Annotated in this window: 41 protein-coding genes and 2 pseudogenes (1 of these 43 running past the window's edge); 13 read left to right on the top strand and 30 right to left on the bottom strand. The window is 61.2% G+C overall.

Translation table 11 applies throughout. The features are described 5' to 3' along the window. On the bottom strand, positions 1-615 hold the 5' portion of the coding sequence (locus FIV39_RS30450) for an aminotransferase-like domain-containing protein (protein ID WP_090404985.1). The gene continues 798 nt to the left of window position 1, outside the view; only the first 615 of its 1,413 coding nucleotides appear in the window; it begins with the start codon at positions 613-615; the stop codon falls past the left edge of the window. 124 nt (positions 616-739) lie between these two features. Between FIV39_RS30450 and FIV39_RS30445 the strand changes: the two genes are divergently transcribed. The 3 genes from FIV39_RS30445 to FIV39_RS30435 all read left to right on the top strand — a co-directional run bounded on the left by FIV39_RS30445 (position 740) and on the right by FIV39_RS30435 (position 3,812). Then, a complete protein-coding gene (locus tag FIV39_RS30445; RefSeq protein ID WP_090404983.1) occupies positions 740-1,372 on the top strand; it encodes a LysE family translocator in 633 nt (210 codons plus the stop codon). Positions 1,373-1,477: 105 nt separating this feature from the next. After that, complete coding sequence (locus FIV39_RS30440) at positions 1,478-2,536, top strand: diguanylate cyclase (RefSeq protein WP_090404980.1); 1,059 nt, start codon at positions 1,478-1,480, stop codon at positions 2,534-2,536. A gap of 46 nt (positions 2,537-2,582) precedes the next feature. Beyond that, entirely contained in the window at positions 2,583-3,812 is a 1,230-nt protein-coding gene (locus FIV39_RS30435; protein WP_090404977.1) for a M20/M25/M40 family metallo-hydrolase, read from the top strand. A gap of 177 nt (positions 3,813-3,989) precedes the next feature. Here the strand turns inward: FIV39_RS30435 and FIV39_RS30430 are convergent, their stop codons facing one another. The 5 genes from FIV39_RS30430 to FIV39_RS30410 form a co-directional block, all read right to left on the bottom strand. Further along, positions 3,990-4,640 carry a hypothetical protein gene (locus FIV39_RS30430; RefSeq protein ID WP_143513881.1) on the bottom strand — a complete coding sequence of 217 codons (651 nt, stop codon included), beginning with the start codon at positions 4,638-4,640 and terminating at the stop codon, positions 3,990-3,992. A 386-nt stretch (positions 4,641-5,026) separates the two neighbouring features. Further along, positions 5,027-5,434 (bottom strand): Imm50 family immunity protein, encoded by a 408-nt coding sequence (locus FIV39_RS30425; RefSeq protein ID WP_090404971.1) that lies wholly within the window; start codon positions 5,432-5,434, stop codon positions 5,027-5,029. A gap of 2 nt (positions 5,435-5,436) precedes the next feature. Then, positions 5,437-10,161 (bottom strand): RHS repeat-associated core domain-containing protein, encoded by a 4,725-nt coding sequence (locus FIV39_RS30420; protein WP_090404968.1) that lies wholly within the window; start codon positions 10,159-10,161, stop codon positions 5,437-5,439. A gap of 110 nt (positions 10,162-10,271) precedes the next feature. Further along, complete coding sequence (locus FIV39_RS30415; protein WP_146371680.1) at positions 10,272-13,355, bottom strand: efflux RND transporter permease subunit; 3,084 nt, start codon at positions 13,353-13,355, stop codon at positions 10,272-10,274. A gap of 2 nt (positions 13,356-13,357) precedes the next feature. Beyond that, a complete protein-coding gene (locus FIV39_RS30410) occupies positions 13,358-14,464 on the bottom strand; it encodes an efflux RND transporter periplasmic adaptor subunit (RefSeq protein ID WP_090404962.1) in 1,107 nt (368 codons plus the stop codon). Positions 14,465-14,564: 100 nt separating this feature from the next. Here FIV39_RS30410 and FIV39_RS30405 point away from each other — a divergent pair, with 100 nt between their 5' ends. Together FIV39_RS30405 and FIV39_RS30400 are read left to right on the top strand one after the other, a co-directional pair. Next, on the top strand, positions 14,565-15,770 hold the full coding sequence (locus FIV39_RS30405) for a multidrug effflux MFS transporter (RefSeq protein ID WP_090404958.1): 1,206 nt from the start codon (positions 14,565-14,567) through the stop codon (positions 15,768-15,770). Between the two features lie 78 nt (positions 15,771-15,848). Beyond that, a complete protein-coding gene (locus tag FIV39_RS30400) occupies positions 15,849-17,789 on the top strand; it encodes a TonB-dependent receptor domain-containing protein (protein ID WP_090404954.1) in 1,941 nt (646 codons plus the stop codon). On the opposite strand, the gene FIV39_RS30395 is transcribed toward FIV39_RS30400, so the two are convergent. Further along, positions 17,747-19,105 (bottom strand): ATP-binding protein, encoded by a 1,359-nt coding sequence (locus FIV39_RS30395; protein ID WP_167361151.1) that lies wholly within the window; start codon positions 19,103-19,105, stop codon positions 17,747-17,749. The two genes, FIV39_RS30400 and FIV39_RS30395, sit on opposite strands and share 43 nt — an antisense overlap. 20 nt (positions 19,106-19,125) lie before the next feature. Continuing rightward, positions 19,126-19,869 (bottom strand): response regulator transcription factor, encoded by a 744-nt coding sequence (locus tag FIV39_RS30390; protein ID WP_146371678.1) that lies wholly within the window; start codon positions 19,867-19,869, stop codon positions 19,126-19,128. A 179-nt stretch (positions 19,870-20,048) separates the two neighbouring features. On the opposite strand from FIV39_RS30390, the gene FIV39_RS30385 reads away from it, so the two are divergent. From FIV39_RS30385 to FIV39_RS30375, 3 genes are all read left to right on the top strand, one after another. After that, the gene (locus FIV39_RS30385) at positions 20,049-20,915 is read left to right on the top strand and encodes a pirin family protein (RefSeq protein ID WP_090404944.1); all 867 of its coding nucleotides are present in this window, start codon (positions 20,049-20,051) and stop codon (positions 20,913-20,915) included. 335 nt (positions 20,916-21,250) lie between these two features. Next, the gene (locus tag FIV39_RS30380; RefSeq protein ID WP_090404942.1) at positions 21,251-22,696 is read left to right on the top strand and encodes a mechanosensitive ion channel family protein; all 1,446 of its coding nucleotides are present in this window, start codon (positions 21,251-21,253) and stop codon (positions 22,694-22,696) included. A gap of 89 nt (positions 22,697-22,785) precedes the next feature. Then, positions 22,786-23,061: an LbetaH domain-containing protein gene (locus FIV39_RS30375; protein ID WP_390620720.1), complete on the top strand. Its 276-nt coding sequence runs from the start codon at positions 22,786-22,788 to the stop codon at positions 23,059-23,061. 12 nt (positions 23,062-23,073) lie between these two features. On the opposite strand, the gene FIV39_RS30370 is transcribed toward FIV39_RS30375, so the two are convergent. The 9 genes from FIV39_RS30370 to FIV39_RS30330 form a co-directional block, all read right to left on the bottom strand. Continuing rightward, positions 23,074-24,396 (bottom strand): carbohydrate porin, encoded by a 1,323-nt coding sequence (locus FIV39_RS30370; RefSeq protein WP_090404939.1) that lies wholly within the window; start codon positions 24,394-24,396, stop codon positions 23,074-23,076. A 185-nt stretch (positions 24,397-24,581) separates the two neighbouring features. Beyond that, positions 24,582-25,352 (bottom strand): SDR family NAD(P)-dependent oxidoreductase, encoded by a 771-nt coding sequence (locus FIV39_RS30365; RefSeq protein WP_090404936.1) that lies wholly within the window; start codon positions 25,350-25,352, stop codon positions 24,582-24,584. A 28-nt stretch (positions 25,353-25,380) separates the two neighbouring features. Beyond that, entirely contained in the window at positions 25,381-26,439 is a 1,059-nt protein-coding gene (gene rhaT, locus FIV39_RS30360) for an L-rhamnose/proton symporter RhaT (RefSeq protein WP_090404933.1), read from the bottom strand. 40 nt (positions 26,440-26,479) lie between these two features. Next, positions 26,480-26,800 (bottom strand): L-rhamnose mutarotase, encoded by a 321-nt coding sequence (gene rhaM / locus FIV39_RS30355; protein ID WP_186731569.1) that lies wholly within the window; start codon positions 26,798-26,800, stop codon positions 26,480-26,482. Continuing rightward, on the bottom strand, positions 26,800-27,681 hold the full coding sequence (locus FIV39_RS30350; RefSeq protein WP_090404930.1) for an amidohydrolase family protein: 882 nt from the start codon (positions 27,679-27,681) through the stop codon (positions 26,800-26,802). Before FIV39_RS30350 ends, rhaM begins: the two co-directional genes overlap by 1 nt. A 69-nt stretch (positions 27,682-27,750) precedes the next feature. Beyond that, a complete protein-coding gene (gene aldA / locus FIV39_RS30345; protein ID WP_090404927.1) occupies positions 27,751-29,184 on the bottom strand; it encodes an aldehyde dehydrogenase in 1,434 nt (477 codons plus the stop codon). Positions 29,185-29,194: 10 nt separating this feature from the next. After that, complete coding sequence (locus tag FIV39_RS30340; RefSeq protein WP_090404923.1) at positions 29,195-29,995, bottom strand: aldolase/citrate lyase family protein; 801 nt, start codon at positions 29,993-29,995, stop codon at positions 29,195-29,197. A gap of 10 nt (positions 29,996-30,005) precedes the next feature. Beyond that, entirely contained in the window at positions 30,006-31,190 is a 1,185-nt protein-coding gene (gene rhmD / locus FIV39_RS30335) for an L-rhamnonate dehydratase (protein ID WP_090404920.1), read from the bottom strand. A 16-nt stretch (positions 31,191-31,206) separates the two neighbouring features. After that, positions 31,207-32,502, bottom strand: coding sequence for an MFS transporter (locus FIV39_RS30330; protein WP_090404917.1), 1,296 nt, complete (start codon positions 32,500-32,502; stop codon positions 31,207-31,209). A 115-nt stretch (positions 32,503-32,617) separates the two neighbouring features. On the opposite strand from FIV39_RS30330, the gene FIV39_RS30325 reads away from it, so the two are divergent. From FIV39_RS30325 to FIV39_RS30315, 3 genes are all read left to right on the top strand, one after another. Then, complete coding sequence (locus FIV39_RS30325; RefSeq protein ID WP_090404914.1) at positions 32,618-33,559, top strand: LysR family transcriptional regulator; 942 nt, start codon at positions 32,618-32,620, stop codon at positions 33,557-33,559. Between the two features lie 91 nt (positions 33,560-33,650). Next, complete coding sequence (locus FIV39_RS30320; protein WP_027607930.1) at positions 33,651-34,169, top strand: sigma-70 family RNA polymerase sigma factor; 519 nt, start codon at positions 33,651-33,653, stop codon at positions 34,167-34,169. After that, positions 34,166-35,083 carry a DUF4880 domain-containing protein gene (locus tag FIV39_RS30315; RefSeq protein WP_090404911.1) on the top strand — a complete coding sequence of 306 codons (918 nt, stop codon included), beginning with the start codon at positions 34,166-34,168 and terminating at the stop codon, positions 35,081-35,083. Before FIV39_RS30320 ends, FIV39_RS30315 begins: the two co-directional genes overlap by 4 nt. Positions 35,084-35,329: 246 nt before the next feature. Here the strand turns inward: FIV39_RS30315 and FIV39_RS30310 are convergent, their stop codons facing one another. The 3 genes from FIV39_RS30310 to FIV39_RS30300 are packed head-to-tail and all read right to left on the bottom strand — an operon-like array spanning position 35,330 to position 37,852. Next, entirely contained in the window at positions 35,330-36,046 is a 717-nt protein-coding gene (locus FIV39_RS30310) for an ABC transporter ATP-binding protein (protein ID WP_090404908.1), read from the bottom strand. Further along, a complete protein-coding gene (locus tag FIV39_RS30305) occupies positions 36,043-36,870 on the bottom strand; it encodes an ABC transporter permease (protein ID WP_090404905.1) in 828 nt (275 codons plus the stop codon). The genes FIV39_RS30310 and FIV39_RS30305 overlap by 4 nt, the downstream gene beginning before the upstream one ends. 10 nt (positions 36,871-36,880) lie before the next feature. Beyond that, positions 36,881-37,852: an aliphatic sulfonate ABC transporter substrate-binding protein gene (locus FIV39_RS30300; RefSeq protein WP_090404903.1), complete on the bottom strand. Its 972-nt coding sequence runs from the start codon at positions 37,850-37,852 to the stop codon at positions 36,881-36,883. Positions 37,853-38,263: 411 nt separating this feature from the next. On the opposite strand from FIV39_RS30300, the gene FIV39_RS30295 reads away from it, so the two are divergent. Beyond that, positions 38,264-38,479 (top strand): TOBE domain-containing protein, encoded by a 216-nt coding sequence (locus FIV39_RS30295; RefSeq protein ID WP_090404900.1) that lies wholly within the window; start codon positions 38,264-38,266, stop codon positions 38,477-38,479. A gap of 40 nt (positions 38,480-38,519) precedes the next feature. Here the strand turns inward: FIV39_RS30295 and FIV39_RS30290 are convergent, their stop codons facing one another. The 10 genes and pseudogenes from FIV39_RS30290 to FIV39_RS30245 all read right to left on the bottom strand — a co-directional run bounded on the left by FIV39_RS30290 (position 38,520) and on the right by FIV39_RS30245 (position 55,729). After that, positions 38,520-42,788 (bottom strand): dermonecrotic toxin domain-containing protein, encoded by a 4,269-nt coding sequence (locus FIV39_RS30290; protein ID WP_244176352.1) that lies wholly within the window; start codon positions 42,786-42,788, stop codon positions 38,520-38,522. Between the two features lie 266 nt (positions 42,789-43,054). Beyond that, the gene (locus FIV39_RS30285; RefSeq protein WP_090404894.1) at positions 43,055-44,200 is read right to left on the bottom strand and encodes a MalY/PatB family protein; all 1,146 of its coding nucleotides are present in this window, start codon (positions 44,198-44,200) and stop codon (positions 43,055-43,057) included. 213 nt (positions 44,201-44,413) lie between these two features. Then, positions 44,414-49,963 (bottom strand): dermonecrotic toxin domain-containing protein, encoded by a 5,550-nt coding sequence (locus tag FIV39_RS30280; RefSeq protein ID WP_143513880.1) that lies wholly within the window; start codon positions 49,961-49,963, stop codon positions 44,414-44,416. 259 nt (positions 49,964-50,222) lie between these two features. After that, positions 50,223-50,531, bottom strand: a pseudogene (locus FIV39_RS30275) (alpha-E domain-containing protein); the annotation flags it as partial. A 258-nt stretch (positions 50,532-50,789) separates the two neighbouring features. Next, positions 50,790-50,862: pseudogene (locus tag FIV39_RS34080) on the bottom strand (hypothetical protein); the annotation flags it as partial. Positions 50,863-50,986: 124 nt separating this feature from the next. Further along, a complete protein-coding gene (locus FIV39_RS30265) occupies positions 50,987-52,297 on the bottom strand; it encodes an MFS transporter (protein ID WP_090404887.1) in 1,311 nt (436 codons plus the stop codon). A gap of 92 nt (positions 52,298-52,389) precedes the next feature. Then, positions 52,390-53,022, bottom strand: a complete 633-nt coding sequence (locus tag FIV39_RS30260; RefSeq protein ID WP_090404884.1) for an N-carbamoylsarcosine amidohydrolase — start codon at positions 53,020-53,022, stop codon at positions 52,390-52,392. 13 nt (positions 53,023-53,035) lie between these two features. Then, positions 53,036-53,788, bottom strand: a complete 753-nt coding sequence (locus FIV39_RS30255) for a maleate cis-trans isomerase family protein (RefSeq protein WP_090404881.1) — start codon at positions 53,786-53,788, stop codon at positions 53,036-53,038. Between the two features lie 10 nt (positions 53,789-53,798). Beyond that, positions 53,799-54,599, bottom strand: a complete 801-nt coding sequence (locus FIV39_RS30250) for an alpha/beta fold hydrolase (protein WP_090404879.1) — start codon at positions 54,597-54,599, stop codon at positions 53,799-53,801. Continuing rightward, on the bottom strand, positions 54,596-55,729 hold the full coding sequence (locus FIV39_RS30245; RefSeq protein ID WP_090404876.1) for an FAD-dependent monooxygenase: 1,134 nt from the start codon (positions 55,727-55,729) through the stop codon (positions 54,596-54,598). The genes FIV39_RS30250 and FIV39_RS30245 overlap by 4 nt, the downstream gene beginning before the upstream one ends. A gap of 307 nt (positions 55,730-56,036) precedes the next feature. Here FIV39_RS30245 and FIV39_RS30240 point away from each other — a divergent pair, with 307 nt between their 5' ends. Continuing rightward, positions 56,037-57,089: a 2,5-dihydroxypyridine 5,6-dioxygenase gene (locus FIV39_RS30240; RefSeq protein ID WP_090404873.1), complete on the top strand. Its 1,053-nt coding sequence runs from the start codon at positions 56,037-56,039 to the stop codon at positions 57,087-57,089. Positions 57,090-57,671: the final 582 nt, after the last annotated feature.

Here is a 57,671-nt window from a genome sequence, read left to right as displayed (position 1 = left end):
CGGTGCGTCGAGCAGCACCGTGTCGCCGGGACGTGCGAGCAGGCGCATCAGCATGTCCAGGCCTTGCACGGTGTTGGGGGTGGTGATGATCTGTTCCACCGGCACCGACAGGCCTTCGCCGTGCAGCTTGTGTTGCAGTGCCTGGCGCAGTGGCAATAACCCGGCCGGAGTGCCCAGCCCGGCGATGCGCAACGACGGCGCGCGCACCACGCCGCGCATGGCCTGGCGGATGGTCTCGGTGTTCAGCCATGCTTCCGGCAGGTGGCCGCTGCCGGGGCGCAACTCGCCACCGGCGGTGACCAGCGGGCGACGCAGGACGCTGAGCAGATCCTGGGGCAGCAGGTCGACCCACGCCACCGAGGCCGGGCGCGCGCTGTCCATCGCCACAAAGTAGCCACGCCCCTGGCTGGAGGTCAGCAGGTTGCGCCCGCGCAGGCGGTCGAGGGCTTCGTTGAGGGTGAACTTGCTGACGCCCAGGGTCTGGGTCAACTCTCGCACCGACGGCAACTTGCTGCCGGGTGCCCATTCGCCGCTCTCGATGCGCTGGCTGAACGTCTCGACGATCTGCTGCACCTTGGGTGTGCCGTCCACGAACGCGATGGCGGATACAAACATAAACCGTCCTTGTGTTTGCCGGTGCTTTTACCGGTGAAGTTCGGCCGGATTAGGCCTGACTTTACCTGCCTTGTGCAACGTCGCTTGCCTAGACTGCAGGCCTTCTCACCCTAGGTCCAAGGCCATGACCAGCGCATTGACGCTCTCTTCGTTTATCTACTTCCTGCTGTTTTGCGCCACCATGACCTTCAGCCCCGGCCCCATGACCCTGCTGCTGTTGAGCCTGGGCCTGAAGGATGGCTTGCGCAGTTCGATCCCGGCGCAGATCGGCGCCAGTGTGTCGTACCTGATTTCGATCCTGGTCTTTGCCGTGGGCTTTTCGGAACTGATCAAGGGCAACCTCGCCATCACTCAGGGCATCCAGATTGTCGGCGTGGCCTACATCCTCTACCTGGCCTACAAGCAGTGGACCAGCAACGGCGTTGCCATAGACCAGGCTGCTGGCGTAGAGGGCGCACGCCGCTTGTTCGGCAAGGGTTTGCTGACCGGGTTCTCCAACCCCAAGACCCTCATCATGTTCAGCGCCGTGTTCCCACAGTTCGCCGGGGCAGGGGAGCACAGTTCGGCGGCGGATATCGCCATCCTCGGGGCGACCTTCTTGGTGCTGCAATTTGCCAGCGGTTGCCTGTATTGCTACTTCGGCCAGCGCATCAGGCTCGTGCTGGAAAACCCCGAGCGCCGTGTGCTGTTGCAGCGGATCACGGCGGTGCTGTTGCTGGGTGTGGCGTGGATGCTGGCCCGGGGCTTTTCCCACTAAGCGTTTTGGATGGTTTTTTGCCTGGGAGGTGAGCTTATGAGTGGTGGTGGCTAATTGCTGGCGCCCTGATAGACTCCAGGCATTCATCCAGGATTACAGCCGTCCATGCCAGCCGCCGGAGGAAAAGGACTTCCGCTCGCTACCCGTTTGTATAAATCCCGCACCTTAGGGCTGACGCTCGGTTTTGTGTGCGTGGTGTTTGGCATGTACCCGCTGGATCCACCCCCGTGGGTGTGGGCCTGGATGGTCATCAACGCGTTCGTCTGGCCGGTCGTGGCCTTTCAGCTCTCGTTGCGTACCGCCAATGCGTTGCGCAGCGAGCGCCGCAACCTGCTGTTCGATTCGTTTTGCGGCGGTTTCTGGGTCGCTGCCATGCACTTCAACCCGCTGCCCGGTGTGACGACGCTGTCGATGATGACCATGAACAACGTGGCCATCGGCGGTCCGCGTTTCATGCTGGCGGGTTGGGTGGCGCAGGCGGTCGGCATCGGCACCTCGCTGTTGATATTCACCCCAGCCTTTATCGCCACGACCACCCCGATCCAGCTCTATGCCTGCCTGCCGATTCTGACGCTGTATCCGCTGGCGCTGGGCTGGATCTGTTACCGCCAGGCGGTGACCCTGGCCCGGCATAAACGCGAATTACTGGCGCTGAGCCGCACCGACAGCTTGACCGACTTGCTCAACCATGGCGCCTGGAAAGACCACCTGGAGATCGAGTTCCAACGCTGCCGCCGCGAACAGCAAGGGGCCGCGATTGCGTTGATCGACATCGACCATTTCAAGCTCATCAATGACACCTATGGCCACGTCACCGGCGACATCGTGCTGCGTCAGCTCAGCAAAGTGCTGCGCCAGAACCTGCGGGCCACCGACCTGGCCGGACGCTATGGCGGTGATGAATTCTGCGTGATCCTGCCGGGCATGTCGCTCAACCGCGCGACCGAAGTGATGGATGCGTTGCGCGATCGCTTCAACGCGTTGGCGTACGCCCAGGACGCTTCATTGCGCGCCAGCTTGAGTATCGGCCTGGCGCCGTATCAACCGGAGCACGCCGATTCCACCACGTGGCTCAACGATGCAGACCTGGCGCTGTATGAAGCCAAGAGCAGCGGGCGCAACCGGGTCAGTTCGGTGCAAGGCACTTGGTTGCGGTCGGTCTAGTGGGGTAGGGTGAGGCGGCACCCCAACAAACAACAAGGATCGGTTCATGCCCTTCACCTTCCCGCGTACCCTCCTGGCCGCCACGCTGGCCTTGTCCTTCGCACTCCCGGCCTACAGCGCCGAACCCCACAAGCAGATCCAGGCGGACGCCGAGCAGTACAAGGCCCCGGCCCTGAAACTGCTGGAGCGCCTGGTGAATATCGACTCGGGTTCCGGCTACGGGCCAGGCCTGACCCAGGTCAGTGATATCGCCGTCGATGAACTCAAACAGCTGGGCTTCACCATTGAACGGGTGCCGGATGCCGCCGCCAACAGCAGCCATGTGATCGCCGCCCTCAAGGGCAGCGGCAAGGCCAAAATCCTGCTGATGGCCCACATGGACACCGTGTTCAAGGAAGGCTCGGCGGCCGAACGACCGTTTCACATCAAGGACGGCCGCGCCTATGGTCCCGGCGTGATGGATGACAAAGGTGGCATCGTCGCCGGCATCTACGCGCTCAAAGTCCTGAAAAACCAGGGCTTCAAGGACTACGCACAGATTACCTTCCTGCTCGATGCCAGCGAAGAAACCGGTTCCGACATCGCCTCTGAACTGATCCGCAACACCGCCAAGGCCCACGACGTCACGCTGAACCTCGAACCCGGCCGCCCGGCCGACGGCCTGGTGGTGTGGCGCAAAGGCAGTGCCACCGCGGTGGTCGAAGTCAAAGGCAAAGCCGCCCACGCCGGCGTCGCCCCGGAGCTGGGGCGCAACGCCGCCATGGAAGCCGCGCACCAGATTCTGCAACTGGGCAAACTCGGTGATGAAGAAAAGAAAACCACGATTAACTTCACCGTGATCAAGGCGGGCGACCGCACCAACGTCATCCCCGACCAAGCCACCGCCAAGGCCGACGTGCGCGCGGCGTTGCCGGAAGAGTTTGATCGGATCGAGAAAGACTTGGTGCGGGTCTCCGCCAACAAGCTGATCCCGGAAGCCGAAGTGACCACCACCTTGAAACGCGGTCTGCCGCCCATGCCGCAGACGCCGGAGTCGGACAAACTGGTGGCGATTGCCCAAGGGATTTATGGGGAGCTGGGTAAAAAATTGACCATTGAAGGCAGCGGCGGGGCGGCGGATGCCAGTTTGTCAGCCGGTGTGGGCACGCCGACGTTGGATGGGTTTGGGATAGTGGGGGGGAATATTCATACGCCGGAGGAGTATGCGGAGGTGGAGAGCGTCGCGCCGCGGATCTACCTGCTGAGTCGGATGATTATGGAACTGAGTAAACGCTGATCCGCCTGTGAGGCTCACCCATTCAACTTGGCTGAGCCTTCATTCCTTGTGGCGAGCAGGCTTGCCCTGCGTTGGACTGCGCAGCAGGCCCAAACCTAAACCCACCGATCTACCTGAATAATCGCATCGCCCTGACGGGGGCCGTGGTTTTATTGTGGGGAGGTATATAGGTCGAAATTATATTCTTTGTTTGTTGTTTATATAGAGATGGATGTCTTCAATGCTTGTCTTGTCGAATCGGTTTTTGATTGTTTCTAAAATGTTTTTACTCTCGGTATTGGTGTGATAGATGAATTGAGCTGCGGCGTGTGTATCGGATTCGTAAAACCTACATAACAATATATCTGATTGAGACTCCAAGAATGTGCTGATTTTTTCGGGCGTAATACTATTTTCAAATATTGTCATTTTGGACCAGAGTTCGGCTATATCACTTTCTGTTTTTTGGATTATTAAGATGACGTCGTGCGAGCCTTCAAAACTCTGGTTCTTTATTTCTTTCGGATTGCCAGGGAGGTTTTTGATTGTCGAGTAAATATTGCTTTTTTCATTTTTTTTAAATAAATCTCCGTTACGAAGCGTTTTTTGCTGCATTTTTTTAAATAAGTACTCTTCGGTTTTTGAGTTGAAGTCGGCCGTAAGTGCTGAGTGCCACTCTCTTTTAATTGACCATTTGTCTGATAGCTGCTCCATCACCTCACACCATGATTTCCAAACATTGTTGAAATCATGACTTAACAGTGTCGTAGTGGTGAATCTCCCATCATTTGTTAGGTGTACGCTTTCCCATGGCCTTACTCCCAGCTCATTTATGTATACAGTTGCCATTTTTTTCTTTTGAAATAAGTGGGTGAGTCATCGCCAATTATCGAAAGGGAGTTTGATGTCATACGCGGTATTTTTGGTATTGAAATGTGGGCCATGATTGCCTTCTGTATGTCCTAGTAAATGCTCATGGATTTTAATAGTGCGATTTTTTCAAGCTGAAAACGAACATGGTTTTTGAATTGAGTAAACTATACGGTCCTTCAGGGCGGTTTGTCTTTTTAGAACTCCGGCCCAGAGGATGTACCCGCCGGGCGGCAGCGCTTTGAAAGCTTCGTCTATTTGATCCTCAATGGGGTTTATCTGTGTAGCCCTACAATTTATGTGCTTTCATGGCTAATGTCTCGTGGGTTTGAAGTGCCTGAGTTGATTGGCGAAAGTTGTACTATTTATTTGAAATAATAATCGTCTGGCCCGTTTATGTAAACGTTAGGGGTGCTAAGTGAAATGAATTTAGCTCTGAATTCTATCGATGCACTGTCGCTGGTTGCTTTGAATTTTAAATGGTTATTTTGTTTTTCTATTGTTACAAAAAATTCTTCACGAATAGGGATATTTTGTATTTTTAGATCTTCGATTTCATTACAGGTTATACCTATTCTGCAGGTGTTGTAGCCTTTGTTTTTCCATTTTTCAGGAAGATTATCTGGAAATTCGGGTATGTCGAATCCCAACCCAATACAGGGCTGGTCATTTTCTATCCTTACAGAAAAAAGAGCAATTTTACCAATTTTTACAGGAACACTAAAAATCTTACTAAAAAATATGCTTCCCTCTAATTCGTTCCAGTTTTTCATTTTTATTTCCTAAATGGGTAGTGTTTCTTTGTCTCTGGAAGATACCCTTTTCGAGGCTTCTCGATGGGGCGCAAGTTGAAGTGTGATGAATGGTCTCCGACGCCATCTATACTGCCGAATTTGTGGCCGGCCGAGTGATCTTGGATAAGAATTTTTGAACCGTCTGATCGTGTAAATTGATAAACTCTTGTATTAATCGCTCTGCCGGTGTCATCTAAAACTGTTCTCTCGTTTCTGTCCGTCATTTTTTCAGTCGTGTATTGTTTAGCCTTTCCAGTTTCTGGATCTACGACGATATCAGGGCTCTGTACCATGGGTATATTGGCATCTCTTTTGGCCTCTCTGAACGCACCTTTGCGAGAAATATCAGGGGCGTCCGGTTCATACGGTATTTTACAAGCGAGCTGTTTTCTTCCTTTTGGCGGACAGTTGGCGTTCAATCCTAGAGGATCTATCCACCCCGTAGGATTGGGCACGTACTGGTACGCATTGATCCCACCCGCCAACTTCACCGGGTCCGGCGTCAGGTAGCGACCAATATCCGGATTGTAGTAGCGATGGCGGTTGTAGTGCAGCCCGCTTTCCTGATCGAAGTACTGACCCTGAAACCGTAGCGGGTTGTCGATTTTGCCTTTGTCGAGTCGGCTGATCTGGCCGTAGGCGCGGTAGTGAGCGGACCAGACGATTTCGCCCTCGGGGTCGGTCAGTTCCTGCGGTGTGCCGAGGTGGTCGAGTTGGTAGTGGAAAGCTTTGGTGTCTTGTGGCCCAAAGCCTTCCAACAGAACCAGCGGGCGAAAGCTATCCGGTTCGTAGAGATAGCTGCGATGGCTATCCGCATGGTGCTCTGCAATCAGCTTGTCGCCTTGCCAGAAAAACTCCGTCGTTATGCCGTCCACGGTTTTGCTGATGCGCCGCCCAAACGGGTCGTAGCGATAGCTGGCGGTTTGGCCATTGGGCTGCGTAATGCCGATCAGACGGTGTTGGCAGTCGTAGCGGTATTCGGTAATGAGTTGATGGCGTTTGCCCCGTCGTTCGCGGATCAGGTTGCCGAAGGCGTCATAGTCGTAGTGACGGTCGCCCTGGATCATCAGGCGGTTGCCGGCGACGATGTCGGGGCCGGGGCGGTCGTGCATGAGCAGGTTGCCGGCGGGGGTGTGGCCGAAGTGTTCCTGCAGGTCTTGGGAGTGGTCGACGCGGGTGAGGCGGCCTAGTGGGTCGTAGTGGTAGTGGTGTTCGCCTTTGCGGGTGTCGAGCAGGCGGGTGAGGTTGCCGGTTTTGTCGTAGTTGTATTGACGTTGGTAGAGATGGTCTTGTTGCTGGGTGATCGCGTGGGCGTGCAGGCGGTGCTGGTCGTCGTAATGGTAGTGGCTGAGGAGGTGGCCTTGTTGGCGTTGGTGTTCTTGACCGGCTTTGAACAGATGGGAGGTCAGTGGTGCGCCGTTTAACTCGACGCTGGCGAGGTGGCCGCCTTTGGCGTGGTTGAAGATGACGCGGTTGTTGTCGGGTAGGCGCAGGGTTTGAAGCTGGCCGCAGGCGTCGTAGCCGTAGCGCAAGCTGCCCCAGCCCTGGTGCTCGGCGGTGAGGCGGTTTTGTGGGTCGTATTCGTAGGCCAGCGCCCAGTGGCCGTTGTCGACGCTGAGGAGGTTGCCCTGACGGTCGTAGGCATATTCAACAACGCTGGCGTCGGGCAGCGTTTTTCGTACGAGGCGGCCGGCGTGGTCTCGCTCATAACGAGTAACGAGCTGACTGCCATCGTCGCCGTATTCGGTCTTTTCCAGCAGATTGCCGTTGAGGTCGTAGGCATAAGCCGTACGCTGCCCGTCAAACCCAACCTCCTGCTGTATCAGGCCGTTGGTGTGGTAATCAAGTCGGTAGGACTCGCCGACCTCGTTTTCGATCTCGGTCAGCAATAACCGAACGTTGTCGTAGCGGTAGTTGACCTGAGTGCCATCTGCATTAATGCGCCGGCTGATCAGGTGCAAACCGTCGGCATATTCGTAACGGGTGACATGCCCCAGTTCGTCGCGTTCGGCGGTGATTTTTCCGTAGGGGTTGTAGCTGTATTCCCGACACGCCCCACCGGGCAGCACCACGCGAACCAACCGACCCACGCTGTCCCACTGATACTGGGTCAGCGCCCCATGTTCATCCTCACGGGCAATCTGCCGGCCAAGATCGTCATAGCGGTAACGCTTGATCCCGCCATTGGGTAGTTGTTCCTCTATGAGCTGCCCACGATCATTCCACACCAGCCGCTGACAACTGTGATCGGGGTACCAAACCCCAACCAGTTGCCCGTATTTGTCGTAGCTGTAGTCGGTGACATGACCATCGGGATCGGTCTTGCGGATGACATCGCCCTGGTCATTGCGCTCATATTTCCAGACCGCCAGGCCCCGCCTTACAACCCGTACGAAGCCATTGTCATGCTCGTAGGTTGTTGGCTCATCATCCCCGGGAAACAACGTCACCAAGCGTCCGGCGTCGTCGTACTGATACGCCGTCACCGCCCCCAGCGGATCCTGCTCGACCGTCAGCCGCCCCTTGTCGTCATAGGATTTGAAATGCGAAGCACCGTCCGGATCAATCCGCTGCACCAGCCGCGCCCGGTCGTCATGGACATACACTTCCTGGCTGCCATCGGCGTTGTGCACCGTGACACGGCCGTCGTCCCCCCAGGCATACCGCGTATCCATCTGGGAAAAACTGGCCCAATGCCGGACACATCGCGCCGCTTTGCCGGACCGTTCCCACGCCCAAAAGAAACTCGCCCCACCGGCCAGCCCACGCTCAAGAATCACGTGCTGATCGTCGTAGCGATAAACCTCGCTTTCGCCTATCACATTGGTCGCCGAGACCAGCCGGCCAGCGTCGTCGTAGGCGTAGGAAACGACGTTCTGCTCAGTGACCCAAACGTAGGGTTCACGTCCCTTAGCCCGCTGAACCTGGTAGTCCACCGCCACGATGCGGGCCGACGCATAGCGCAGGAACAGCGCACAACCCGCCCCGTTATCCAGCCGCTCAATGCGCCCCAGAAAATCCCGAGAAATTCGCAGCCGGTTGTCGTACGCATCACTGATCGAGACCAGCACACCGTCGCGAAAGTGATAAAACCGCGACGCCTGGGCCAGCACCAACTCGTCCGGCAAAGAACCCAAATAGATCGCCGCTTCGGCCAAACTATTGGTGATTGCAGGTCGAGCAACAGTCGGCATCGGGAACGAAGTCATGCGATTCTCATGGTCCGTCCACACCACCGAATCGCCCGACACCGTAAGCCGATGCGCCAGCGAATGACTCCAACCAAACCCCAACCCGCCATCCACTTCCACCGCACTGGTGCGATATAACCGCGTCCACTCGAACGGCAAGATCCCATCCAACGTGCCATCGGTCAGGGTCAGCAATTCCTCCCCAGTAACCATCGACACCGGGCAGCCGTTGGTGACGGTCTTATCCGAAGAAGCCGCCGCATCCCCATTCGGGTTCCTGCCCGAAACCGGAACATCATCGACAAGCTCCTGCCTGACCAACACCGTCTGCTGGGTCTTCCTGCGAACCGCCGGCACCGGGTTCGAAACCACATGCTCACCAGCCTTCAACGGCACATCCGGGATGGTCTTGATCGACGTCGCCGGGCTACCTAGCAGAACCGGTTTGGCAAGCTCGGCATGCTCATCCAGGCGAGATTTTCCGAACTGTCCAGCCATGTGCTCCAACCATCGGCGCGCACGTTGAGACTTGATGCTGCCCAGCACTTTCGTACTCATTCGCACCGCTATGCCCATCCCGGCAGTGGCAAGACACAGCAACAAATTGATCAATACTTCGGCGCTGATTTCCCCGAGCAATTCGTTCATATACGGCGATGGCAACAGGCGCATCCAGCTGACCATTGCCGACAGATAGATGAACAGCAGCGGCTCGTCGCTGAGCACCAACAAGCCCTTGGCGAGGGTGTCGGCGCCGAGGCTCAGCAGCTTTTCAAGTTCGTCCCGAGACAGGTAATGCAGCAGTTGTTCGGCATAAGCCAACGGGTCGCCAAGCCACTGAAACAGCTGCTTGATGTTGTCCCAGAGCGAGTAAAGCGCTTCGCCGAAGCCGCGCGCGTAGGCTTGATGCAGGGAGAGGTAGCGCTTGGGGAAGCGGGCTTCGGAGTAACCCTTCCATAACGGTTCGAAGGTGGTCTCCCATTCACTGCGCAACCAACCGTCCAGCGGGGCAATAACCGACTGATAAGAGGCGTACAGCGCTTTGAAATGGTCTTTGGAGACGTTGGGGTAGAAGCTGACTCGGTACTGCTGGTTGCGATCACATTCCTTGATTTCAAGAATGCCGCTGGGTCCGATGGTTTTATGGAGGGGCTCGCCCAGGGGACCGCCGTTTGAATCGATGCGTTGCACCATCACGGGCGTATTGCCAATGGGCACGAACCGCGCGCTCTGGAACATGTGCACCAGGGTCAACGTGCCGTTTGCCTGGCACGTTGCGGTCGTGCTGCTGGGAATGAGGGAGCGGTTGATCGGCGCGACAAGCGCCACTTCATCCCCGACTTTGAAGACCTGTTCGATATCCAGCGCCGAGAAGCTGAAAAAGCTCTCCGCCCAGGCGTCGTAGGTATTGAGGCAGCGCTTGAAGTCGCTGAGGACGGATTCGACGTCTCGCGTCTTTGAATCCATGGCGGCCAGCACCAGGTAGCCAATGGCCTGGCTGCTCACCTCGATCATAAAACCGCCCCTTCAGCCGGGGCTTTAACGAAAACAACCATCTGCAATCCCTCGCACTGTGTATTCAGGCGAGGGACTTTGCAGAGGTTTTCAGGACAGGGGAGTAGCGCTTATCCGGCCGTTACGTGGGATGTTTCGACAGCCTTTGTCTTCTCCCGGCCCAACACAAGGCTGCACAGCGCGGGCAAGAACAACAGCGTCAACACCGTGCCCACCAGCACGCCGCCAATCAGCACAAACGCCAGGGACGACCAGAACACCGACAACGTCAGCGGAATAAACGCCAGCGCCGCCGCCAGTGCGGTCAATATCACCGGCCGCGCGCGCCGCACCGTGGCTTCGACGATCGCCGCGTGGATCGCCATGCCATGCTCCTGGTTCTGGCGGATCTGGTCGGTAAAGATCAGCGTGTTGCGCATCAGGATCCCGCCGATCCCGATCAGGCCCAGGATCGCGTTGAGCCCGAACGGCTGGTTGAACAGCAGCAAGGTCGGCACCGCGCCAATCAAGCCCAGCGGCGCGGTGGCGAAGACCATGAACATCACGCCGAAGGAGCGCACCTGGAACATGATCACCGTGAGGGTCAGCAGGATCATGATCGGGAACAGCGCCGCCAGCGCCACGTTGGCCTTGGCGCTTTCTTCCACCGGGCCGCCGATCTCTATCCGGTAACCGGCCGGTAGCTTGGCGATCAGCGGTTGCAGGTCTTTGTACACGGCCATTTCCACGTCGGGCGGTTGCACGCCGTCGATGATGTCGGCGCGCACTTCCACGGTGCTTGCGCGGTTGCGGCGCTTGAGGATCGGTTCTTCCATCACCGCCTGGAACTGCCCGACCTGGGCCAGCGGCACCGACGTGCCGGCGCTGTTGGTCAGGGTCATATTGTTGAGATTACCGAGGTTCTCGCGCTGGCTGCCCTGGGAGCGGGCAACCACGGACACGGTGCGGTTGCCCTCACGCACTTCGGTGATCGGGTTGCCGCTGAGCAAGGCGTTGAGCTGGGATTTGACCTCGTTGGGGGTAAAACCCAGCAGGCGCAGGCGGTCTTGATCCAGCACCAGGCGATAACCGCTGGTGCGCTCGCCCCAATCGAGAAAGGCGTCCTTGGTCAGCGTGTTGGCGGCGACGACCTTACGCACGTCCTCGGAGACACCGCGCAACACCTCCACATTCGGGCCGGATACGCGGAACACCACGGGGAAGGGCACAGGCGGGCCGAACAGCAGTTGTGTCACCCGTACCCGCGCCGCTGGAAACTCACCGGCCGCAATTCGTTCACGCATGCGCAGCTTCAACGCATCGCGCGCATGGGAGTCCGGGGTTTGGACGATCAGCTTGGCAAACGCCGGGTCCGGCATTTCGGGGTTCAGCGACAGGAAAAACCGAGGCGCGCCGCCGCCCACATAGGTGTCGACCATGCTCGTCTGTGGTTCTTGCAGCAGCGCCTTTTCCAACTGCGCTGCTACCGCCTCGGTGCTCTTGAAGGCACTGCCGGGAGGCATATACACCTCAAGAATCAGCTCGGAGCGGTCGGAGTTGGGGAAGAACTGTTTCTTCACCACGGCCATGCCCAATACGCACAGTACAAAGGCCGCGATAACCAATCCGGTCACCAGCCAACGCCTGCGCACGCAGGCTTCAACCAGGCTGCGCAGCTTCTGGTAATAGCGCCCGGCATAAATCGCGTCGTGACCGCCGGGCACCGGTTTGATCTGCGGCAGCAACTTCACACCCAGGTACGGCGTGAACACCACCGCCACCAGCCAGGACGAGATCAGTGCAAAGCCGACGATCCAGAAGATATTGCCGGCGTATTCCCCTGCACCGGACCGCGCAAATCCCACCGGCAGAAAGCCGATGATCGTCACCAGCGTACCGGTGAGCATCGGCGCCGCCGTGGAGCTCCAGGCGAAGGTGGCGGCATGAATCCGGTCGAACCCTTCCTCCAGTTTCACCACCATCATTTCAATCGCGATGATTGCGTCATCCACCAGCAGGCCCAGGGAAATGATCAGTGCACCCAGGGTGATGCGGTCGAACTCACGCCCGGTGAGCAGCATGATCACAAACACCACCGACAAGGTCAGCGGCACCGCAGCCGCCACCACCAGGCCGACGCGAAAGCCCAATGCCAACAGGCTGATGAGCATGACCACCGCCAGGGCGACGAAGAATTTCAGCATGAATTCATTCACCGCCAGGCTGATGTTTTTCGCCTGGTCGGAGACTTTGGCGAAGTTCACGCCCAAGGGCAGGTCCGCCTGGATCCGGGCTTCCTGGGCCTTGAGGCTTTTGTCCAGTTCCAGACCGTTCCAGTGCTTTTCCATGATCACGCCGAGCATCAGCGCCGGGTCGCCCTGGTGGCGGATACGGTAGCTCGGCGGGTCTTCATAACCGCGGCTGACGCTGGCCACATCGGCAATGCGCAGCACGCGACCGTTGACTTCCAGCGGCACGTTTTCGATCAGCGCGAGGCTGTCGAAGGCACCGTCCACACGGATATAAGCGCGAGCCCCTGCGGTTTCGACAAAACCTGACGGGGCCACGGCGTTCTGTGCGGCGAGGGCGGCGAAGATCTGGTCCGGCTTGATTCCCAGGGTCGCCAGGCGCTCATAGGAGAATTCGACAAAAATCCGCTGTGCCTGCTCGCCGAGGATATTGACCTTCTTCACCCCCGGTAGGTTGAGCAGGCCCTGGCGCAACTCCTCGGCCATCTGCACCTGTTGCCGATGGGGCAAGTGCTCGGCTTCCAGGGCGTACAGGGCGAAGTACACATCGGAATATTCATCGTTGAACAACGGCCCGATCACACCCTTGGGCAGTTTCGCCGCTTCATCGCTGAGTTTTTTGCGCGTCTGGTAGAACAGGTCCTGGATTTCACTGGGGCGAGTGGACTCCTTGTAGGTCATGCGCATCGACACAAAGCCCGGCTGGGCGATGGTCTCGACGCGGTCGTAGTAGTCCAGTTCCTGCAAGCGCTTCTCCAGGCGGTCGGCCACTTGCTCCTGCATTTCCTGGGCGGTAGCGCCGGGCCAGGCGGCGGTAATGGTCATGACCTTGACGGTAAACGACGGGTCTTCGGCGCGCCCCAGCTTGCCGAACGAGAAGATCCCGGCGGCTAGGATCGCAATGATCAAAAAAAGCGTGACTGCGCGGTGCTTGACCGCCAGTTCCGAGAGGTTGATGCCGCGCATGCTCATTGGTCCTGTTTGCGGTTGAGGGCCAGTACCTGGGCGGGCAACAGGCGCACCGCATCGCCGCTGTGCAACAGGTGCGCGCCGAGGGCCACGACGACCTGGCCGGGATTGACGCCACTGTCGAGCAGGGCGTCCTCCTGGCCGAGGCTGGCAACTGACACCTGGGCGAAGCTGACCTTGTCATCCGCGCCGATCAACCACACGCCGGTGCCTTGTCCGGCATCGTGCAACGCACCGATGGGCACGCGGGTTTGTTGCGCCTGGCCGTTGCCTTGCAGGCGCACGGTGATGGTCGAACCGAGGGCGAAACGCTCGACACCGCCGTGCAGCACATACCGGGCGCGGTAGGTGCGGGTGGTGGGGTCGGCACTGGCAGAGAGTTCGCGCAAGGTGGCCGTTACCGCCTGGTCGGGGGCGCCGAAGGAGAAGGCCAGGGCTTTTTGTGCGGCCTGGTCGCGCTGGTTTTCCGGCAGGTTGACGATGGCTTCGCGGGCGCCGTCATGGGCCAGGCGGGCGACGATTTGCCCTTCGGCGACCACTTGGCCGCGATCCACCCGCACGTCGGTGACGATGCCGTCGCCGTCGGCCTTGAGCACGGAGTAGGTGCGGCGGTTCTCGATCTGGCTGGCGTCGGATTGCGCCGCGGCCAGCTCGGCCTCGGCCACGCGCAAGTTGGTCGCCGACTGATCGAAAATCTGCCGTGACACGGCACCGGTATTGGCCAGGCGCTGGTAGCGGTTTTCATCGTCGCGGCGTTGGCGCAGTTGTGCCTGGGCGGCGTTGACGCGGTTTTTCGCCGAGCGCAGGGCCAGCTCGAAGTCGCCTATATCCAGCACCAACAGGGTGTCGCCACGGGAGACATGCTGGCCGGGGTCGACCTTGCGTTCGATGACCTTGCCGCTGACCCGGAAGCCCAGGTCGCTTTCCGTACGCGCTGCCACCACGCCGGTGTAGGCGCTTTGCTGAGTGCCGGCGGCCTCGACTTTGGTCGCGAGTACCGGACGTGGTTGGGGCACTTGGGCGGCGGTGTCGGCCTGGCTGTTGCAGCCACTGAGGATGATCAACAGGGCCAGGGGCGTGAGAAGACGCGAGGGGAGAGGGTGCATGTCGGGCTCCGGGGGTAACCATTGGGCCAAAAATTATGGACATAATTTTTTACGCATATTATGGTCGAAATATAAATAAATCCAGCCCCGGAAAATCCCCATGTCGAACGCCCCGGCCCCATCGCGACGCTTATTGTTTTTACTCGTGGCTCTGACGGCACTGGGTGAAGTCTCGACCCAATTGATCATCCCAGGCTTGGGTGTGATCGAGCATGCATTGCTGGCTCCGCCGGGTTCGGCGCTGATGGCACTGTCGGCGTTTGTCGCCGCCTTTGGCCTGGGGCAACTGGCGTTCGGCCCGCTGTCGGACCGTATCGGCCGCCGCCCGGTGCTGATCGGCGGGTTGCTGTTGTATGTGCTGGCGACGCTGTCGATGTTGCTGGTCCACGACATCCACCAATTCATCGCCGCCCGCGTGCTGCAAGGCCTCGGTGCCTGCGCCGCATTGGTATTGGCGCGGACTGTGGTGCGTGACGTGTGGAAGGCCGAAGCGGGGCCGGCGCTGGCGCTGACCATGATCGGCATGCTCTATGCCATCGTCGTTGCCCCGATGGTCGGCGGCCTGCTGATCAAGCTGCTGGGCTGGCAGGCGCCGATCCTGCTGGCACTGGTGATTGGCAGTGTGGTGTTGCTGCTGGCGCTGCTGTTCTTTCGCGAGAGCAACCACGCCCTCGACCCCAAGGCGGGCCACTGGCGCACCCTCGGCGGGCAATACCTGGATTTGCTCAAGGGCCGCCAGTACCGCGCGTTCGCCGTGGCGCTGGCGTGCACCTATGGCGCCATGTTCGCGGTGATCGCCGGTTCCTCGGCGGTGTTCATCCACCTGTTGGGCCTGAGCAGCCTGGAGTACGGCATCAATTTTGGCGTGATCGTGTCAATGCTGATCATTGGTTCCACCTACGCCCGGCGCAACATCCTGCGCCTGGGGCCGCAACGGATTGTGGCGATGGGCGTGACGCTGGTGGCCATTGGCGGGATTGCCGCGCTGGTGATTTATGCGCTGTTTGGCCTGTCGGTACTGGGCCTGGATATTCCGATTGCGCTGGCGACCCTCGGCGGTGGCCTGGTATTGCCCGGGTCTGTGACCGGCGGGGTAATGCCCAACGCTCACCGCGCCGGTTTGGCGGCGGGCTTGATGGGCTTTGCGCAGATGTTCGGCGCGACTTGCAGTGGCCTGTTGCTGAGCCATCTGCGCGACGGCAGTGCCACGCCGATGATCATCATCCAGGCGTGTTTTGCCGTGACGGCCTTCGTGGCCTTCCATCTGCTGCGTGAGCGCCGTACTGCCGAGGTCGCGGCGGCTTGAGTTGTCACACTTTGTCCAAGTTATTCGGGGCTGGATGATTACGATTCTCTTTTGAGTCTAATCCGAAGGTCTTCGCCCATGCTGCCTGCTTTTCGTTTCTCGCCCCTGGCCCTGCTGGTTGCCGCCAGTCTTCATGCCCACGCGGATGAGCCTGTTGCACTGGAACTCAATGATGTAGTGGTGACCGCATCCGGTTTTGCACAAAGCGTGGAAGACGCGCCGGCCTCGGTCACCGTGATCGATGGCGAGCAATTGCGCCGCAAGTCCTACCGTGACCTCGGTGACGCGGTTAAAGACGTGGAAGGCGTGACGGTCAACGGCGGCGCGAATGAAACCGACATCTCCATCCGTGGCATGCCGGCCGACTACACCCTGATCATGGTCGACGGAAAACGCCAGAGCGCGCGGGAATCGCGGGTCAACGGCAACAGTGGCTACGAACAGAGCTTTGTGCCACCCGCCGCGGCCATCGAGCGTATCGAAGTGGTGCGCGGGCCGATGTCGTCGCTGTACGGCTCGGATGCTATCGGCGGGGTGATCAACGTGATCACACGCAAGGTCTCACCGACTTGGGGCGGCTCCATCGGGTATGACTACTCGGCGCGTCAGCACAGCGACCAGGGCAATGCACGCCAGACCCAGTTCTACCTCAGCGGCCCGCTCAAGGAAGATTTCCTCGGTTTGCAGGTGTGGGGCCGCTACCTGGACCGCCAAGCCGATGACGACATCGAGCAGACCAATGGCTTCAGCAAGGCCGACCACCGCGACCTCACCGCGCGCCTCGCCTTCACCCCGACCCTCGACCACGACATCCTGTTGGAAGCCGGCGCCACGCGCTTGAAAAATGGCGACGGCATGAGCGCCAACTGGGCCAGCCGCGAGCAGGAAAACAACCGCGATCACTGGTCGCTGTCGTATCAGGGCCGCTGGGGCTGGGCCACCTCGGACATCGCCCTGTCCCAGGAAACCTCTACCCGCGAAGGCAAGGCGACGCCGGCGCAAACCGACATCTACGGGCGCAAACCCGAGATCAAGAACACCGTGTTCGACGCCAAGCTGGTGGTGCCCACCACCCGCAACGTCAGCACCGTGGGCGTGCAATGGAATAAAAGCGAGCTGACCGACTGGAACCAGGGCCTCGGTGACCGCGTCGACTATAAATTCTCGGTCGTGCAAAAAGCCCTGTTCGCGGAAAACGAATGGTCGATGACCGACAGCTTCGCGCTGACCACCGGCCTGCGCCTGGATGAACACGAAGAGTACGGCGCCCACGTCAGCCCGCGGGTCTACGGCGTGTGGCGCGCCACTGAGCAGTGGACGTTCAAGGGTGGTGTTGCACGTGGCTTTAAGGCCCCTGAGTTGCGTGCGGTGGTTGAGGATTATGCCTACCTGCGCCGCAACCGCTTCGTGATGTTCGGTAACCCGGACCTCAAGCCCGAGACCAGCACCAACTATGAAGTCTCGGCGCTGTGGAGCAACCGCGACAACCTGTCCGGCGGCGTGACGCTGTTCTACAACGACTTCCAGGACAAGCTCTCTACCGTCACCACCGACCGGCGCTGGAACGGCTACACCGTCATGGAGCGGGTCAACGTCGACAAGGCGATCATCCAGGGCGTTGAGCTCAACGGCCAGTGGGACATCAACCCCAGCGTGCTGCTCAAGGCCAACTACACCTACACCGACTCCGAACAGAAAAGCGGCGCCAACAAAGGCGCGCCCCTGGCCCTCACCCCTGAGCAAAAAGCCAATCTGCGCACCGAATGGACCCTCAACGATCGCACCCAGGCCTGGGCCTCGCTGAGCTACTACGGCGAGGAAACCGGCAACACCCTTACCACCGACGAACCGGCGCCGGGCTACACCACCGCCGACCTGGGCGGCTCCTACGACGTGAACGATTCGTTGACCCTCAACGCCTCCCTCAACAACCTCACCGACAAGCGCCTGGACGATGAAACCTACGGCACGGTGAACTACGGCCGCACCCTGTGGATGGGCGCCACGCTCAACTTCTGAAGCGCTGCGGGCAATCGCACCACCGCGCACAAGCCGGCCGGTGGGCGATTTTCCAGCACCAGCTCACCGCCATGGGCCTGGATGCACGACCGTGCGATCGCCAGGCCCAACCCCACGCCGCCGTCACTGACACCCCGTTGCACGAAGGGCTCGAAGACTTTGCTCAACCACGCTTCGGGCAAGCCCTGGCCGTGGTCGAGAATCTCGATGCGCAGCCAGCCGTTGTCCTCGCGGACCAGGCGCAGGTCGGCATCACCGGCGTGGCGCAGGGCGTTGTCGATCAGGTTGGTCAGTGCACGCTTGAGCGCCAGCGGGCGGCAGGTCAGCAGCAACGGTGGTGCGCCGGCCCAGGTGACGGGCTGTCGCAGGCGTTGGTAACGCTTGGCCAGGTCATCCAGCAGATCGCTCAACGACAGCGTGGCAGTCGCTTCCTGCACCGCGTCGTCGCGCACGAAATTCAGGGTTTCACGCACCATCGCGCTCAGTTCGGCGAGGCTTTCGAGCATGTCATCGCGGGCTGCGCCGGACTCCAGCAATTCCACCTGCAGGCGCAGTTCGGTGATCGGCGTGTTCAAGTCATGACTGACCGCTGCGAGCATCCGCGTGCGGCCTTCGACATGCCGGGCAAGATTGGCCTGCATGGTGTTGAAGGCGGCAGTGAGGTCGCGGGCTTCCTGTGGGCCGGTTTCCGGCAGCGGCGCGATCCATTCACCCCGGCTGACGCGCTCGGTGGCCTGGGCCAGGGTCTTGATCGGGCGCACCACGCGGGCAATGAAAAACATCACGATCAGCAGCACCGGCAGGGTGGTTACAGGCAGGCTGTAGGCCAGGACGCGGCCCCATTCATAGGCGCCGGCGGGGTATTGCACGGCATTCAGGTAGCTACCGTTGGGCAGCGGCACGCTGCTGCGCAGGCGCAACGGCGCCCAGCCGGCGGGGCTGAACACATGGGTGCGGGCGTCGGCGCCGCTGATGCGTTCCAACTGCATGCCAATGGCGGCAGTGTTATCCAGCTGTAATTGGTCGCGCAGCTCGTTGGTCAGGCGCTGTTCTTCCGGGCGCTGTGCAAACGGCGCCACCTCCGGCGTGGGGCCGATCCAGAAGCGCGTGTCTTCGGTGCTCATGCCGGCCAGCAGGTGCGCGGTTTCACTCGGGGTCAGGTCGATTGCCGTGTGATGCGCAATCCCCAGGCGTTCCAGGCTGAAACTGCGCGACAGCGGGTGGATCAGGCTGCCGGTGCGTTGCAAAAACAACATCGCAATCGCGTTCGACGCCAGCAAGGCCAGCAGCAACAACAGGCTCAACTGCCGTGCCAAGGTGCGCGGCCACAGCCGGCTCAAGGGGTGCATTCGCTGACCTCGGCCGCCAATAGATAGCCGCCGCCCCAGATGGTGCGCAACAGTTCCGGGGAGGCATCGCCCTGGGCCAGCTTGCGGCGCAGGCGGCTGACTTGCCGGTCGATGGCGCGGTCGCTGACATCGCTGTCGGTGGCGGCGGTGAGGTCGATCAGGCGTTCGCGAGGCAGTAGGGTGTTGGGGTGGACGAGGAACACCTGCAACAGCCGGCTTTCGGCAGTGCTGAGCTGGATGGCCGGGCTGCCCTCGCGGCGCAAGGTGGCGCTGGTCACGCTGAAGTGCCAGCCGGCAAACTGATAGGCCCGTGCGCCAGTGCTAGGCGCGGTGGGGCCGGTCGCGCGGCCCTGACGGCGCAGCACGCTGTTGATACGCGCCACCAGCTCCCGGGGTTCGAACGGCTTGGTGACGTAATCGTCGGCACCCAGGTCCAGGCCGCGCACGCGGTCGGCGGCGGTGTCGCGGGCGGTCAGCAGGATCACCGGGGTGTTGCTGCGCCGATGCAACTGGTTGCATAACTCAAAGCCATCGCCATCCGGCAACAGCACGTCGAGCACCACCACATCGAACGCCTGGGTCTTGAGCAATTGCCACATGCCGGCCGCGTCTTCAGCGGTGCGCACCTCAAAGGTGTGGCGCCGCAGGTACGTGGCCAAGGGTTCGCGAATCTTGCGGTGGTCATCCACCACCAGTACGCGCGGTGCGACAGGCGCAGGGGCAAACGGCATTGCAGCCCTCGAGGGTTGAGCGGGAGAGGGCGGATATTACTACGAGTCATTATCATTAACGCTGTTTTTGTGCGGATGCGGCGGTATACCGTCCTGTCAGTAGGACGATCCAGGTTGTTTTTACCGTCTAGCGCCAAATTGCTGCGAGTTTTAAGGTGTATGCACTTTGGAGGACTACCATGAAAAAACTCATCGGCATCTACACCAGCCCTCGCGCCCATTGGGTCGGCGACGGCTTCCCCGTGCGTACGCTGTTTTCCTACGACTCGATGGGCAAGCACATCAGCCCATTCCTGCTCCTGGACCACGCCGGCCCGGCCGATTTTACCCCGACAGACCAACGTCGCGGTGTTGGCCAGCACCCCCATCGCGGTTTTGAAACCGTGACCATCGTCTACGACGGCGAAGTCGAACACCGCGACTCCACCGGCGCCGGCGGTACCATCGGCCCGGGTGACGTGCAATGGATGACCGCCGCCAAGGGCATCCTCCACGAGGAATTCCACTCCGAAGCCTTCGCCCGCAGCGGCGGCGTGATGGAGATGGTGCAACTGTGGGTTAACCTGCCCGCCAAGGACAAAATGGCCGACGCGGGTTACCAGACCATCGTCGACGGCGATATTCCCGTGTTGCCCTTGGCCAACGACGCCGGCCACCTGCGCCTGATCGCCGGTGAATTCGCCGGCACCCAGGGCCCGGCCCGTACGTTCACCCCGATTGACGTGTGGGACCTGCGCCTCAACGCCGGCAAGCCCGTCACCCTGGACCTGCACGCCGGACGCAACACCGCCCTGGTGATCCTGCGCGGCACGGTGCTGGTCAACGGCGAAGAAGTCGCACGCCAAGGCCAACTGGCGTTGTTCGAACGCGATGGCCGCCAACTCACCCTGGAGTCCAACGACGACGCCAAGGTGCTGCTGCTCAGTGGCGAACCGATTGACGAACCTATCGTTGGGCATGGACCGTTTGTGATGAATACCGAGCAGGAGATTCACCAGGCGTTTGCGGATTTCCAATCGGGTAAGTTTGGGCGGATGGACGCTTGACGGTTCACCCTAAAAACCTGTGGGGGCAGGTTTTATGTGATGAGCTGAGTTGTTATGGCAGCCGACTTTTTGTGACGAGCGGGCTTGCTGTGGCGAGCGGGCTTGCCCCGCGTTGGGCTGCGCAGCAGCCCCAATAAGCTCGACGCGGTTTTCCAGACATTCCGAAGCGGATGGTTTCAGGGCCGCTTCGCGCCCCAACGCGGGGCAAGCCCGCTCGCCACAACAAGCCCGTTCACCACAACAAGCCTGTTCACTACCATTGCGCAGCACGACATTTTGTTTGCGCAATCTCTATTTCATGCGATCTTCCCGTCATTCGCCCTGGAGTCGCCTGGATGCCCTCATTTATCGCTGATCACCCGATGCTGTGCGCCGTGGCGCTGATTTTTATCGACATCGCCGTGTGGCGCCTGATCTCTGCCAACCTGGCCAATTGGAAGCTGGCCGCGCGGTTGGCGATCTTCGCGGTGTTCAGTGCCGTGCTGTTCAACGACGGCATGAACCCCATGCAACTCGCGCCTTACACTGACAACACCGCGTTGCACCTGGCCGCCACGGCCTTGCAGATCGGCTGGTGGTTGTTTGCCGCGCGCACGCTGACGGTGTTGCTGGGTGCGGTGATGATGCAGCGGGTTGGCCACACCGGGCGGTTGTTGCAGGACTTGATGGGCGCGGTGATTTTCCTGATCGCGATCATCGCCGCCATGGCCTACGTGCTCGACCTGCCGGTCAAGGGCGTGCTGGCCACCTCCGGCGCAGTGGCGATCATCGTCGGCCTGGCGTTGCAAAGTACCCTGAGCGATGTGTTTTCCGGGATCGTCCTCAACACCACCAAGCCTTATCAGATCGATGACTGGATCTCCATCGATGGCACCGAAGGGCGGGTCACCGACATCGACTGGCGCGCCACGCGCCTGCAAACCTCCCAGGGCAGCCTGGCGGTGATCCCCAACTCCCTGGCGGCCAAGGCCAAGATCATCAACTTCTCGCGCCCGGCGGATATGTTCGGCCTGGCGGTCAGCCTGCAGGTCAGCCCCCATGCACGCCCGCAAACCGTGATCGAAGCGTTGGAGCGCGCGATGCAGGGTTGCCGGCCGTTATTGGCCAAACCTGCGCCAAGCGTGGCATTCAAGACCTCCGCCAGTGGCGGCGTGGAGTATGAAATCAGCGGGTTCGTGCCGGCCATGGCCCTCAAACGCGAGGTGCGCAACCAGCTCTATGACCTGGCGTTCCGGCACCTGCAAGCGGCGGGCGTGGGCGTGCTGTCCGCGACCGAAAGCAGCGCGCCACCGGCCATGTCCGCCGCGCGGGCGTTGCTGGAGCGTTCGTCGATTTTCTCCACCTTGCGCCAGGAAGAGAAAGACACCTTCAGCCAGAACATGACCCTGCACACCTACCGCGCCGGCGCGATGATCCTACCGGCGGGGGAGGTCAGCGATCATTTGTTTATCGTCGAGTCGGGTGTGGTCTCGGTGATGTTGACCAAGGGCGGCCATGTATTCGAAGCAGGGCGCATGGGGCCGGGAGAAGTGATTGGCGAGGCCGGGATCTTGTCCGATCAGGCGGCGCTCGCGGACTTTTCCGCCAAGACGTTTTGCACGCTGTATCGCATCGAGAATGAATACCTGAAACCCTGCCTGGACGCACGTCACGACATCGGCGAGGCAATGAAGGCGCTGTTGGATTTCCGCCTGCACGCCGCCCAGGTCCTGACCCAGGAGGCGCCGGTGGTGCCGGTCAAGAAGGGCTTTTTGCAGTGGTTGCGCAAGCGCGGTTTGTGAGGGGCGAGGGTCTGAAAGTGCTGTACTCGATGTCGAATGATCGCAATGCTGGTTTTCTTGAACGTCTCTGACCACGTGAGGGCTCGACCTTGATTCGACTCACCGACTACATCGCCAACATTGCTCAGTCCCCCCTGGCTCCTTGGGCCGGTTTGGCGCCTTGGGCCCTGGTCGCCCAGGCGCCGGCCGTTGTTCGCCAGATGCTCGCCGGACTGCCGGCCGACGAGTACAGCGTGAAGGACGAAGTCGCCATCCACCGCACCGCTACCGTCGAACCCGGTGCCTTGCTCAAGCCGCCGCTGATCATTGGCGCCGGGGACGGTCCTGGTACCTGCCAGCGTCGTGGCACGCGGACAGGTGTTTGATGCAGAGAACGACTAGAAATCGGCGATAAATTGCACCCCGCCAACCACTGCCCCCGTGGTTTGCGTCAGCCCGCCGGGGTATTTCACGTATTGCAGGTTGGGCCGCACCATCAGCCATTTCGTCGCCTGCACGCCATAGTTGATCTCGTAGCTGTACTCGCGGCGCTGCTCGGGCACGTACAGCGGGTCATCGATGTTGGTCACGCCATTGGCCGCGTTGAGCATCTGCGTGTTGCGCGTATAGCGGTCGCTGACCTGCAATTTCGACGCGCCGAGGCCGAAGGTGTCGTCGGGGCGTGAGTCGAAGGGGCCACGGTAGATCAGGCCGACCTGGATCAGGTTTTTGATCACGCTTTTGTCCGGGTCATTCATGGTCAGGTTGGCAAACACATTGAGCCCGCGCTTGCTATTGCCGTCCACCGTGGTCAATTGCTGCTGGCCCGACAGCCACCAGCCGTCGTTGCTGGAGTACATCCGATAAGGCTTTTGCGAGCTGGCGGCGTAGTTGCCGTCGGCGTCCTTGAGCCTGTCCTTGGTATCGGCGTTGGCGTAGTAGTAACCGGCGTGGTACTCCGAATTCAGCCCGGCGAGCTGGCCTTTCCAGATTGCTTCGATGGGAAAGCTGGTGCCCTGGGAGCCGCTGATAAAGGGTTTGAAACCGTTGCTGGCTTCGGCGTTGCCGGGGTTCTTGTCGTAGGCACCGACCTGCACGGCGAACTCATCGGTGAACTGGTACTTGGCCCGCACCGCCCACTGGCTGATCGGGAAGCTGTTCCATACGCCGTTCCAGTTGCCTTCCTGGGAACCGCACAGGGTGACGTTCTGGAACTCGCAGGGGAACTGGTCGAAGTCCTCTCCATGGCCAAAGCGCCCCAGTTTCAGGGCGAACTTACGCTCGAAGAACTTTTGCTCGTACCAGAACTGCGAGAGTCGCCAGGCATTGCCGCCGCCGAAGACTTCCATGGTGGAGGTCAGGCCGGTGGCATTGGGCTGGTGCACGCGGTCGTTGGTGATGTCCTTGCCATGGCGCTCGCCGATGCCGATGCGAAAGCTCGCATCCTGCCAGCCGAGGAGTTTTTGCAGGTCCATGTTCACGCCCAGGATCAACTGGTCGCTCCAGCGCGCGGTGGTGTGCGAGTTGTAGCCGCCGCCGAGGTTGGAGCCGACTTCGCCGACGTACTTGAGGGTGAAGTCGTAGCCTTGTTCAGCCAACTGCGGGCGCAGGCCGTTCCAATCGCCGAGCATGGCCGTGGAGTTGGAGTCGAGCAGGCCGGCGCTGAAGGCGCAGGTGGACATGGCGCTGCAAAACAGGGCCAGGGGGAGGGTGGTACGCATGGGATGCTCCTTGGATTGTTGTTTTTATCAGGTACAACACAAATTTCAGGCACACAGAGATCCCTTGTGGGAGGGGGCTTGCCCCCGATGGCGGTGTATCAGCCACGAATGTACCGACTGACACTCTGCTATCGGGGGCAAGCCCCTCCCACATTGGAACGGTGGTGATTGAGGGCGAGCGGGGGTTACTGCAGGTTTACGTAGAGGCCGCCATCGACGAGCAACGACGCGCCGGTCACATAGCGCGCCATGTCCGAGGCGAGGAACACGATCGGCCCGGCCACATCGTCCGGCTCGCCCAGGCGGCCCAGGGGCGTGCGCGAGGTCATGTAGGCGAGTTTTTCTTCGTCGGCCAGGTCTTCCTTGTTGATGTCGGTGGCGATGGTGCCCGGCAGCACCGAGTTGCAGCGGATCCCATACGGGCCCAAGGCGATCGCGCAGGATTGCATCAACGAATGCAGGCCGGCCTTGGTCGGCGTGTAGTGGGTTTGCATACCGCCGCCCACCAGTGCACTGATGGAACTGACGGCAATGATTGCGCCGCCACGGCCCTGGTTTTTCATCTGGTTGGCCGCCGCCTGCACGGCGAAGTAGGCGCCGTTGAGGTTGGTGTTGACGGTTTTCAGATAGACCTCGCGGGGCATGTCGAGGAACGAGTGGAACGGGCAGATGCCGGCATTGTTGACGAACACGTCGACACTGCCGAAGGCCTTGACTGCGCCGGCCACCAGCGTGTCGCCGGTGTCCGGGTCGGCCGCATCGCCGCCCACTTCGATGGCCTGGCCGCCGAAGGCCTTGATCTCTTCGATCAACGCATGCGCAGCCGCGGTGCCTTGGCCGCTGCCGCTGTGGCCGATCACCACGCGGGCACCCTGGCGCGCACATTCACGGGCGGCGGCGCGGCCGATGCCACGGGAGGCGCCGGTGATGATCACGGTTTTGTCTGCAAGCAACATAAAAACACTCCTAAAGAATCAAGCGGCTTCAGCCGAGGTAATTGCCGTAGCCGACCATGGCGATAGCGCCGAGGATCACCGCGATGCCCGCCACCAGCACGCCCTTGTTGGCCGCGCTGGTGCCGTGCCATTCGCGGAAATACAGGCCCCAGCAGTTGGACACGATGATGATGAATGACATGTGCAGCACCCAGGAACTGGCGTCGTTCTGCAGGCGGCTTTCGCCCATGCCGTAGAAAAAGAACTGCAGGAACCACAGCGTGCCGGCAATGGCCACCAGCAAGTAGTTGCCCAGCAGCGGGGTGCTGCGGTCGGTGTAGTTATGGAAAGTGCGGTTGCGCCAGTTCAGCCACAGGCACCAGATGCCGTTGGTGGTCAGGCCGCCCCACATGATCACCATGAAGGTCACGTTGTTCTGGAACAGGCTGTTGGCGCCATGTTCCACCGCTGCCGCCGCCAGTGGGCGACCGGCGGAAATGCCATAGCTGAAACAGGCACTCAGCACGCCGGAAATCACCGCCACCAGCATGCCCTTGCCCAGGGCGAATTCGCTGACGCTGGCGAACTTCACCGCTGCGGACACTTCCCGTTCCTTGATCAGCCCGGCCTTGCCGCACACCGCGATACCGATCAGCGACACCGCCACGCCCCACAGCACCCAATGCCCGCCTTGCGAGGCCAGCATCGAGGTCAGGGTGCCTTCGGTGTCCTGGGTGAACAGGTCGCGGTACAGCGCCGGCATCAAGGCGCCGAGCGCCGAGGTGAGGCCCATGATCAGCGACATGCCCAAGGACAGGCCCAGGTAGCGCATGGTCAGGCCGAAGGTCAGCCCACCAATGCCCCACAACACGCCGAACAGGTAGGTCCAGAGCAGGGTGCCGGTGTCGGCATTGCGCAGGATTTCCACCCAGCCTGGCACCGTCAGTTGGGCGGCAATCAGCGGCACGATCAGCCAGGACACCAGGCCGCCGGTGATCCAATAGCTTTCCCAGGCCCAGCCGCGCACCTTCTTGTAGGGGATGTAGAAACTGCCGGAAGCGAAGCCGCCGATAAAGTGCAGAATCACACCAAGGAGAATGATTTCCACGTCGTTGAATCCTTTTTATTGTTGTTGTGCGTCGGTTAATTCAGGGGTGGTTCAGGTGGAACATCGGCAGCAGGTCGACACTGACCGGCGCGCCGTCCGCGTGGCTGGGCATGATGTCCTGCATGTGGCGCCACCAGCGTTGCATCAGTGCGGTACCGGGCAGTTCATCCAAGCGGTGCGCGTCTTCGTGGGTGAGTACGGCGAACAGCGCATTGGTCGACTCATCGAGGAAAATCCGGTAATCCACCACGCCCGCGTCGAGCAGGGCCTGGGCCAGTTCCGGCCAGATCTCGTCGTGACGCCGACGATATTCATCGGCCTGGCCCGGATTGAGGTGCATGCGAAAAGCGCGGGTCTGCATCACAGCGCTCCATGGGGTGGCGTGGGCGAGTAGATACGCACGGCGTTATGCAGGAAAAACTTGGCCTGCACGGTTTCGGGTTTGTCGGCCATGCAGCGTTTGACGAGCCCCAGGGTGGTGGCGAAATCCGCCAGGTGATCGCTGTTGGGCCAGTCGCTGCCGAAGAAGCAGCGCTCTTCGCCAAAGGCCTCCCACAGCACAGCCAGGCGGTCGTGGTAGAACGCTGTATCAGTGAGCAAACCGTGAGGCCCGAGCTGGGGGATTTCCGCCAGCTTGGCGAACACATTCGGGCGTTCGGCCAGGCGCAGCAGGTCAGCGTGGTACGCGGCCTCTTCACCCGCCGGTACCTGGGCATTGGGCAGGTGGTCGACGATGATGCGCAGCTGCGGCAAGGCATCGCTCAGGTGCAGCAGGCCCTTGAGCAGGCGCGGGTTCGGGTTGGCGCTGTCCAGGCTGCGGCCGGTGGCGGCGAGTTGGCGCAGGCCGTCGATAAACCCCGGGCGGGCCTGGTCGTGCAGCAGGTCGCGGTCCCACAGGTTGCCGTAGCGCAGGCCGAGGAACCGCGGCTCATCCGCCAGGACCTCGAGGTCGGCGGCGAAGTCGGCGTGCAGCGGGTCCAGGTTGCCGACAAAACCGAGCATGCGCGGATCGCTGCGCAGGGTGTGCAGCAGCCAGCGGTTGTCGTCGCGCCACGGGCTGGCTTCCACGGCAATTGCGCCGATCACATTGTGTGGGCCGGCCAGGGCCCAGTAGTCGGCGGGTAAATGGGCGGCGTACAGCCGATTGCCTGGCTCGGGCCACGGGATGCCTTGGGGGCGACGTGGGTCGAACAGGTGCAAGTGGCTGTCGATGATGGGGCCGCTATAAGGCGTCAGGGGCATCGCGCAATCCTTGTGGGATTTTGTCAGGAAGGGCCCGCACGCTACCGCGCACCAGCCCGTTTCACCACCTCAGCTCTGCAGGTACACCACATGGGTATGGGTGTACTCGTAGAGGCCGTGCTTGCCATCGGCGCCGCCGATTCCGGATTTGCGCACGCCGGCATGGAAGCCTTGCATGGCTTCGAAGTTCTCGCGGTTGACGTAGGTTTCGCCGAAGTCGATCTCGCGCACCGCGTGCATGGCCTTGCCGAGGTCACGGGTGTAGATCGACGAGGTCAGGCCGTAGTCGCAGTCATTGGCCAGGGCGATGGCTTCGTCGAGGTCGTCGACAATCTGGATCGGCAGCACCGGGCCGAAGATCTCTTCGCGCATGATCTCCATATCGGCCCGGCACCCGGCCAATACCGTCGGCTGGAAGTGAAAGCCGGCACCCAGGTCGGCGATCTGCCCGCCGCTGACCAGCGTGGCGCCCTGGCTCAGGGCGGTGCGCACTTTGCGGTTGACGTTGTCCAGGCCCTGGCGGTTGATCAGCGGGCCCATTTCCGCATCGGCCAGGGCCAGCGGATCGCCGTAGCGGGTCGCGGACATGGCCGTGCTGATACGCTCGATGAATTGTTCGGCAACCTTGCGCTCCACGTACACGCGCTCGGCGCAGTTGCACACCTGGCCGGTGTTGATGATGCGCGAATCGCGGATGGCTTTGACCGCCAGGTCGAGGTCGGCATCCGCCAGCACGATGGCCGGCGCCTTGCCACCCAGCTCCAGGTTGAGCTTGGTGATGTTCGGCGCGGCGGCGGCCATGATGCGTGAACCGGTGGCGACGCTGCCGGTGAAGCTGATCATGTCCACGCCCTTGTGGGCAGTCAGTGCAGCGCCGACCTGGCCATCGCCGCACACCACGTTGAACACGCCGGCGGGCAGGTCGGTCTGGGCCACCAGTTTGGCGAATTCAAAGCAGTTGTTCGGGGTTTCTTCGCTGGGCTTGATCACGATGGTGTTGCCGGTGAGCAGCGCCGGGGCCAGCTTGCGGGCGATCAGGAAGAACGGGAAGTTCCACGGCAGGATCCCGGCCACCACGCCCAACGGTTTGCGAAACAGGAAGATGTTTTCGTTGGGGCGGTCGCTGGTGATGATCTCGCCTTCGATGCGCCGCGCCCATTCGGCCATGTAGTCGAGGTAGTCGGCGGTGAAGTTCACTTCGACCTCGGCCAGGCCGCTGACCTTGCCTTGTTCCAGGGTGATGGTGCGGGCCAGGTGGGCGACGTTCTCGCGCAGCTTGGCGGCGATGCGGCGCAGGTGCCCGGCGCGTTCGATCGCGGGTTTGCGTGCCCAGTCCTTTTGCGCAGCGCGGGCCGCGGCGAGGGCCTGGTCGACGTCGTCGGCGGTGGACGCCGGGACCTTGGACAACAAGGCCCCGGTCGCCGGGTTGAGCACATCGATGTGCGCCTGGCTTGGGGTAAAGCGGCCGTTGATAAAGTTCTGGTACACGGGAACGGATGACATGGGCAGCTCCTCAGTAAGTGCGCGATGGCGCGTTCGTTTCAGCCGCGGGGCGGTAGCGGGCCAGGGTGGCCAGGGCGCTCTGGCGCAGCAGGCTGATGTCGATGGCCACCGCGATAAAGCGGCAACCCCAGGCCTGGTAGCGGCGTGCGTCGTCTTCGTTGGGCGCCAGGATGCCGCTGGCCTTGCCGGCGGCGAGGGTGGCCTCCACCGCATGCTGGATGCGCTCCTGCACGTCAGGGTGGCCGGGGTTGCCGGCGTGACCGAGGCCGATGGACAGGTCGGCGGGGCCGATAAACACCGCATCCACGCCCTCAACGGCAGCAATCGCCGCGACGTTTTCCACGCCCAGGCGCGACTCCACCTGCACGATCAGGCACAGCTCCTCATGGGCGGTTTGCAGGTAGTTCGCTACCCCGTCCCAACGGGTGGCGCGGGTCAGGCCGCCGCCGACGCCACGAATGCCGTGGGGCGGATAACGCATGGCACGCACCAGGGCCTGGGCCTGTTCGGCGGTTTCCACCATGGGAATCATCAGGGTCTGGGCGCCGACGTCGAGCAGTTGCTTGATCAGGCTCGCGTCACCATTGACCGCACGCACCACCGGCGCGGTGGAGTAGGGCGCAACGGTTTGCAATTGGTTGAGCACGCTCGGCACGGTGTTAGGCGCGTGTTCGCCGTCGATCAGCATCCAGTCGTAGCCGAGGCCGGCGACGATTTCGGCGGCGTAGCCGGTGGCAAAACCGGCCCAGATGCCATATTGGGTGGCGTCCTTGGCCAGGGCGGCCTTGAAGCCGTTACGGGGCATATTCATGGCGTTTTCCTCAGCGATTGTACGGGCGATGCAGCTGGCAATCCGGGTTCAGGTCTACGCCGAAACCGGGCTTGTCGAGTACCGACAAGCGCATGCGGCCATTCATCGGTACCGGCTCGCCGAGCAGTTGCGGGTGGAACATCGGCACCACTTCATCGGCCTTCGGCGCCATCATCAGGAACTCGGCGAACGGGCTGTTATGACGGGTGGCAACAAAGTGGTAGCTGTACACCGACGAGCCGTGGGGCACGACCATTGCGTTGTGGGCATCGGCCAGGGCGGAGATTTTCACCAGTTCGGTGAGGCCGCCGCACCAACCGACATCCGGCTGGATGATGTCGCAGCAGCCCATTTCCAGGAGCATGCGGAAGCCCCAGCGCGTGGCTTCATGTTCGCCGGTGGTCACCAACATGCCTTTTGGCACGTTGTTGCGCAGGGCGGCGTAGCCCCAGTAGTCGTCGGGGGACAGCGCTTCCTCGATCCACTTGAGACCGTGTTCGTGGGCACCAATCGCCAGTTTGGTGGCGTAGTTCACATCCAGGCTCATCCAGCAGTCGAGCATCAGCCAGAAGTCCGGACCGACCCGTTCACGCATGGTTGCCAGGGCTTCGAGGTTTTTGCGCAGGCCTTCTTCGCCTTCGCTGGGGCCGTGGTGCAGGGGCATCTTGCCGCCGATAAAGCCCATCTTCTGCGCCAGGTCCGGGCGCGCACCGGTGGCGTAGAACTGCAACTCGTCGCGCACCGCGCCGCCGAGCAACTGGTGCACCGGCTCCTGGCGGATCTTGCCGAGCAGATCCCACAGCGCCAGGTCCACCCCGGAAATGGTGTTGATCACCAGGCCCTTGCGACCGTAGTAGAGGGTGGACTGGTACATCTGGTCCCAGATCTTCTCGATGTCCGTCACACGTGCGCCTTCGATAAAACGCGCCAGGTGTTTCTCGACGATATACGCCGCCGGTTCACCGCCGGTGGTCACCGCGAAACCGACGGTGCCGTCGCTGGCTTCGATCTCCACGACCAGGGTGCCGAGCACGTTGATGCCGAAGCTGCGGCGGCTCTGGCGGTACTCCGGGTATTTGCTCATGGGCGTGGAAATATGGTCGTCGATCCAATGGCCGTCGCCCTGGTCGTGATAATCGGCGCCGCCGCCTCGCAGGACAAAGGCGCGCACGTGTTTGATGGTGAGATGACCCATGGTATGACTCCTGGAATTAAACCGTGGCCGGCGTGTTCGACGCGGTGCGGCCGGGTGAATGGATGCCCAGTACCAGCAGTGCAGCCAGTACCGTGGTGGCGGACAGCAGGTACAAACCGGCCGCCGGGGAATCGAAGGCGCCTTCGGCCCAGTGCTTGATCACCGGGGCGATAAAGCCGCCGAGGGCACCGAACGAATTGATCAGCGCAATGCCGGCTGCGGCGGCGCTGCCGGCCAGGTAGCTGGATGGGAAGGTCCAGAACACCGGCTGCACCGCGATAAAGCCCGACGCGGCAAAGCACAGCGCGAGCATGCCCAGCAGCGGATTGGCGAAGGTCACCGAGCAGGCGATGCCGGCGGCGGCCATCAATAACGTCAGGCAGGCGGTGCGGCGGCGTTCGCCGGTGCGGTCGGAATAACCGGGGATCCACCAGGCGGCGAACAGCGCGCAGACCCAGGGAATCGCCGAGACCAGCCCGACCATCAAGCCGACCTTGGTGCCGAGCAGGCCGCCCACTTGGGTGGGCAGGTAAAACACCACGCCGTACACGCTGGCCTGGATCAGCAGGTACACCAGGCACAAGTACAGCACCGAGGGTTGGCACAACACGGTCAGCAGGCTGCGGCCATGGGAGGTTTTGTGTTGGTCTTCCTGGTCGAGCAGCTTCTGGATTTGCTCGCGCTCGTCCACGCTCAGCCACGTGGCGTCGGCCGGCCGATTGTCCAGGTACCAGTAGGCCCAGATGCCTACCGCGCTGGCCATCAAGCCTTCCACGGCGAACAGCCATTGCCAGCCGTGAATCCCCCCGAAGCCATCCATCTCCAACAGCAAGCCGGACAACGGGCTGCCGAAGATAAAGGCCAGGGGCGCGCCAAAGTAGAAGAAGCCCATGGCCTTGCCGCGCACGGCCTGGGGGAACCAGTAGGTGAGGTAGAGGATCACGCCGGGGAAGAATCCGGCTTCGGCCACGCCCAGCAAAAAACGCAGCACGTAGAAGCTGGTTTCGTCATGGGCGAACACCATCGCCGCCGAAATCAGGCCCCAGCTGACCATGATCCGGCACATCCACAGGCGGGCGCCGACGCGGTGCAGGATCAGGTTGCTCGGCACTTCCAGCAGCGCGTAGCCGACGAAGAACACACCGGCGCCAAAGGCGAAGGCGGCATCGCTCAAGCCGGTGTCGGCCTGGAAGGCTTGCTTGGCGAACCCGACGTTGGCGCGGTCGAGAAACGCCATGATGTACATCAGCAGCAGGAAGGGCAGCAGCCGCCAGGAAATCTTGGCGAGCAAGGGCGCGGGCAGGGTTTTCATGAGGAAGTCCGTTGTTTTGTTCTTATGGACCGGACTGTACGGCGGCCGAGCAATGCGCTACAAATCGAATCTCGCTTACAACCGATAACCTCAGGGTATCGATAATAAGGAAAAAATGCGTAGTCCCACGATCTCTCCCAGCCTGTTCAACCGCCTGCGCTACAAGCACCTGCATATGCTGGTGGCGCTGAGTTCCAGCCAGAACCTGCACCGCGCCTCGCAGGCGCTGAACATGTCGCAACCGGCGGCCACGCGCATGCTGCGCGAAATCGAGGACATGTTCGGCTGTGACCTGTTCGAGCGTTTGCCACGTGGGATGCGTCCTACAGCGCTCGGCCAGCAGCTGATCAACTTTGCCGAATCGGCGCTGAGTGGCCTCGACCGTTGCGCCGAAGACCTGATGGCGCGCCAGCAGGGCGGCTATGGCTACTTGTCCATCGGCACCATCATGGGCGCCGCGCCGGACTTGGTGATGGACTGCATTGCGCAGATCAAGGCGCTCAACCCGCAACTGCGTATCCGCATCATGGGCGACACCAGCGACCAGGTGATCCAGTTGCTGGAGCAGGGGCGCATCGACATGGCCATCTCCCGGCGCACTGCCGCCACCGACAGCGAGCACTACAGCTTCGAACCCCTGGGCAACGAGCGCCTGCTGGTGGTGGTGCACGCCGGCCACCCGTTGGCCCGGCGCGGTCGGCTATCGTTGACGGAGCTGGTACGCGACTGGCCGTGGATCCTGCAACCGCAAACCAGCCCGGCGCGTATCGGTTTTGACCAGGCCCTGCAAGACCTGGCGCTGCCGAGTCCGGCGGACATCATCGAATGCAGCTCGGTGTACTCCATGCAGCAGTTGATCCAATTGACCGACGCGGTGATGGTGCTGTCGGAAAGTGCCCTGCGTGATTATCTGAAGATGGGCCTGGTGGTGGCGCTGCCGGTGGCCCTGGACGTGCGGCTGGCGCCGTTTGGCATGCTGTTGCGCAAGGGCGAGGGGGTGAGCCGCGAATTGGGCTTGTTTATTGACCTGCTGCGGCAGAAGGCGGCGATGCTGTAAACGCGAGGTTGAAAAGATCATGGTGTCCCGGCACGATATTAAATAGAATGAATCTCATTTGAGACTCAATCGCGCCGTGCAGGTTGTTGCCATGAATGATGCTGTTGTCCCCACGCACGCCCCCGAACTGACGCTATCGAGTTTGTACCGCGACCATCGCAGCTGGCTGGAAAGCTGGCTGCGGCGGCGCCTGGGCAATGCCTGGGATGCGGCCGACCTCAGCCAGGATACGTTCTTGCGCGTGCTCGCCAGCGCCCAGCCGATTGCGCAGATGCAGGAACCCCGGGCGTACCTGGTGACGGTGGGCAAGCGCCTGCTGGTGAATTTCCATCAGCGCCGCAGTCTGGAACAGGCTTACCTGAATGCCCTGGCCACCTTGCCCGACACCTGTGTACCGTCGCCCGAACAGCGCTGGCTGGTGCTGGAAACCCTGCAAGCCCTGGATGAATTGCTCGACGGCTTGCCGGTACTGGTGCGCCGCGCGTTTCTGTGGAGCCAGCTGGAAGGCCTGGGTTATCGCGAGATTGCCGAGCGCCTTGACGTGTCCGAACGTACGGTGAAGCGCTACATGGCCCAGGCCTATGAGCATTGCCTGCTGGTGGAGCTGTGAGCCGCGACGTCGCGCGCGCCGCTGCCGAGTGGCTGGCGCTGCTCGAGTCCGGCGCCGCCACGGAGCGCGATCACGCCGCGTTGCAGCACTGGCGCGACAGCCATCCCCAGCACGAACAGACCTGGCAGAAAGCCCAGACCTTGCGCCAGCGTTTCAGCGACTTGCCCCAGGCGCTCGCCATGGCCAGCCTCGACCGCCCGCAACCGGGGCGGCGTGCCGTGCTCAAGCGCACCCTGGGGGTGGCGGCGCTGGTGCCGGCGGCGTGGTTGATCAGCCGTCAGTTGCCCATCGAAGCGTGGCGCGCCGACTTGCACACCGCCACCGGCGAACGTAAACGCATGCCGTTGGCCGAAGGTGGCAGCCTGCAACTGAATACGGCGACAGCCGTGGACGTGGACCTGGCACAACGGCGCATCACCCTGGTCGACGGTGAACTGGCGCTGAACATTCCGGGCACGGCGGCGATGACGGTGCAAACCCGCTACGGCCAATTGCTCGTCAGCCAGGCTGAAGTGTGCGTGCGGCAACTGTCTTCCGGATGCCTGGTGTCGGTGCTCAAGGGCGCGGTGCAGGTGCGTGAGTTGAGCGGCAACCTGGCCACATTGCAGGGTGGCCAGCAAGCGCCGTTGAAAGCTGGCGGACTTGGCGCCTGGGTGCCGTTCGATGTGCTGCAACTGGGCTGGCGCGACGGCGTGTTGACCGCGCAGAACCAGTTGCTCGGGGATTTTTTGCGCGAGCTGGAGCGTTATCGACCGGGCGTGTTGCGCTGGGATCCCCGCCTGGAAACGCTGCGGGTCACCGGCAGTTTTCGCTTGGATGACACCGACCGCATCCTCAACCTGCTGGCCTCGACCCTGGGGTTGGAGGTGCAATCTCGAACGCGTTATTGGGTGAGCCTGCGCAAGGCGGCGTGATGCGGTTTGTGGCAAGCCTGCTTGTTGCGGTGAGCAGGCTTGCCCTAATGCCAGTCAGTTAAGGAGGAACACTGTAACTGTGGCGAGCGGGCTTGCCCCGCGTTGGGGCGCGTAGCGGCCCCTCATAGGGTCACCGCCACTATCCTGCCTGATCGCGGTGGCTGGTTTTAGGGCCGCTTCGCAGCCCAACGCGGGGCAAGCCCGCTCACCACAACAAGCCCGCTCACCACAGGTTGCTAACAGCCCTCAGATCACATGGGCCCGCTGCAACTCGGTCAAGGCTCGCGCCTTAAGCTGCGCCAGCAACGGATCACGCCGATCCCTCGGGTGTGGCAGGTCGACCGCCAGCTCCTGGCGAATACTGCTCGGCCGGTTGTCCATCACCAGCACCCGGTCACTCAGGTACAGCGCCTCATCCACATCATGGGTCACCAGCAACAAGGCGATGGCGTGATGCGCCGCCAGTTGCAGCAGCAAGTCCTGCAGCTTCATGCGGGTGAAGGCATCCACCGCGCTGAACGGCTCATCCAGCAACAACACCTGCGGGCGTGAATACAGGCCGCGTGCGATCGCCACCCGCTGCGCCATGCCACCGGACAACGCTTTGGGCAGTGCCTGGGTGAAGCCCTTGAGGCCGACTTCCTCGATCAATTGCGTGACCCAGGCCCTGTCGTAGTGGTTGTCATCGCTGAAACCGATGTTCTGCTCCACCGTGAGCCAAGGCATCAGGCGCGGTTCCTGGAACACAAACGCCACGTGGCCGTCGGGGCTGCGCAGTGCGCCCTGGAAGTCCTTTTCCAGCCCGGCGACGATCCGTAGCAAAGTACTTTTGCCGCAGCCACTGGGGCCCAGCAGGCTGACCGCTTCGCGAGGCTGCAAGGCCAGGCGCACGTCTTTCAATACGGTGGTGCTGGCAAAGCTTTTACGCTCCACCCGAATATCCAATAGCGGCTGCGTACTCATTGTTCCGCTCCTTGACCAGTGAAGGTGTCGCGCCAGGCCAGGCAGCGTTTCTCCAGCGCCGCAAGCAGGCCGTCGCTGACCTTGCCCAGCAGCGCCAACACGATTATGGCGGCCAGCACAATGTCGGGCCGTGAGGTTTCCCGCCCATCGCTGAGCAGGTAACCCAGGCCCTTGGTGGCCGCGATCAGTTCGGCCGCCACAAGGAACATCCACGCCAGGCTCAAGCCACTGCGCAGCCCGGTAAACAGGCCGGGCAGGGCGGCGGGCAGCAGCACGCGCCGCACCAGGCGACGGCGACTGAAAGCGTACATTTGCCCGACTTCCACCAGCTTGCGATCAATATCGCGAATCGCCGCGACGCCATTGAGGTACACCGGGAAAAACGCGCCAATGGCGATCAGCACAATCTTCGAGGTTTCATCGATGCCCAGCCACAACAGCAGCAGGGGCACCCAGGCCAGGCTCGGGATCGACCGCAGGCCGGCGAAGGTCGGTTCCAGGTAGGCTTCGGCCTCACGGCTCAAACCGACCCAGGCGGCGAACACCAGGGCCAGGCTGGCGCCGATGGCAAAGCCCAGCAGCACCCGCGCGAGACTGGCGCTGATGTGTTTCCACAACGCGCCTTCGGCCAGGTCGGTGAGGGTCACGGCGATCTCGCTGGGCGCCGGCATCTGGTAGGACGGTAGCCAGCCGACCCGCACGACCACTTCCAGGATCAACAGGATCAGCACCGGCAAGACCAGGCCTTTGAACCGCCGTGGCCAGGCGTTGCGCTGGCTGACCACGGGAACCGGAAGGGGCAACGCTTGGCTTTTGCTGGTCATTACATGCCCCTTACTGCTGCGGCAGGGTTTGGCCAAACGAAGGGTCGATCAGTTGATCGATCACCTGGTCCACATTCACCCCACGGCGTACCAATTCCTCGGACACCAGGATCGGCGCCGCGGCCTTGGACGACTGCACATCCTTGGCGCTCAACCACGGCGTGCTCAGGTCGGTGCGCGACAATTGCAGCTTGGCGACTTCCAGCGGCAGGCCGGATTCGTCGGCCAGCAACTTGGCGAATTCATCCGGGTGCTTCACTGCCCAGTCACGCGCTTTTTCATAAGCGCCCAACACCTTGGTGATGGTTTGCGGGTGCGCCTTGGCGAACGTCTCGGTGACGCTCACCACGCCATAGCTGTTGAAGTCTTTGTTGCGGTACAGCAGGCGCGAACCGGCCTGGATTTGACTGGCGGCCATGTGCGGATCGAGACCGGCCCAGGCGTCCACGTCACCTTTTTCCAGGGCGGTGCGGCCGTCGGGGTGTTGCAGGTGCACCAGTTCCACATCGTCTTTTTTCAGCCCGGCCTGTTGCAGGCTGCGCAGGGTGAACAGGTACGGGTCGGTGCCTTTGGTGGCAGCGATTTTCTTGCCCTTCAGGTCGTTGACGCTGTTGAGTGGTGAGTCCTTGCGCACCATCAGGGCCGTCCATTCGGCGCGGCTGTAGACGTACACCGATTTGATCGGGCTGCCGTTGGCCCGGCTCAACACGGCGGACAAGCTGGCGGACGAAGCGAAATCCACGCCGCCGCTGTTGAGATATTCCAGAGACCGATTGCTGCCCTGGCTCAGTACCCAGCCGACCTTGCTGTTGGGCAGGGCCTGCTCCAGCCAGCCGAAGTGCTTGAGCACCAGGCTGACCGGCGAGTAGTAGGCGTAGTCAAGGTTGACGTTGGCGGGATCGGTTTCGGCGGCATATGCCTGCGATTGCAGGCACAGGACGAGGGCGCAGGCGCCGAGTAAACGCTGGGTGAAGGGTTTCATGGAACAGCTCCGGGCAAGGCATGGGGAGAAGGCTTTTCTTATATTCATAAAACTGATTCAGCATGCTCCATCATGCTTTACAGGAATATGCAGTCTCTATGCCAAGGCCACCGCTACCCCGCGTAGATATCGCCGTATCCCAATCCGTAGCAGCTGCGGAGCGCAAGCGAGGCTGCGTCAGGCGCGCTGCAGATTCAGGCTCGAGTTGCGGCCAACGCAGCCTCGCTTGCGCTCGGCAGCTGCTACGGGGGGAGCAAATTGTTGATAGGCTGTTCGTCAGGCAACAGTTTGCATATGTTTTTATGGAATAAATAAAGAGTTATATATTCCTTTTAATTTTTTTGCGCAGAGCGCACTTTGAGGGCCTGCGCATTCGTGCGGATTGACCCAACAGCCAAAAGGAAAGCCGACATGACCATTAAAGCGATCAACGTGCGCAACCAGTTCAAGGGCGTGATCAAGGACATTCTGCTAGGAGAAGTGGTGTCGGAAATCGACGTGCAAACTGCTTCAGGCATCGTCACCTCGGTGATCACCACCCGCTCGGTGCGTGACTTGGAATTGAAAGTCGGCAGCGAAGTGATTGCCTTCGTGAAGTCCACCGAAGTGTCCATCGCCAAGCTGTAAATGAGTGCCCCCGAACAGCGTTCGGGGGCGGCTGCCCGGCTCAGTCGATACGGTCGAAGATCTGCCGGATCGTTTCGGTACTGAACACGCCCTTGCCCGTCTCCGGGATCAGCTCGAAGCTGCCGTCGGCTTTGACCGTCACACCTGCCGAGCCGGCAATCGTCACAGTCACACCGGGCCGCTCCTTGAGTAGGTTTCTCAGGGGCTGTTGCCCTTGGAACTCTTGTCCAATGACAGTCGCCATCCCTTGGATGGATTGGCTGTTGACACCTCCCACCCAGATCACGCGTCCACCTTTTTCCAATGAGGTTCGTAAGGTCTCCAGCAGTTCCTGGGTATTGCCTCGCAAGCCCAGCTCCAGGTTACTGCCGGTCAGGTGCATCAGCGTGCGGGTCTGGTAGGTGCTGCCGTTCCAGTCGGTGAGTACCGCCAGCGCCGAACAGTCGGACAGGTTCCGTGTCGACAGCGCCTCGTTGCTTTTGGCGAGTGTTGTCGATTCGCCCATGGCGACATGGACAGTGGCCTCGGCGGGCCTCCTGGGCAGGCGGGGCACGACCCGTTCGGCGGGAGTAGTTTCAGTGTCGGATAGGTAACGGCGCTTAGGCTCTTTGATGAGGGTGTCCATCCAGTCGGGGTCCAAGGGGCTCATATCGGCTTGGTTGCCCTCGCGGATTTTCCAGCCGGCGGCCTCCCATTTGCTCATCGTGGCTTTCAACTGCCGTATGTAGTCCGATGCGGGGCAAGCGATATCAGCCCAGGGGTCGACGATCCAGGCGTCTGCCCAGGCAGGTCCGGAGAAATCGATGCTCGTTTCGGCCAGGCCTGAAGGCCCACCAATCACCGTGAATGAATGCTGGGTGCCGGCGCCCCATTCGTGCGCCAGGCCGCCACTCCTGCGCACGATGTCCCTGGACAGCAGGGCCATTTCACCGCAATTGCCGGCGCCGGATTTCATGACTAGGTTGGCGGCATTCGGCGCGCGTAAGTCGGCGGTGCGACGGAGCCAGCCGAGCGTCATCGAAGCCGCGTCCCCCCTGGCCAGGTCGCCCGCCGAGCGCACCATGTTGCCCGGCCCGAGCCCAGTGGCCTTGAGTGCCAGTTTTACATTGTGCTTGGCGTTCTCGGCGTAAAACTGGTTCTGCTGCCTGGCAGGCCAGCTTGAGAAGTCCGAGGGTTTTTCAAGGGCTGTCACACGCTGGGGGCGCAGCGCCACATCGGGCGGGGTAATGGCGCGGGCCCGCTGCAGTTGGTAGACCACTTCCCGTTGTTGTTCATCGGTGAGCGGTTTGCAGAGTTTTTTCAGCGCGTCAATATCGGCCTCTGTGTAGCCTGATGCACGCAGCAGTTCGTAAGCGCCCTTGAGCTTGGGCAGTGCGACCAAATCGGCATCCAGCGCCTGCATGCTGTGATTGCGGCTCAAGAACTTGCGGTAGTCCTGTACGAGGTCCAGTTCGAAGGGGCTGCACTTTTTGAAGGTGATATCGCCCGTGCGTGCCTTGCCCATGGGGGCGTAATAGAACTCTGCGGTGTCCGCCTCTACGACCAGGTAGTGCTCTGCGCCGCGATTGACTACAACCGCCCTGAGTTGGCGCTGATCATCGACGCTATTGCTGATCTTATTGAGCCTGACCACCCGTGTCTGCTGCGCAAGCTTCCCCGAGGCGGCGCCTGAGTAGAAGCCAAAACCCGGGTCGGCAATGATTTTGCCGCTCACCCGGTTTTTATAGATGATGCGCTTGGCATTGGCGACCGGGATCAACTGTGAACCCGCTTGCGTTTCGGCCATGGTGTACACGCGTTTTTCGTAGATCACCTGCCGGCTTTTGCTGAAGACACCGGCTTTGGACGGGAATAGGCGTACATGCTCCATGGCCTGAAGCTGCTGCTCCGGCTTGGGAAGGTTGGCGATGATCTTGGCGAAGCAATCCTCGCTGACCGCACGCCGCACGCGCTGACCGATCGAAGAGGCGCTGCAGACCGCTTCGAAGGTGTCCAGGGGCTCGTTGCCCTTGAGCGATTCCAGGTCGCTCAACTCGCCGGGTTTGTCGTTCAGGTAGCGATACACGCCGTCACCGTCCACCAGGTCGTAACCCTTGGCGCGGGGCAGTGTGTAGGCGCTTTCGCTTAAGGGGTGGTCAATGACCTGAGCGCGTTGGCCGTCGGCAAATAGTTCGTCGCGCAGCGACAGCGTGGACGGTCGCTCGAGGGCCTCATGTTCCGTGCTTCCGACCCCACCCAGCACCGAAAACAACGTGTTGAGCATACCGTCCAGAAGGGTGGAGGCACCTTGCTGACGTTCTGCCTGGGTATCACCTGACTTGGTTTTTTCGAGACCCACTACGGTCTCTGCAATCGCGCTGGCCAAGGCTGCGCCGATGACAATCGGCTCGGCAATCACTGCAAATTTGGCCGCGAGTCCCGCTGCGGCGGTCAAGTCGTTCAGCCAGGTGTCGCGGGTGACCTCGCTGTCGGATTTGATCATCACGTCCGCGTCGCTGGTCATGCGCTGCCGGGTAGCGTCCCTCATGGCGCTGAAGACGTCGCCCAGGATACGCACATTGGCGCTGTCGATAATCGTCCCTTCGATATTGTCCCAATACCCGTTGCCCAGGTATTTCAAGGCGGTATCGACACCTTTGTTCGGCGTGTCGTCGGCGGTGAAGAACATTTTCACATCGGTCCAGAAACCGCTGTCGTTGTCTTGTCGGTCCCGCAGCGAAAAATGTGACGCCAGTGCCTGGCTTTTATCGGCATCCTTGCCCTGGTCGGCGACCCATTGGTCCATTTTTTCAAGGGACTCGAATCGAAGAAACGCAGGTTGGTGGCCGGGGATATAGAGCACCTGTACGCCACCGTTTCCGCTAAAACGCAGGATGTCAGTTGATTGAAAACCGTTGAGGTCAAACACATGGGTTATCACTGCGCCCTTTACCGGCGCCGTTGCCTGCAACTGCTTGACGGTCAGGGGTTTGTGTTTATCCAGTGGCAGATTGGAGGCGGCGCCCATGACGAGGCGATAGTCATCCGCCGTAAAGCGTTGCTCCGCCGGCAGTTGCTGACGTTCGTCGGCTGAGGCCAGCTCATGGTGCTTGAGTTGTGCGCGTGCCTGGGCGACAAACTCACCCTTCAGGGCGGTACGGTAATCAGCACCATGGTCTTGCCAGAAACGCTCCAGTTTGTCGGTGATGTGTAGTTGAAAGTTGGTTTTCCAGCTTTCGTGCATCAGCGCCGAAGGGGCGAGCGGGAACTGGTTATGGGCGCCGTAACCGCCTTTTTGACTGTACCCGGCGCCGACTTTGTACAACCCCGCATCCTGGTCAAGTACACCCGGCAGCGCGTCCTGTTCATTGAAATTGCTGAGCAGTGCATCCGGCAAGGCTTGCGAGCGTATCGGCTCTTCGCCCCTGTGCTCCCAACCGGTGGCCGAGGTCGTGGATTGCGCGTTTCCAAAGCGGTTCAAGAACACCGTATTGGCATCCACCGTGAACCCGGTCAGGTTGAGGATGATTGCTTCCGCCCATTTTTTGGCCTCGTCGCGCACGTTCGGCAGCGCCGCGTATGTGCCCAGTATCAAGGCCTCATACCGGGCTTTGTCGTGCACCACGTTAGGGTTGGGCGGCCCGAGCGCGGTGAGCTCGCGCAGCAGGCGCTTGAGTTCATTGGTGGTTTTCGGCAGTTGCTTGCCTGATGTCTGCAGGAGTTGCGCAAGGGTGGCGCGAGCGGGTTCGCCGTGATGATAGGCCTGGCTGTAGGAGGAACCTGCGGACACGTTGATGCTGTTGCTGCTCAAGTCGCGGGCCATGGCCTGGATGGCGGCAGGTGGTGGAGGCAAGCCGATCAACACCCGGGCCAGGCCTTCCATGAGCTGATGCCGGTCATGCATATCACCGACGATGCGCTGTTGTGCCGCCAGGGCTGCGTCGCCTCGCCGAGGGTCAGTGCCGGGGAGCGTGGGGAACGTCTGGCTTCGGAGCATTTCGCTGACGGCCTGCGCGTCGGATTGGCTCACGCCATAGAACTGCGACACCTCTTCGACACTGGCCACGTTGTACGGTTTGAACGGGTAATTGAGCAGCGTGCCGCTGGCCGGTGGCCAGAACCCGAGGGCCTGTACCGCTTGTATCAGCGGCCCGGCGACTGCGGCAAAGCCGGAGTGATCGTCCAAGGTGAAGGTTTGGGGCTGGCCATTGATGATCACGTCCAGGGCCTGGGTGTCCGGATGAAACTGGACGTTGGACGGTGAAATGTCGTTTGCCCTCATCCATTGCTTGAAGTCGGGAGTGCGCAGGGCATTGTCCAGTTGCTTCAACCACCGCCCGAGGGTGGAGTGCGCCGGTATGTTGAATAGTGAACCGGGGCCCGGCGCTGGGTGATCGAGGGGGGTAGATCGGTCGCTCGGTTGACCCCGGCCAGCCTCCCCGTCGTAGGTCCCTGAGGAATACTCGGAGGCGATGTTACGGATTGATTGCATCATGGAATAACGGGCTCTGCAAAAGGTTCTACAACTCGACTGCCCCATCAAGGGCATGCATCAAGCCTGGGTGTAGAAACCTGGTCCTGCGGTTCCCGCCATGCTCATCTGTTTTGTAAGCTGCGCTCCATGCGTTGCACGCCTTCTTCCAGCAGCGCCCGTGGGCAGCCGAAGTTCAGGCGCACGAACTGCTGGCTGTCATCACCGAATTCGATACCCGCGCTTAAACCGACCTTGGCCTGCTCCAGGAAGAACTGCTGCGGGTCGTCCAGGCCCAGGGCGCTGCAATCGAGCCAGGCCAGGAACGTGCCTTGCGGCGCATGCATCACCACACCGGGCAAGCGGGTTTGCACGGCGTCGAGCAGGTAGTCGCGGTTGGCTTGCAGGTACTGCTTCAGCGCGTCGAGCCATGCGCCGCACTGGCTGTAGGCCGCGCGGGTGGCTTCCAGGCCCAGGGGGCTGACGCTGTCGACCATGCCGCAGCGTGCGTTGTTGAAGCGCTCGCGAATCTCGGCGTTCTGGATCACGGCAAAGCAGGTCTTCAAACCGGCCACGTTGTAGGCCTTGCTCGCCGACATCAGCGTGATGGTGCGCTGGGCAATCTCAGGGCTGAGGCTGGCGGTGGGGATGTGGCGACGGCCGTCGAAGCACAGCTCGGCGTGGATTTCGTCGCTGATGATCAACGCGCCCTGTTCCACGCAGGCATTGGCCACGGCCAGCAGTTCCTCGCGGGGGAAGACCTTGCCCATGGGGTTGTGCGGGTTGCTCAGCAGCAATGCGCCGGCACCGCTCAGGGCCTTGCGCAGGGCGGGCATTGGCGTGATGTATTCAGCGTTGCTCAACTCGAACGGCACTTCGATACGCGGCAGGTTCCAGTGGCCGGGCGCCAGGCGAATCGGGCGGTAGTTGGGGGTTTGCAGCACCACCGGCTGGCCGGGCTGCACGAAGGCGTGGAGCGCCATGTTGAAACCCGGTTCGACGCCGGGCAGGAACAGCAGGTCGTCGGGCTGCACGCGCCAGGCGTACTTGGCCCACAGGTCGGCCACGATGGCCTCGCGTACATCCGGGCCGGCCACACTGTAGCCGAGAATCTGCTGGTCGAGGCGCGCGTGCAGGGCCTGCAGCACGGCCGGCGGCGCGGCGATGTCCATGTCGGCGATCCACATCGGCAACACATCGGCCGGGTAGCGGTTCCACTTGGTGCTGCCGGTGCCGAGGCGGGGGTGGATCGTGTCGAAATCAAAGCTCATGGGGGGCTCGCGGTTGAAAGGGCCTGTGACAGAGCGCCGATTCTAACCGCGTGCCGGGTTTATCGCACCCGGCACGCCAGGCAACCTGAGGTCGTCACCGACCTCTGGTTGCGTCGACGGGCAAGTGCTGAGCCCCTTAATCAATAGAACCCTCCAGGGCTTCGCCGGCTCCCGCGGAAACTAAACGGTCGGTGGCGTGACGCGCGCAACGGGCTAGCGAACCCGTAGGGCCGGTGTGGGTGATTCGTAGCCGTGCGGGAAAGGGGTTTTCGGTTTTTTGATCAGGGTATCCAGCCATGCTTGGTTCGTTGGGCTTTCCCGTGCGGTGGGGCCACCGCTGCCCACGATCTGCATTCCTTGGGCCTCCCATTGGCGCATGACTTCGTCCAGTTTGCTGGTGTACTGGCTGGCAGGGCATGCGATATCGGCCCAGGGATCGACAATCCATGCGTCACGCCATTCGGGGCCGGAAAAGTCGACAGTCGCGCCGGGGAGCTCTGCGGGGCCACCCACCACCGTAAATGCATGTTCAGTCCCGGCCGCCCATTCATAGGCTCTGCCGCCGCTGCTGTTGATCATGTCTTTGGCCAACAGGCTCATCTCGCTGCAGTTTCCAACGCCGGCCTTGAGTACCATCGTCGCACGCTCGGGCACTCTGGGAGGGAGGGTAAGTCGCAGCCATCCCAGGGTCTCACTCGCAGCCTGTGCTCGTGCCAGGTCATCGGCGGAGCGCACCAGGTTGCTTGGGCCAAGCCCCGTGGCCTTGAGTGCTCGGGTTACCGACTCCTTTGCACGGGTCGCAAAAAATTCGTTTTTTTGCGAAACCGACAGTTTATTGAAGTTGTGGGGTTTGGTCAGCGGTCGAACCTTGGCGGTTTTCAGTGCGATGTCCTGTTTCTCAATGGCCCCCCTGGCCTGTAGTTCGTACACGGCCTCACGTTTTTGGCTGCTGCTCATTTTTGCCAGCTTGGTTTTCAGTTCATTGATCTGCGGGGCTGTGTAGCCTGACTTTTTCAAGTCAGTGAGGGCTTTATCGAGTGGTGGCAATGCGACAAAATCGGCGTCGATCGGCATGGCGGCGGTGCTTTGGCGCGCAGAGCGTTCGGCTCGGTATTGCTTGACCAGATCAAGATCGAAGTCGTTCAGGTCACACTTGATGAAGCGCACTTCGCCGGTCTGCCCTGGAGTGATTTTTGCCTTATAGAATTGCGCAGTGTCTGCCTCAATCACCAGGTATTGAGCCGTATCACCCGCTACCGAACTGGTGACGACGACGCCTCTGAGTTCGCGGGAGTCTTTACAGATGCGGCTGATATTCCCCAGTTTTACGACATAGGTCTGGTCACGCAGGAATTCACTTTCGGTTCTTCCGACCATGCCGAATCGGGCATCCTTGGTGATAGTGCCGGTGACGATTGACTTGTATTCGATGAAGGATTTGCCTGGAACAGGCACCAGTTTACTGCCCGTCTCCGTCTCGACCACTTGGTTCAAGCGTCTTTCTGCAACCACGAATCGCTTACTGTCGAACAATGATTTTCGCGCTGCTGGGTACAGGCGTACATGTTCCAGAGACTGTAGTTCTTTGGCTTGATCCCCGGTTACGTCAGCCAGGGATTTGACGAAACACAGGCTACTTGTGTCTCGTCGCGCTCTTGCGGAGACGGACGTGGGGGCCGGGCAGAACTCTTCGAAACGGTCCAGGCTGCCAGGACGCTCCGTGCTGGCCAGATCGGTCAACCGGCCCGGTTCGCTGGATTCGTAGCGATAGACTTTTTCACCAGCGACCAGATCGAACCCGTCGGAGCGGGCCACGGTGTACGCATCGGGCGGCATTGGTTGTTCAAGCACGAGAGCCGTGGTGCCGTCGGAAAAGCGCTCGCGTTGCAGGGGCAGGTGAGCCTCGGTGATGATCGCCCTGTTCGCCAGCACGCCGGCTGTTTCGCGGACAGCGTGGCGCGCGAGGGGCCTGACGGTTGGCTGCGCAAACGGGTCTTCGGGAACGTCAGCAGCGTTGTAAGAGAACAGCGCGTTGACCACACCATCCAGCATTTTGCTTGAGCCGTCGCTTCGTTCGGCTTCGGTGTCGCCCGTATCGGACTTTTCCGCCCCCAATGCCGCCTCCGCGAGGCTGGTAATAACGGCGGCTGCGGCTACGGGAGCGGCAATCGGAGCCAGTTTGGCCAGTAACCCGGCGGCAACAGACAGATCGTTGAGCCAGGTATCGCGGGTGACTTCACTGTTGGATTTGATGGTGGTGTCCGCGTCAGCACGCATGCGCTGGCTGGTGGCTTTCGTCACTGTGCTGAAAACGTCCTCGTGAATCACGAAGTTGCCCTGATCGATATGAATACCTTCCAGGTTGTCTGCGGCGCCCGTCGCGAGCTTCTCGAGCAAGGTGTCGATGCCTTCTTTCGAACGATCTTCAGGCGCAAGCAGCCCATACAACGGAACAAACAGCTCCAGCATCGTTTTCGACACGGGGCCGGACGCTCTGTCCTGACGATCGGACTGGGCGAAATGAGACGCCAGAGCCTTGCGTCTGTCAGGGTTTTTGGCTTGATCGACGATCCAGTTATCCATGCTCTCTAACGAGTCAAAGCGTAAAAAATCCGGGTTATTTCCAGGGATATAGAGTATCTGGCGGCCGTCCCGGCGCCCTTTGAGGTAGCGGTATTGGCCATCGTCCAGCTCGGTGAAGCGCAGGATGTCGTTGGCCTTGAGGCCGTTGATGTCGAAGGTATGTGCGCGTACGACATGTTTTGCCGGGCTGAGGGCCCTTATCTGTTCAAGGGATAGTTGTTGCTGTGCATCCAATGGGACATTGGCAGCGGCTTTCATGACCAGTTCATAGTCCTGGCGAGTAAAGCGTTGTTCCGCCGGTAGCGCTGCCCGGTCGGCCGGTGTGGCGTGTTCAGCGGCCTTCAACTGTTCTCGCGCCTTGAAAATAAACTGGCCTTTGACCGCCGCCCGATAGTCATCAGCGTGCTCGGTCCAGAAATTGTCGAGTTTTTGGGTGATCTGTTCTTGAAAGTCGGTTTTCCAGCTTTCATGCATCAGTTGTGAAGGTGACAGCTTAAATTCGTTATGAGTGCCATACCCGCCGTTTTTGCTTTTACCCGGGCCGTCTGTATACAAGCCGGCTTCGGAATCAAGGTTGCCGGGGACCCCGTCGTTCTCGGAAAAGTTGTGTAACAGCGCGTCAGGCAGGCGCAGCGAAGAGGTCGGCTCTTCGTTCATATGCTCCCAGCCGGTGATGGTGTTCGCGCTCTGGGAACCTTGGAATCGATTGAGGTAGATCGTATCGGCATCGACGGTTTTACCGGTGAGTTTGAGAACCAGGGCCTCGGCCCATTTTTTTGCTTGCGCGCGCAGGTTCGGCAAGTCTTGTGCGACTGTTGTCATCAGGTTTTTGTAGTCGGCCTTGTCCCGTCTCGAGCGGTTGATGGCGCCGCTGTAAACGTGTGCCTGGCGGTGCAGATTATCCAGCGCATCCGCCGTTCTTGCCGTGGCGGGCCGCAGCGTATCGTTTGGCGCAGGCGGATCAAAGGTGCCTTTGTGCCGCAACTGATCGACCCTGATACGAATGTCGGCCGCCGTGGAAGGCGTCTGCTCGCCATAAAAGTTGGCGACCACCTCAAACGGCGTGGCAATGAAACCATTGCCAGGGGCGATGCGCAGGCTTTGACCGGGGACGGGGGCAATAACGTTGGCAACGCTCAAGAGGACAGGGGCAATGTCTTTCCAGTCGGAACCATCGTTCAATGAAAAGCCCCTTACTGAGCCCTTGTCGCGGATCAACAACTCCCCCGTAGACGGCGTGAGTTCGATGAGCGCCGGGTCGATTTTTTGTTCGCGCATCCAGTCCGCTACCAGCGGGTGGTCGAGGAGGCTGCGATACATTTCCAGCCATTTGCCCAGCGTTGAGCCCTCTGGCGCACGTACCCAGGCCGTATCGCCGCCATCTGCAGTCTTGAGAAGCTCTGTGGCGTAGGCCTCGACCAACCGTCGCTCGTCGATGTTTTTTGCGGCAGGTGGTTGAGGCTCAGGAGTCAGCGACTTCAGGACGGATTGTTGCCGTTCACGAGCCTGACGATAGTCGCCGCGAGGGTCGGCTGCGCCGTCTACAAACGCGGTGAACGTATTGTTGCGATTGATTCGGGCACATTGATTGAACGTGGCCAATGTTGAGCCCACAACCGGGCTTTCACCGTAGAAGGCCAGCACATCAAACAGATATGCCCTGTTGGGTTCCGGGTAGCTCCAGCGCCTATCCAATCCGGCGGCCAACGCTCTGACAGCTTTGAGGACCTGGGTTGAAGCCAGCTTCCAGCCTGAGGCGTCGTTTAATTTAAAAACCTTGTCATCCCCCTTGGCCATGCAATGCAGATCGCCACTGATGGGATCAATTGAGATGCTCCCCAGGTTGATGGACTGGTCCGCTGCAAATCGCGAAAAAGGCTCCGTGTTCAGCGTGTGTTTAAAATGCTGTTGGGCCTTTGAGAATGTGGAGTCCTCAGGGATGTCGTGAACCATCGAAGCATAAATTTCACCCTGGTCGCGGTTGAGCCTGTCGACGTTGTTGATCAGAGCCTGGCTGCAAAGCCTTGCCAAGGCACTGTCGCCGCGTTTGAGTTGCTCCGAATAATCCGAAGGGCGCGACGCGGTGAGGGCCGTTATTTCCTCTGGGGTCATTGCGCCGACAGCGCGGATTGCCTCGGTCTGTTTTTTGTAGTTGAAACTGTCTGGGGCGCGGCCCGGAAGGAGCGAGTGAAACGTCCGATATTTATTCAGAAAGTTGATAAAGAAGCGTGGAGACTTTGAGCTCTCGCCGAAGTCTGCGTGGTAGAAACGGCTGATGAGTTCGAGAGGGGCACTGTTAGCGCCAGGAAAGTCAATCGTCGCGACTTTGAGTGGCGTCAGTTGTTTTGCCGCCGTCAGCACTCGCGGAGCAATTGCGCCCCAGCCGGACCTGTCGGTCAGCGTAAAGACCGCGGGCTCACCATTGCTGAGGCAGTTCAATGTGCCCGATGGCAAGGAAATCCGCACGGTTGTGACGTCGATCCCTTTGCTGGCTGCAAAGGTTTTGAAGGGTTCGCCGGTGAGCAATGCGGACAGCTTCGACCATGCCAGGCCGAAGGTTGAGAAGGGCGGGATATTGGACACGGTTTCTTGCGCGGGGAGCGCGCGTTTTTCCTCGATGGCGATATAGCGTTCGAGCAGTGCATTGGCCGACAGCAAGGCCAGTTCACTGTCGCCTTGGGTCACTAATGTACGGGACGAGGAATTCGCCTCGGTGGCCGTGGGTTGCGCTGGGTCTGGGGCAAGATCACGCCGGTTGCGCGACAATGCGTGTGCGGCGCCATGCGCCACTGTCGCCGCGCCTTGCAGGCTGTCGCTGATCAGTTGGGCATAGGTTTTGCGTACATCTTGATAGCTGGGCTGATCCAGTAAATGAGCGACTGCTTGGGCCAGCCCTGCGTCTTCCAGGGGGCTGCTCGATGCATGCATCAGGTAGAGGATTTGATCGGCAAGGTTGGGCTGGTTCGCCGGCGAGGGTTGTTCCAGGACACTCAGGACAGGTTGTTCGGTGGATGCCTCAGGCGGGCTGAAATGAGCGCTGGCGCCGCCAAGATCGGCGTGCATTTTGACCGCCAGTGCTTTCAGCACGTTTGAAACCATCGGTTCAGTGGCCGGTACGTTCAGGTGTGTTGCGGTAGGGTGTGGTGCAATATTTGTGTTGTGTGTGTTGACGCTTCTCATGCCGGACTTCTCGCTTTTACCAATACTGACTTCAGGTGGGTAGCGCTGAGTGGCGTCCGGGGCGAGAGCGTTCCTGCGTGAGTGCTCAGGGCTTTCTTATGTGCAGAAGCAGTCAGTGCGGGCCGGCCACGCTGTAGCCGAGAATCTGCTGGTCGTTCTTGGTAAGAGAAAGCCGGCGTGCGCAGGCTCTATCCAGTTTTTTAGATCCGGCATACCGCTTTCTTGAGTGAACCTGTAAATATATAAATAACTTAGCGTGTCACACCGCCTCCAAATAAGAACTATGAATCGCCCCCGCCAACTCCCTCACCGTCTCAATAAACTCCGTCAACCGACTATGCAACCCATCCTCCAGAATCTCATCAATCCCCGTATACCTTAGCCGCGCTTCAAACTCCGCCGCCAACCGCTACGCCGTGCGCCCATAACTGCCCGGCAAGTCCGCAAGGATATGGCTCAACTCTTCGATACACGCATGCAACGAACGCGGCACATCACTGCGTAGCAACAGCAACTCAGACACCGACCGCGCATTCAGCGCATTCGGGTACAGCTCGGTATATGCCTCGCCGTGCCGTGCCGTGCCGGCGGCGGCGATGCTGCGCATTTCCAGCCAGGTGGCGTTGAGGTTTCCCACATGTCGGCATAAGTATCTACACAACTTCAGTAGGATAACGCGTAGCAGCTGTCGAGCCTTGGCGAGGCTGCGTCGGCGGTGTGTCAGACGCGCCGCAAACGCAGCCTCGCCAAGGCTCGACAGCTGCTACGCAGGGGGCTCGGCTCAAGATGTGTAGATACCTATGCACATGTCGGCGGTGATGCGCGCCACGTCCATTTCCCGGGCCAGGAACGCATAACGTGCTGTTGAAACGCCCAGGCGTCAGCACCACCACATTGGGGTTGTCCAAGCGGCTGGAGCAGCAGGTTGGGGGAGTGGTCCACCGACCTGTCTATCGGCGTGCGCCATCGCCGGCTAAGGGCTAACCGCTCCCGCGCAAGACGGAAGCGATCCGGTGCTGGTTGTCAGCGATTCACCAGTTTCGCCGGCAGGGCGATGACCAGGAAGCTGCTGAGGATCAGGCAGCCGGCAAAGAACCACAACGCTCCGGCGCTGCTGCCGGTGACGTCGATTGCCACCCCCATCAACGAGTTGCTCACCAGGCCGGCGATATTCGCCAGTGAGCAGGCGAGGGCAAAGCCGGTGGCGGCGGCGGTGCCTTTGAGAAAGGTCGCCGGCAGGCTGAAGAACACCGGCACGGCACCGATGATCGCCGCCGAGGCAATCGCGAACAGCGCCACCGTGGCCGCGACGTTATGGGTGAAGAAGGTGCTGGTGGCCATCGCCGCCGCGCCGATGAAAAACGGCACGATGATGTGCCAGCGGCGTTCGCGGTGTTTGTCGGAGCTGGCGCCGATCAACAGCATGCCCAGCAGGGCGGCGACGCTCGGCAAGGCGGTGAGGATGCCGATATGGAAGGTGTCGGTGACCCCGGCGTTGCGGATGAACGTCGGCATCCAGAAGCCCATGGCGTAGGCGCTGAGCAGGATCGAGAAGTCGATACCGCCGAGCATCCACACCTTGAGGTTGAAGAAGCCGTCGCGGAAGCTGTGCTTGCTGCCGGCGCCATCGGCGTCGTCTTTGCGCAGTTCGGTTTCGAGCAAGGCCTTTTCTTCGTCCGACAACCATTTGGCTTGCTGGTAGGTGTTGGGCAGCGCCCAGAAAGTCAGCACGCCGAGCAATACGCTGGGCACCGCTTCGATCAGGAACAGCCATTGCCAGCCGCGCAGGCCGCCGATGTGGTCGAAGTGGCCCATGATCCAGCCGGACAACGGGCCGCCGATCACGCTGGACAGCGGCAGGCCGATCATGAACAGCGCAATGATGCGCCCGCGCCGATGGGTGGGAAACCAGGTGGTCAGGTAGTACAGCACGCCCGGCAGGAATCCGGCTTCGGCGGCGCCGAGCAAAAAGCGCAGGATGTAGAACTGGGTCGTGGAGGTGACCAGCATGGTGCAGGCCGACAGCAGGCCCCAGGTGATCATGATGCGCGCGATCCAGATCTTCGCGCCGACCCGTTCCAGGACCAGGTTGCTGGGGACTTCAAAGAGGATATAGCCGACAAAGAACAGCCCGGCGCCGAGGCCGAACGCGGTTTCGCTGAACTGCAACTGGTCGAGCATCTGCAGCTTGGCGAAGCCGATGTTGATCCGGTCGAGGTAAGCGGCCAGATAGCAGAAGCACAGGAAGGGAATCAGCTTCCAGGTGATCTTGTGGTAAAGCGTGTTGACCGGGTCGGCGACCGTGGTCGCGGGCGCTGCATTCGCAATGGGCATTGGGTGTCTCCTGGCGGTGACTTATGGTTTTTATACAGCCGGCAGTTGTTGTAGGCGCGGGCCACGCTCTATGGCGCGGTTCTTCTTAAACCTTATTGCTCCCTGAACTTGCTCATCGCCTCCTGTTTGCTCACCACGTCGCCGTACTTGCTGTCGATGTCGAACAGGTTGGCTTCATGGGGCGCCGGGTGTCGATCACCGACGCACTCGCGCACGACGATGGTACGAAACCCGTGTTGCACCGCGTCCACCGCCGTCGCACGAATGCAGCCGCTGGTGGAGCAGCCAGCGAGTACCACGGTGTCGATGCCCTGGGCATGCAGCATCGAGGCCAGGCTGCTGCCGAAAAACGCGCTGGCGTACTGTTTGCTGATCACCACTTCATCGGCCCGGGGCAGCACCTCTGCGCAGAACGCCGCCAGCGGGTTGCCTTCGACCATGTCCTTCATCACCGGGGCTTTTTTCACCCAGATACCGCCATCGGCGAAATGGCCGGGATGGTAGCGGATATTGGTGTGCACCACCGCAATCCCGTGCTGGCGTGCCGTGGCCAACAGTTCGACGCTTTCAGCCACGGCGATCACCACTTCGGGGGCATATAGCGGCGCGCCTTCGGTGGTGTAGCCCTGCATGAAGTCGATCATCAGCAGCGCGGGTTTCTTGCCGAAGCCGATGCGGTTGCCCCACACGCCTTGGTAGTTGGCGTCGGCGGATTGTTCGCTCATCTGTTCAATTCCCTTAGTAGGCACCGGAGAGCAGGGCGCCCGCACCGGGAACGATGGGTTCCAGGTCCAGGGCCTTGAGCATGGCGTAGGTGGTGGCGATGGCGGCGGTGAGCACCGGTTTGCCGGTTTGTGCCTCGACCTTGGCGACCACCGGCAGCGACTGCATCTGCACGCACGCCGATAACACGATCACGTCGACGCCTTGCAGGTTCATGCCGGCGACGATGGCCGGCAGGTTGGCCGGGTCGTGACGGGCCACTTCGAGGTTGTCGGGGATCTCCAGCGCGCGCCAGTCCACCACCTCGAAGCCTTCTTCGCGGATGTAGTTCACCACCAGTTCGGTCAGCGGCTTCATGTACGGCGCGACAATCGCGATGCGTTTGGCGCCCATCACCTTCAGGCCTTCGATCAGCGCACCGGCGCTGGTGATCACCGGGGCGTTGGCGTCGTTATCGGCGGTGGCCTTGCGCAGGCGTTGTTCGGACGTGCGGTGGTAACCCAAGCCCATGGCCATGATCGCCACCAGGCACGCATAACCCAGCACGTCGACCTTGGCGTCGGACAGCTCGACGGCGCAACGGTCGGATTCGCCGTCCATGGCCGCCAGTTCTTCCTGGCGCACCTGCTTCATGCGCATGCGGCTGGAATGGAAGGTAAAGCGCTCGGGACGGATCGCCTGGCGTGCGGTGAGCATCGCCGGGATCTCGGTCTCCATGGTGGTGTTGGAGCTCGGCACGATCTGGCCGATGCGGTAGGGCTTGTGCATGGGAGTGTCCTTATTGTTGGGTGAGAAAGTCGCCGAGGGCATCGAAGAAGCCTTCAAGGTCATCCCATGGAATCATGTGCCCGGCATTCGGTACGCGTGCGACCTGGATGCGCGGTTGCAGGTCCTGGATCTCGGCGATGTCCTCGTCGAGGATCACGCCGCCACGTCCGGCCACCATCAACAGGGCAGGGGCCTTGAGGTGGGGCAGGTCGTGGTGGAAGTTCACCGTGTGGAAGTCATCGAAGGCGCGCACGATGGCGGGCTCAAAGCAGGTGTGCAGCCATTCGGCGCGCAGTTGCAGTTGCTCTTCGGTCCAGGTGGCGCAGAAGGCGCGCATCGCCTGTGCATCCATGCCGACCAGCGACTGGCGGATCGAGTCGACGTACCACGGCAGCTTGCTCGGGTACTCGCGACGGCCTGGGCCGGACACGGGTGGGTCGATCAACACCACGCGATTGACGCCGTTGGGATGCTTGACCGCGCTGCGCACGGCAAAACGCGCGCCCATGGAATGCCCGACCAGGTGGTAGCTGCTCAGGTTGAGTGCGTCGGCGAACGCGCCAATGTCCTCGGCGCAGGTGTCCGCGCTGTAATCCAGCTCCGGACCCGTGGATGAAAGCCCGCGCCCGCGCACATCCAGCACGTAGGTATCGAACTGCGTGCCCAAGCGTTCGGCCACGAAGCCCCAGGTGATTGCCGGGCTGGTGATGCCCGGGATCAGGATCAGCGCCGGGCCTTTGCCGCCGTAGCGCAGGTAATGCTGGCGAATGCCATTGGCCTGCACGTTGCCGCCGTAGAGAAAAGTGCTCACGCGGCCACCCCCGATTTCAATGCCTGGGCGTAGAGGTCATAGCCATACACCCAGGCCGGGTCTTCCTGGGTGCGCAGCCAGGTATTGGCGTTGGACACCGCCTGCACGCGGGACGCGCGCTCCTTGCGGTTGGCTTCGTAGAGTTCAAAGGCGGTGCGGTAGTCGCTGATGCCGGTTTCCTGCAGACAGCGGGTGAGCATGGCGGCGTCTTCGATGGCCATGCCGGCGCCCTGGGCCATGTGCGGCTTCATCGGGTGGCAGGCATCGCCCAGCAGCACCAGGCGGCCACGGCTCCACAGCGGCAACGGGTTGCGGTTGCGCAACGGCCACTTGGTCACGCTTTCGGTGGATTCGATCAGCGCCTGCACGGTGGGGTGGTAGCCCTTGAAGGCGTCGAACATCTCTTCACGGCTACTGTCGACGAACGCACCCTGGAAGTCCCATTCGGCATGGGGCACGCCGGTCACGTAGTAGTACTCGTCGCGCTTGCCGGTGGTGTAGTAGACCATCATGTGGCGGTCCTCGGTCCACCACTTGATGCAGTCCTCGAACTTCAAATCGTACTTGGCCAGTTGGTCGCCACGGATCAGCGCGCGGTGCGCGACCCAGCCGCTGTACAGCGGTTTCTCCACGCCGAGCAGTTCCTCGCGGATCTTCGAATTGATGCCGTCGGCGCCGATCACGATGTCGGCGTAGGTCACTTCGCCGTCGGCGAAGGTCAGGCGCACCTGGGTGTCGGTTTCCTCGAGGGTTTCCAGGCGCTTGTTGAAGTGCAGGGTGCCGGGCTTGAGGGTGGACATCTGCAGGGCATGCAGGTCGCCACGGTGCACGGTGATGTAGGACGCGCCGTAGCCGGTGAGCGGGATGCGCGCGAGGTATTCACCGCTTTCGCCGCAACGGCTGAACCAGTGCTCGGGGTGCGAGCCCATCAGGTCCAGCTGCTTTTCGATGCCCATGCGCCGGAATATTTTCATGATGTTGGGACCCATGTGGATCCCCGCGCCCAGCCGGGAGAACTCCGGCGCCTGCTCGTAGATGTCCACGTCGAAGCCGGCTTGCTGCAACAGGGTGGCCGCCGCCGCGCCGCCCAGTCCGGCACCGACGATGGCGATTTTTTGTGTGCTTCCCATGGGGCGTTGTCCTCTGTCCTGTTGATTTTCGGCGGCGTCTGTCCGCAAGGTTTTTAAAGTGTATACGCTCATATTTTCAAATGGGAAGTCTGTGCTCATAAATTTATTTTTTGGCTTGTTTTGTCATCTGTACTGTATTTTGCCCAGTATCTGTTGGGTATGTGTGGAAATGTAACGTTTTGGTGCGATGCTTGCAGTCCGTCTTTAATTCAGGTCTTATCGATATTAATTGGCGTATACGCTATATAAATGCACCAGCGTGAAGCGCGATGCCTGAACGTGGTGCAGCCCCACAGGAGACAGGAAAATGCCGGTAAGCGATTGCGAACTGACCCAGATGTTTGAACACGTGCTGACACTGTCGAAGGTCGACCCGACCCAGAGCGTTGCCGTGCTCAAGAGCCATTACTCCGACCCGCGCACCGTGCGCGCCGCGATGGATGCGGCGCAGCGCCTGGGGGCCAAGGTGTATGCGGTGGAGCTGCCGTCATTCAACCATCCACGGGCGATGGGCAATGACATGACCGCCTACTGCGGCGACACCGCGCTCACCGGCAATATCGCCGCCCAGCGCGCCCTGGAGGCGGCCGACCTGATCGTCGACACGATGATGCTGCTGCACTCGCCGGAGCAGGAGCAGATCCTCAAGACCGGCACGCGCATCCTGTTGGCGGTGGAGCCGCCGGAAGTGCTGGCGCGCATGCTGCCCACCGAGGCAGACAAAGTGCGTGTGCTGGCCGCCGAACAGCTACTGAAGAAGGCGCGTTCGATCCAGGTGAAGTCCCGCGCCGGCAGCGACTTCCGCGCCGCCTTGGGGCAATACCCGTCGGTGACCGAGTACGGCTTTGCCGATGAGCCGGGGCGCTGGGACCATTGGCCGAGCGGTTTCCTGTTCTCCTGGCCCAATGAAGAAACCGCCGAGGGCGTGCTGGTGCTGGATATCGGCGACATCCTGCTGCCGTTCAAGACCTATACCCGCGAGAAGATCACCCTGGAGATCGAGAAGGGCTTTATCACCGGGATCCACGGCGGCTTCGAGGCCGAGTACCTGCGTGACTACATGAAGTACTTCAATGATCCCGAGGTGTACGGCATTTCCCATATCGGCTGGGGCCTGCAGCCACGGGCGCAGTGGACGGCCATGGGCCTGCACGACAAGAACGACGGCATGTGCATGGATGCGCGGGCGTTCTACGGTAATTTCCTGTTCTCCACCGGGCCGAATACCGAAGTGGGCGGCACGCGCAAGACGCCGTGTCATATGGATATTCCGCTGCGCAACTGCGATGTGTATCTGGATGATGAGGCGGTGGTGATTGCGGGTGATGTGGTTGCACCGCCAGCCTCCCTGGCACGCTGAAGGTCCAATGTGGGAGGGGCGGTGCGATGATTCGACTTGCACCCGATGGCGGCCTCTGGGCCGACCATTTGCTGGGGTTGGAATGAGTACATATCCGTTGCTGTGGTCACGGCGGCTATGGGTTCCGCCCTTACGGCGGCTCACTTTGGAAAAGCCCCAAAGTAAGCAAAGGGCTCTTGCCCCACCACTCGGCCCCTCGCCCAGGCTCGGTGTGCCCGTAATCCGACAGTGATTTGGGGGGCCGCCGCCACGCGCCATCCATGGCGCGGGGCGGCTAAACCGGCATCCCTGCCGGTTTACCCCCCAAATCACTATCGAATTCCGGCCAGCGTGGTTAACGGGGCGCCTGAGATCAAGATCAACAGCAAGATCAAGGGCGGCTCGCTTCGCATCGTGGTTACCTTTGGCGGCTACGACGTTGTGTAGATACCCATGGCCATCGGGGGCAAGCCCTGATGCCAGTCAGTTAAGAGATAGAACGGGCAAACAGTAACCTGTGGCGAGCGGGCTTGCCCCGCGTTGGGCTGCGCAGCAGCCCCAATAAGAGCGCTGCAGTGTGCCAGGCAGGTCCGGGGCTGTGTT

It is taken from the genome of Pseudomonas grimontii (genome assembly GCF_007858185.1).
GTDB lineage: Bacteria > Pseudomonadota > Gammaproteobacteria > Pseudomonadales > Pseudomonadaceae > Aquipseudomonas > Aquipseudomonas grimontii.
This window is presented reverse-complemented; position numbering and strand designations above follow the sequence as displayed.

Excerpts from the sequence above, each read along its gene's own strand:
- FIV39_RS30280 (WP_143513880.1), bottom strand. The coding sequence starts at position 49,963 with ATGAGAAGCGTCAACACACACAACACAAATATTGCACCACACCCTACC.
- FIV39_RS30445 (WP_090404983.1), top strand. The coding sequence starts at position 740 with ATGACCAGCGCATTGACGCTCTCTTCGTTTATCTACTTCCTGCTGTTT.
- FIV39_RS30260 (WP_090404884.1), bottom strand. The coding sequence starts at position 53,022 with ATGAGCGAACAATCCGCCGACGCCAACTACCAAGGCGTGTGGGGCAAC.
- FIV39_RS30265 (WP_090404887.1), bottom strand. The coding sequence starts at position 52,297 with ATGCCCATTGCGAATGCAGCGCCCGCGACCACGGTCGCCGACCCGGTC.
- FIV39_RS30295 (WP_090404900.1), top strand. The coding sequence starts at position 38,264 with ATGACCATTAAAGCGATCAACGTGCGCAACCAGTTCAAGGGCGTGATC.
- FIV39_RS30300 (WP_090404903.1), bottom strand. The coding sequence starts at position 37,852 with ATGAAACCCTTCACCCAGCGTTTACTCGGCGCCTGCGCCCTCGTCCTG.
- FIV39_RS30330 (WP_090404917.1), bottom strand. The coding sequence starts at position 32,502 with ATGAAAACCCTGCCCGCGCCCTTGCTCGCCAAGATTTCCTGGCGGCTG.
- FIV39_RS30390 (WP_146371678.1), bottom strand. The coding sequence starts at position 19,869 with ATGCCGTTTGCCCCTGCGCCTGTCGCACCGCGCGTACTGGTGGTGGAT.
- FIV39_RS30305 (WP_090404905.1), bottom strand. The coding sequence starts at position 36,870 with ATGACCAGCAAAAGCCAAGCGTTGCCCCTTCCGGTTCCCGTGGTCAGC.
- FIV39_RS30435 (WP_090404977.1), top strand. The coding sequence starts at position 2,583 with ATGCCCTTCACCTTCCCGCGTACCCTCCTGGCCGCCACGCTGGCCTTG.
- FIV39_RS30245 (WP_090404876.1), bottom strand. The coding sequence starts at position 55,729 with ATGGGAAGCACACAAAAAATCGCCATCGTCGGTGCCGGACTGGGCGGC.
- FIV39_RS30410 (WP_090404962.1), bottom strand. The coding sequence starts at position 14,464 with ATGCACCCTCTCCCCTCGCGTCTTCTCACGCCCCTGGCCCTGTTGATC.
- FIV39_RS30310 (WP_090404908.1), bottom strand. The coding sequence starts at position 36,046 with ATGAGTACGCAGCCGCTATTGGATATTCGGGTGGAGCGTAAAAGCTTT.
- FIV39_RS30340 (WP_090404923.1), bottom strand. The coding sequence starts at position 29,995 with ATGAATATGCCCCGTAACGGCTTCAAGGCCGCCCTGGCCAAGGACGCC.
- FIV39_RS30285 (WP_090404894.1), bottom strand. The coding sequence starts at position 44,200 with ATGAGCTTTGATTTCGACACGATCCACCCCCGCCTCGGCACCGGCAGC.
- FIV39_RS30370 (WP_090404939.1), bottom strand. The coding sequence starts at position 24,396 with ATGCGTACCACCCTCCCCCTGGCCCTGTTTTGCAGCGCCATGTCCACC.
- FIV39_RS30400 (WP_090404954.1), top strand. The coding sequence starts at position 15,849 with ATGCTGCCTGCTTTTCGTTTCTCGCCCCTGGCCCTGCTGGTTGCCGCC.
- rhaM (WP_186731569.1), bottom strand. The coding sequence starts at position 26,800 with ATGCAGACCCGCGCTTTTCGCATGCACCTCAATCCGGGCCAGGCCGAT.
- FIV39_RS30405 (WP_090404958.1), top strand. The coding sequence starts at position 14,565 with ATGTCGAACGCCCCGGCCCCATCGCGACGCTTATTGTTTTTACTCGTG.
- FIV39_RS30365 (WP_090404936.1), bottom strand. The coding sequence starts at position 25,352 with ATGTTGCTTGCAGACAAAACCGTGATCATCACCGGCGCCTCCCGTGGC.
- FIV39_RS30415 (WP_146371680.1), bottom strand. The coding sequence starts at position 13,355 with ATGCGCGGCATCAACCTCTCGGAACTGGCGGTCAAGCACCGCGCAGTC.
- FIV39_RS30430 (WP_143513881.1), bottom strand. The coding sequence starts at position 4,640 with ATGGCAACTGTATACATAAATGAGCTGGGAGTAAGGCCATGGGAAAGC.
- FIV39_RS30350 (WP_090404930.1), bottom strand. The coding sequence starts at position 27,681 with ATGCCCCTGACGCCTTATAGCGGCCCCATCATCGACAGCCACTTGCAC.
- FIV39_RS30320 (WP_027607930.1), top strand. The coding sequence starts at position 33,651 with ATGAATGATGCTGTTGTCCCCACGCACGCCCCCGAACTGACGCTATCG.
- FIV39_RS30325 (WP_090404914.1), top strand. The coding sequence starts at position 32,618 with ATGCGTAGTCCCACGATCTCTCCCAGCCTGTTCAACCGCCTGCGCTAC.
- FIV39_RS30380 (WP_090404942.1), top strand. The coding sequence starts at position 21,251 with ATGCCCTCATTTATCGCTGATCACCCGATGCTGTGCGCCGTGGCGCTG.
- FIV39_RS30425 (WP_090404971.1), bottom strand. The coding sequence starts at position 5,434 with ATGAAAAACTGGAACGAATTAGAGGGAAGCATATTTTTTAGTAAGATT.
- FIV39_RS30255 (WP_090404881.1), bottom strand. The coding sequence starts at position 53,788 with ATGCACAAGCCCTACCGCATCGGCCAGATCGTGCCGAGCTCCAACACC.
- FIV39_RS30240 (WP_090404873.1), top strand. The coding sequence starts at position 56,037 with ATGCCGGTAAGCGATTGCGAACTGACCCAGATGTTTGAACACGTGCTG.
- FIV39_RS30440 (WP_090404980.1), top strand. The coding sequence starts at position 1,478 with ATGCCAGCCGCCGGAGGAAAAGGACTTCCGCTCGCTACCCGTTTGTAT.
- aldA (WP_090404927.1), bottom strand. The coding sequence starts at position 29,184 with ATGTCATCCGTTCCCGTGTACCAGAACTTTATCAACGGCCGCTTTACC.
- FIV39_RS30385 (WP_090404944.1), top strand. The coding sequence starts at position 20,049 with ATGAAAAAACTCATCGGCATCTACACCAGCCCTCGCGCCCATTGGGTC.
- FIV39_RS30420 (WP_090404968.1), bottom strand. The coding sequence starts at position 10,161 with ATGATCGAGGTGAGCAGCCAGGCCATTGGCTACCTGGTGCTGGCCGCC.
- rhmD (WP_090404920.1), bottom strand. The coding sequence starts at position 31,190 with ATGGGTCATCTCACCATCAAACACGTGCGCGCCTTTGTCCTGCGAGGC.